Here is a 57161-nt window from a genome sequence, read left to right as displayed (position 1 = left end):
CGTCGCCGAATACCTGTGGGAACGCCTGCCGCTGCAAGGTGAAGACTGGACCTTGCACCTGTTGCGCAAACCGCAGGTCGCCGCCGACGGTCGCAACGCCGCCCTTGGCGCTGCGGCCGTGTGGCTGAGCCTGGTCTTCGCGGCGCTGTTCGTCAGCCAGCGCCTGCGCCTGGCACGCTTGCGCCAGCGCAGCCGCGAAGCACTCAAGCGCCAGGTCGAAGAGCGCACCCGTGAACTGCGCACCGCGCAAGAAGGCCTGGTGCAATCGGCCAAGCTGGCCGCCCTCGGGCAGATGTCGGCGGCCATGGCCCACGAGATCAACCAGCCGCTGACCACCCAGCGCATGCAGTTGGAAACCCTGCGCCTGCTGCTCGACCATGGCCGCTACGACGAAGCGCGCAAGGCCCTTGAACCCCTGGAACAGATGCTCACACGCATGGCCGCGCTCACCAGCCACCTGAAGACCTTTGCCCGCAACAGCCCGGTCGGGCTGCGCGAGCGCCTGGACCTGGCCGGCGTGGTCGACCAGGCCCTGCACTTGCTGGATACCCGTATTCGCAGCGAGGGCGTCGAGGTCGCGCTGTACCTGGCACGCCCAGCCTGGGTGCGCGGGGACGCCATCCGCCTGGAGCAAGTGCTGATCAACCTGTTGCGCAATGCCCTCGACGCCATGGCCGACAAACGCTACAAACGCCTGGAGATCCGCATCGAGCTGGATCACGACCAGTGGCGCCTGAGCGTGCTCGATTCGGGGGGCGGTATTGCCGAAGAACACCTGGCCAAGGTCTTCGACCCCTTCTTCACCACCAAACCCGTGGGCGAAGGGCTGGGCCTTGGCCTGGCCATTTCCTATGGCATCGTCCACGAGGCCGGCGGCCAACTGCAGGCCGAGAACCTGCCGGGCGGCGCCCGCCTGAGCCTCACCCTGCCCCGCGACCTGGAGCCTGTATGTTGAATTCAGTGATCGTCGTCGATGATGAAGCCAGTATCCGCACGGCGGTCGAGCAATGGCTGAGCCTGTCCGGCTTCAGCGTGCAACTGTTCGCCCGCGCCGAGGATTGCCTGGCGCAATTGCCACAGCACTTTGCCGGCGTGATCATCAGCGATGTGCGCATGCCGGGCATGGATGGCCTGCAACTGCTCGAGCGCTTGCAGGCAGAGGACCCCGACCTGCCGGTAATCCTGCTGACTGGCCATGGCGATGTGCCGATGGCGGTGGATGCCATGCGCAAGGGGGCCTACGACTTCCTCGAAAAACCCTTCACCCCGCAGCACCTGCTGGGCAGCCTGCGTCGCGCCCTGGAAAAGCGCCAACTGGTGCTGGAGAACCGCCGGCTGCACGAGCAGGCCGACCTCAAGTCACGCCTCGAAAACACCCTGCTGGGCATGTCCCAGGGCCTGCAACAGCTGCGCCGGCAGGTGCTGGAGCTGGCCGGCCTGCCGGTCAATGTGCTGATCCGCGGCGAAACCGGCAGTGGCAAGGAGCGCGTGGCCCGCTGCCTGCACGACTTCGGCCCGCGTGCGGGCAAACCCTTCGTGGCCCTCAACTGCGCGGCAATCCCTGAATCACTGTTCGAAGCCGAGCTGTTTGGCCATGAGAGCGGCGCCTTCACCGGCGCCCAGGGCAAGCGGATCGGCAAGCTTGAGTATGCCAACGGGGGCACGGTGTTTCTTGACGAGATCGAGAGCATGCCCCTGGCCCAGCAGGCAAAACTGCTGCGGGTGATCCAGGAACAGAAGCTCGAACGCCTGGGCGCCAACCAGAGCATCAGCGTCGACTTGCGCATCATCGCCGCGACCAAACCGGACCTGCTGGAAGAAGCCCGCGCCGGGCGCTTTCGCGAAGACCTCGCCTATCGCTTGAACGTTGCCGAGCTGCGCTTGGCCCCCTTGCGAGAGCGACGTGAGGACATCCCCTTGCTGTTCGAACACTTTGCCCGTGCTGGCGCTGAAAAACTGGGCAGAACAGCGCCGCCGCTCAGCGGTAGCCAGTTGGCGCAACTGCTTTCCCACGACTGGCCGGGCAACGTGCGCGAGTTGGCCAACGCGGCGGAGCGGCATGCGCTGGGGCTGGGTTCGCCGAACATAGAAGTGGCACCGGCCGGGCAGTCGCTGGGCGAGCAGATGGAGGCGTTTGAAGCGCAGTGCTTGCGGGCGGCGTTGCGTCAGAGCAAAGGGGAGATCAAGGGGGTGATGGAGGCTTTGCAGCTGCCGCGGCGTACGCTGAACGAGAAAATGCAGCGGCACGGGTTGGTGCGCGAAGACTTCCTGTAATAGGCGAATTTCTGCTTACCATCCGCGCTAAATGAGCGGAAATCCGCTCATCCGTGATGCCAACGCTTTACCTGCAAGGGGCTGCCTTGCAGCCTTTCGCGGGCAAGCCCGCGCCCACCAAGCCCGCATGCGCAGTGGGCTTGGTGCAGGCGGGCTTACCTGCGAACGGGGTGCAGCGCCCTCAAATGAATCACCTCGCACCCATTTGGCACACCTTCTGCAATCACCGTGGTAAGCAGCGCTCCGGCGCGCTCCACAAAAACAACGAGAAGGTATCCCTGATGGATAACGCCACCTCCCTGCCAACCGGGGCGGCCATCGCGCCGGCCGCAGAAAAAACCACCGCCAGCCGTTTGAAGTCGATCTTCAGCGGGTCCATCGGCAACATGGTCGAATGGTACGACTGGTACGTCTACGCCGCATTCTCGCTGTACTTCGCCAAAGCCTTCTTCCCCGCTGGCGACAGCACCGCACAACTGCTCAACACCGCCGCGATCTTCGCCGTGGGCTTCCTCATGCGCCCGATCGGTGGCTGGCTGATGGGCCTGTATGCCGACCGCAAAGGCCGCAAGGCCGCGCTGATGGCCTCGGTCCTGCTGATGTGCGGGGGCTCGCTGCTCATCGCCCTGACGCCCGGCTATGAAACCATCGGCGTCGCCGCGCCGATCCTGCTGGTCTTCGCACGCTTGCTGCAGGGCCTGTCGGTGGGCGGTGAATACGGCACCTCGGCCACCTACCTCAGCGAGATGGCCAGCAAGGAGCGCCGTGGGTTCTTCTCTAGCTTCCAGTACGTGACCCTGATTTCTGGCCAGCTCATTGCCCTGGCGGTGCTGATCATCCTGCAACAGACGCTCACCACCGAGCAGCTGTATGCCTGGGGCTGGCGTGTTCCCTTCGTGATCGGCGCGCTGTGCGCGGTGGTTGCGCTGTACCTGCGTCGCGGCATGGAAGAGACCGCCTCCTTCACCAAGAAGGAAAAGTCCAAAGAAAGCCTGATGCGCACCCTGATGCGTCATCCCAAAGAGCTGATGACCGTGGTCGGCCTGACCATGGGCGGCACCCTGGCCTTCTACACCTACACCACCTACATGCAAAAGTACCTGGTCAACACCGTAGGCATGAGCATCAGCGACTCGACCACCATCTCGGCCGCCACGCTGTTCCTGTTCATGTGCCTGCAGCCGGTGATCGGCGGCCTGTCCGACAAGATCGGCCGGCGCCCGATTCTGATCGCCTTCGGTGTACTCGGCACGCTGTTCACTGTGCCGATCCTCAGCACCTTGCACACCGTGCAAACCTGGTGGGGCGCGTTCTTCCTGATCATGGCGGCGCTGATCATCGTCAGTGGCTACACCTCGATCAACGCGGTGGTCAAAGCCGAACTGTTCCCGACTGAAATCCGCGCCCTGGGCGTTGGCCTGCCATACGCCCTGACCGTGTCGATCTTCGGCGGCACCGCCGAATACGTCGCCCTGTGGTTCAAGAGCAATGGCATGGAAACCGGCTTCTACTGGTACGTCACCGGCTGCATCGCCTGCTCGCTGCTGGTGTACGCGACCATGAAAGACACCAAGCATCATTCGCGCATCACCACCGACTGATACTGATCCGGCAGATATGAAAAAGGGGCGCTCCGTTGCACGGGGCGCCCTTTTTTTTGGGGGTGCTTGTCGCTGGATCTTATGCGCCTTTGAGATCGAGCGCCGCCCGCGCGGCGCTTCGCAGCACAAGGCTGCTCCTACATCGGTTCGGGCCAATGAGCCCTGAGACAAAGGCGCGCGGCCCTTTGGCGGCCACCTCGATATCGTGCGGAACAAACAAGGCGGTCGCGCGCGCAGGTACAGGCGTAACTGGCCCGAAACAGAGGTAGGAGCAGCCTTGTGCTGCGAAGCGCCACGCGGGCGGCGCTCGATTTGCGCACCACCTCAAAACCCAAGCCAAGCACTTGGCAGCTTTCACCCTATCTCTCAGCAAGCAAATCGCAGCCACACTTCCCCAACATTACGTGAAGAACCTTTTTATGGCGTGAGCCGATTAACGGCCCTATTCGGCTCACATAATGAGCCGAATAGCAGTATTATTCGGCTCACCGATAAGTTGGAGCGATCATGAACAGCCCACTATGGATATGGCAGCAATCCGACTGGCCCCATTTCCAGTGGCAAAGCGACGCCCTTGCCCCATTGCTACGCAGTTGCGTCGAGATGCAAGGACGCCTGCTGGGCAAGATCGGCTCCATCGATGCGATCAGCGAGTGCGAGAACATCCTCGACACACTGCTGCAGAACATTGTCACGTCGTCGGCGATCGAGGGTGAACAGCTGAACGTGGGTTCGGTGCGCTCGTCCCTCGCTCGACGGCTGGGCATCCATGAGCAAGGCGCGACTACTGCGCGGAGCGAAGGGCTGGCTGAATTGATGCTGGATGCGACACGCGGGTACGACCAACCGCTGACCTTGCAGCGCCTGCTCACCTGGCATCACTGGTTGTTCCCAGCGGCGGAAGAAGGCCTGAGCAAAGCAGTTCTGGTGGGCCAACTGCGTGACGAGACAACCCTGCAGGTGATCTCCGGTCGCCTCGACAAGCCCACGGTGCACTTTCAGGCACCGCCCCGTGATGGCCTTGAAGAGCAGGTTGCAGCTTTTCTCGATTGGTTTGCCAGCAGCCGCCATGCCACTCACCTAGACCCCCTTCTACGCGCAGGTGTCGCCCATTTCTGGTTCGTCACCTTGCACCCGTTCGACGATGGCAATGGCCGCCTGACCCGCGCCATCACCGACTTGGCGCTGGCCCAGGCCGAGCAGCAGGCAATCCGCTTCTACGCCATGTCTGCCAGCATCCTGGAAGACCGGGCTGGCTACTACCAGATACTGGAGAACAGCCAGAAGGACGGCCTCGACATTACCCGGTGGCTGACCTGGTTCCTTGAAACCCTGCTGCGCAGCCTCGAGCAGGCGTTGCTGAACATCGACCGGATACTCACTAAAGCCAGGTTCTGGCATGTGCATCGGGCGGACGGCCTTTTACCCGAACAGGTCAAGGTGCTCAACCGGCTGCTCGACGGGGGCCCACGCGGCTTCGAAGAAGGTATCAATGCTGCGCAGTACCAGGCCGTTGCGAAAGTCTCCAAGGCCACTGCAACCCGCCACCTCACCGACCTGCTCGACAAGGCGTGCCTGGCCCGCCTGCCGGGCGGGGGCCGCAGTACCCGTTATCGCATCAATACTCAGGACATCTCCAGCACCTGACGCGGCTCCCGCCGCTGGTAATAGGTCGCCATCAGCACCAGTACCAGCAGCACACCGGCCAGCACTGCCGATGAGCCGACCGTGCCGAAGTCCAGCCCACCTTTCTCGTGTGGCTTGGTCAGGACGTCGCCCAGGGTGGCGCCGAACGGGCGGGTCAGGACGAACGCGACCCAGAACAGCACCACGCCCGGGATGCGTGTCCAGTAACGCGCCACAACCACCAGCGCGATGGCACTGCCCACCAGCAAGGCACCACCGGCAAAGCCAAGCCCCGAATCATCTGCCAGGTAATCGCCCAAGGCGGTGCCCAAGGTGTTCGAGAACAGAATCGCCACCCAATAGAACAACTCGCCCGCGCGGTTCTTGATACGGGTGACGTCCAAGGGGTTACCACTCAGGCGCCACACCAGGAAGGTCAGCAGCAAGATGCCGATCAGAATCGACGAGCCTGCGGCGTAGCCCAAGCCAAGCGTGCGGTCCATGAAGTCGGACATGGTGGTGCCGGCCGTACTGGTGGAAAGAATCACCAGCCAATAGAGCATCGGGTGGTAGCGCCGTGAGTAGAGCTGGCCGAGCAGGGTCAGCAGAAACACGCTGATCAACATCAGCGAGCTCAGCGCGTAGCCGATATTCAGGGTCATCGACAGCAAATCGCCCGCCGTCTCGCCCAGGGTCGTTGCGCAGATCTTCATGACCCAGAAGGCCAAGGTGATTTGCGGGAGTTTATTCATTGTTTGCCGCTCCGGTTTTGAGTGCGGCGATGGTGCTGAGCAAAGCCTGAAAAATCGGTTTATGGCGTATGAAAAAAGCGTTCATTACCGCCTGCAGGCTTATTTTCGTCCTTAACGCCGCATTAATTCGACGTCGTCATCCTGCAATGGCTGGCGAAACGCTGATCCATACCCTGCAACGTTCCCCTCAGCCCACTGGAGGGCTCATCGCTGACGCGGGCATACACATCTATATAATCGATAACTAGAAGCTATTTTTTGCGCTTTTTTATCAATTTTATCGGCGTAGGATTAAACCCATAGAAACAAACAACCTCTCGCACCCCTGGAGCAACGACCATGAAAAACAAACTGATCCTCACCCTGGCCCTCTCGGTAATCGCCACTGGCGCCTTCGCCGAAGACGGCTTCGACCGCACCAGCGCCCACACCTTCGCAGCGGTACAGAGCCAATCCGCCGCGTACGCTGAAGACGGTTTCGACCGCACAGGCGGCCAACGCTTCGCTGAAGATGGTTACGACCGCACCGGTGCACAGCGCTTCGCCGAAGACGGCTACGACCGCACTGGCGCTCAACGTTTTGCAGAAGATGGCTTCGACCGCACCGGCGGCCAACGTTTTGCCGAAGACGGCTTCGACCGCACCAACGCCCACCGCATCAGCTAACCCCTGATGCGTGCAACCAGCCCGGCTTCGGCCGGGCTTGATCATTTCCAGCCGGGCAAAGGCTTGGCACACTAGCGCCTCGTCCCCCAAGAGGTAGGGCCAGCAAGCCCAGCACCGATGTATTACTACGAACCCGCCAAAGGCCACGGCCTGCCCCACGACCCCTTTAACGCCATCGTCGGCCCCCGCCCAATCGGCTGGATCTCGTCCCACGACGGCGAAGGCCGCCTGAACCTGGCGCCCTACAGCTTCTTCAACGCCTTCAACTACATCCCACCGATCATCGGTTTCTGCAGCGTCGGGCGCAAAGACAGCCTGAACAACATCGAGCAGACCGGCGAGTTCGTCTGGAACTTGGCGACCCGGCCGTTGGCCGAGGCGATGAACCAGAGCTGCGCGGCGGTAGCGGCAGACGTCAATGAGTTCGAACTCAGCGGTTTGACAGCAGCGCCGTCGCGCGTCGTCAAGGTGCCACGGGTGGGCGAAACCCCGGTGGCGTTCGAGTGCAAAGTGAGCCAGATCGTCCAGCTGAAACGGGCAGACCAGGAGTCGGTGCCCAGCTGGCTGATCCTCGGCGAAGTGGTGGCGGTGCACATTGCCGAGCACCTGCTGAAAAACGGTATCTACGACACCGCCGCCGCCGAACCGATCCTGCGTGGTGGCGGCCCGGCGGACTATTTCGAACTGGGCAACCTGTTCAAGATGGCCAGGCCGCAAGTGGGCAACTGATCACCAGATCAGCTCGCCCTCTTCAGTGACGCCCTGCAGGCGTTCCAGCTCGGCGCAGGCGGCTTCATCGGCCGCCACGGCGCCCTTGAACACCTGGCCGTCCAGTACCTTGTGAAAGCGCGGCGCCCCGCCCATGCCCAGCGCCTTCACCGCTATTGCGGCGTTGTAGCCACCACCTTCCACCGGGACCATCGCCGAAACGGCTTCGAACTGCGGGAATTCTCTACGTGCCATGCTGCGCTCAGGGTAGTTGATCGAAGGGCGACATTTTAACCTGTGCCCATCAGCAATCAATCGAAGGTATGCAGGTCCAGGCTGCTGACCACTTGCGCCTGCACCAGCTCACCGAATACCTCCAGGGTTGGCGAAGCGAAGTAGCCGCTCATCGCCTGCTGATCACGCCAACTGCCGCTGAGCAGCCAAAGGTCGGCGTCGGCCTGCGAGCGCTGGACCGTGAAGCTCAGGCACCCCGGTGTACGCAACGAGGGTTCGAGCAAATCGCGCAGGCGCGCGCCCAGCTCCGCCGAACGACCGCTGCTGGCACGGATGAAAGCCAAGTGGGTGACCGGTTGTCGTAGGGTCATTGCACGATCTCCTTGAGCAGGCGGACGAAAAACCAGGCTGCCAAGGTTAGAGGCTGGCCCGCGCGACGCGTTAGGCTATTACTGCCGGGCGATTGCCTGATCCTGCATCGCGGCAGGATCAGGCAATCGCCTTGCAGCTTTCGACTAGCGCCCGCCATTGCCCAAACCTATGCTGCGTCAGTCAGTAGAGGAAGCCACCATGACCACCCCCACGTCCATCGAACCGCCCCTGGAAGTGCAACGCCAGGAGCTGGCCGAGCTAATCCGCCGGCATGCCGGCGACCCACCCGGCAGCGCGTCGGCCATCGACGACCTGTACCTGGTCAGCTATCGGGAGAGTGTTCGCTCGGTGCCCACCTTGGCGCAGCCGGCCTTGTGCGTCCTTGCCCATGGCAGCAAGAGCCTGTTCCTGGGTGACGAACAGTACGTCTACGACCCGCTGCACTACATGGTGGTGTCGGTGACCTTGCCACTGAGCGGCGTGAAGCTCGATGCCAGCCCAGAAAACCCAAGCCTGGGCCTGCGGCTGGACTTGGACCCGGCCGAGATCAGCCAGCTGATTGCCGAAAGCGGGCCGATGTTGGTGCCCAGCCTGCCTTCCGGCCGTGGCTTGTATGTGGAGAAGACCGATGCAGCGTTGCTGGATGCGCTGCTGCGCTTGATCCGCCTGCTGGATTCGCCGCGGGACATTGCCATGCTGGCGCCGCTGATCCGCCGCGAAATTCTCTACCGCCTGCTGCGTGGGCCGCAGGGTTATCGGCTGTATGAAATCGCCTTGGCCAACAGCCAGACCCATCGGGTATGCCAGGCCATCACCTGGCTCAACCAGAACTTCCAGCAGCCGTTGCGCATCGAGGACCTGGCCCGTGAGGTCAACCTCAGCACCTCGACCTTGCACCATCGGTTCAAGGCCGTGACGTCGATGAGCCCGCTGCAGTACCAGAAGCAATTGCGCCTGCAGGAGGCCCGGCGGCTGATGCTCAATGACGGGCTTGAGGCAGCGGTGGCGGGCTATCGCGTGGGGTATGAAAGCCCTTCGCAATTCAGCCGCGAGTACAGCCGGCTGTATGGCGCACCACCGATCCGCGATGTGGCGCGGTTGCGCGCCACAGCGGGGTAAGGGTTACCGGCCGTTTCAGTTAACCTGCAACGGCCGCCTGCCACTGATTCTGATCAACCTGAATCAACGTCGGCCCATTGCGCTCCACCGCACGCCCCAGTGCCGCCTGCAACTGCGCGACATCACTCACATGCTCCGCGTCAGCGCCCAACGCCCGGGCCACGCCGATGAAGTCAGGGGTATGGATATCCACCCCGACCGGCTCGATGGCACGGTTGACCATGTACTTCTTGATTTCTTCGTAACCCTGGTTGTTCCACAGCAGCACGATCAGCGGCACCTGCGCCTCGACTGCACTGGCCAGCTCCGGCAGGGTGAACTGCATGCCACCATCGCCAATCAGGCAAACCGACGGCGCGCGCTCGGCGATCTGCGCGGCGCTGCCCAGCCAGGCGCCCATCGCCGCCGGCAGTGCATAGCCCAAGGTGCCGTAGCCGGTCGAGGCATTGAACCAGCGGCGAGGCTCATCCATGTCCAGCGTGAGGTTGCCGGAGTACACCGGCTGGGTCGAATCCCCAACCAGAATGGCGTTGGGCAGTGTCTGGAGGATACTGGTCAGCAGGCGGGTCTGGCTCAGGGTCGGCTGGTCCCAGCCGTCCGCCAGCGATTGGCGCAGCTGCGTGACGCGTGCTGGCCCCCAGGTACTTTCACGCGCCGGCAGCGGCTGCTGTTGCAAGGCAACGCACAGTGCCTCGGCGGCCAGGTCGGCGTCAGCGACCAGCGCCAGCTCAGGCAGATAGTTGCGCACCGTCTGGTCAGGGTCGATGTCGATCCGCAGCAAGCTGCCCGGGATCTCGAAGCCGCCCTTGAAGGTCACGTCATAGTCGGTTTCGGCCAGCTCGGTACCGATGGCCAACACCACATCCGCTTCGGCCACCAGCGCACGGGTAGCCGGCAGCGACTGAGTCGAGCCGATTTGCAAAGGATGATTGGAAGCCAGCAAGCCCTTGGCGTTGATGGTCAATGCCACCGGTGCCTGAAGCTGCTCTGCCAAGCGTGCCAGCGAAGCGCCAGCGTTCAATGCACCGCCGCCGGCCAGGATCAACGGGCGCTTCGCCTGGGCCAGGCGCTCGGCCATCTGCGCCACGGCCTGCGGCGCGGCACCTGCCCGGCTGCTGCGGACCGGGCGGGGCGGCAACAGGTGATCGGCCGGCTCGACCAGTACGTCCAGCGGAATCTCGATATGCACCGGGCGCGGTCGAGCACCGTCGAACACCGCGAAGGCCCGGGCCAGTACCTGGGGCAGGTCGTCTGCGCTCATCAGGGTTTGGGAGAAGGCTGCCACACCCGACACCAGTGCAGATTGGTTGGGCAGTTCGTGCAGCTTGCCGCGGCCGCCGCCCAGCTGATCGCGCGATTGCACGCTGGAAATCACCAGCATCGGGATCGAATCGGCATAGGCCTGGCCCATGGCGGTGGTGATATTGGTCATCCCTGGGCCGGTGATGATGAAGCACACCCCGGGTTTGCCGCGCGTGCGTGCGTAGCCGTCGGCCATGAAGCCGGCACCTTGCTCGTGGCGCGGGGTGATATGACGAATGGAGGACGTTGCCAAGCCGCGATAGAGCTCAACGGTATGCACGCCTGGAATGCCGAAGACATGGTCCACACCATAGCCTTCAAGGAGTTTGACCAGTACTTCGCCGCAGGTTGCCATGTGTGTTTACCTTGAGTCTTGTTGAAATCTGCGCTTATTGGACCCAAGGCAGCGCTATCGCCACAATGCAAAAAAACACATACTAGCCATGTCTTCAAATCATGGCTCAGTGCAATGAAACGCCTCCCACCCCTGCCCGCCTTGCACACCTTCCTAGTGACCGCCCAGCACTGCAATTTCACCCGTGCGGGGCAGCAGTTGCACATCACCCAAGGTGCCGTGAGCCGGCAGATCGCCGCGCTTGAAGCGCACCTCGGTTACGCCCTGTTCCAGCGCCAGGCCCGTGGCCTGAGCCTGACCCGTGAAGGCCAGGACTGGCTGCCCAGGGTGCAACAGGTGTTTGCCCTGATCGAACAAGGCGTGCGGGAAGTCGGCGGGCATAGCGCCACATTGCAACTCAAGGCGCCAACCTGCGTGATGCGCTGGCTGCTGCCGCGCCTGATGGAATGGCAGGCGCTGCGCCCGGACGTGCCGGTAGAGCTGACCACCACGGTGCAGCATGGGGTGGATTTTGCTCGCGAAGGCTTTGATGCAGCGGTGGTGTATGGCAGCGCGCCGAACCAGGGGTTGCAGGTGCGCAAGCTGTTCGACGAGCAACTGACGCCAGTGTGCGCCCCTTCGCTGCTGCAAGGCCCGTTGCCGTTGGCCAACATCGACGACCTGATGCGCCACATGCTCCTGCACCCCTCGCGTGACGAGCATGACTGGCGTTTATGGCTGCAGGCGGCCGGTGCCACGTTCGATGTACAGGGGCCGAAGCAGCATTTCGAAACACTGGACATGGCGATGGCCATGGCATCCCAGGGCACCGGGGTGGCCATCGGCGACTGGTCGCTGATCGGCGATGACCTGCGCAGCAAGCGGCTGTGCATGCCGTTTGCCCTGAAGGTGACGACCGGAAAAGGCTATTACCTGGTCAGCCAGGCCAGGCAACAGCCAGCCGGGCTGGTCGAGTTGCTGGACTGGCTGCAGGCAGTGGCTCAATAACCGACGGTGAACCGCGCCCGCGAATGCGCGGGTTTCTCCAGCTCATCGAGCATGGCAATCGCGTAGTCGGCAAAGGTGATCCAGCTCTTGCCATCGGCACCGATCAGCAGATGATCCTTGCCTAGCGTGTAGTGCCCGCTGCGCTCGCCTTCGACAAACTCCGCCGACGGCGACAGGAAGGTCCAGTCCAGGTTCGGCTCTTGGCGCAGTACCTCAAGAAAACGCACACCCGCGCTCGCTTCGGCCTTGTAGGCCTCGGGGAAGTCCGGGCTGTCGATCACCCGGTGCCCCGAAGGCAACAGCAGGCTACCCGCCCCGCCCACCACCAGCAGGCGCTTGACCCCGGCACGCTTGACCGGCTCGATAATGGCGTGCGCTTCGATCGTCGAGAAATGCGCAGCGCTCAACACCGCGTCCATACCGGCGACAGCCGCTTGCAGCGCTGCGCTGTCCTTGGCATCGAGTGCCTTGACGGTCACCCCCTCACGTCCCTGCAGCTGCGACGGGTCGCGGGCAATGGCCACCACACTGTGGCCACGGCGCAGGGCTTCTTCCAGCAACTGGCTGCCGGCACGGCCGGTGGCGCCAATGATTGCGATCTTGCTCATGGGAAACACTCCATCAGTTGAACGGAATTACCACTTCATCTCACCCTTGGCGACCTTGGCGCCGAGCTCCAGCGAGCTCTCGTCGGCCAGGTCCGGGTAGCGTTTTTTCATCGCAGCCACCAACGCAGCGGCGTCTTTTGCCTTGGCGGTTTCGGCATCGAATGCCTGAATGTAGCCCGCCGTGAAGCGCACGGCGGCGAGCGAACGGCTGCTTTGGCCGAGGTAATGGCCGGGGACCACGGTGCGCGGTGCCAACTGCTCGATCCGTTTGAGCGTGCCCAGCCAGTCGGCATGCGACTTGGCCGACTGGGTATCGGCCATCCACACATGGATGTGTTCCGAAACCACCACCCCACCGACTACCGCCTTGATCGATGGAATCCAGACAAAGCTGCGATCAGGCTGTGGGCCGTCCAGGCCGACCACGTCGAGCGCCTGGCCCTCCAGGGTCAGGCGATGGCCTTCGAGCACCGCAGGCACGACCAGGCGGGCCGGTTTATCCGCGCCCATTTGCGGGCCCCAATAGGCCAGCTTCGCGTCCATGGTCTGGCGAATATGCGCGACGGTAGCCGCAGAGGCGACGACCTTGGCCTGTGGGAAAGCCTGGGTCAGTGTGTCGAGGCCGAAGTAGTAGTCCGGGTCGCCATGGCTGATGTAGATGGTTGTCAGCCGCTTGCCTCCGGCACGCAGGCGCTCGACCACCTGTTCGGCCTGGGCCTTGCCGAACTGGGCATCGACCAGCACGGCGTCCTTTTCGCCACTGACAATCACCGAACTGACCGGGAAAATCGCCTCGTGGCCAGGGTTGTAGACGTCCAACTGCAAAGGTTCGGCAGCCAGCGCCTGGCCGGTCAGCGCAACACAGGCCAGCATCAGGCCACGCAAGGGAGTGAATAGCGACATCGCAACGGTCCGTCTTGAAGAAGAATGCTCAACAGCTTAGTTGCCCGATCCATGACAAAAAATGCGATGCTCAAACATAGTTTGTTTCTAAAATCGGGCAAATCATGGACCGTCTCAACGCGATGCGCGTTTTTGTCACTGTCATCGACCTGGGCAGCCAATCGGCGGCAGCGGACCACCTGCAACTGTCCAGGCCAGTGGTTTCACGCTACCTGGCGGAACTGGAGGATTGGGTTGGTGCGCGGCTGATGCAGCGCACCACGCGCAAGTTGAGCCTGACCGCCGCCGGCCAGGAAACACTGCCACGCTGCCGCCAACTGCTGGAACTCGCCGGTGACCTGCAGGTGGCCGTGCGCCAACCGGACGACGCCCCTCGCGGCGCGCTGCGCATCAGCGTCAGTACGTCATTCGGGCAGGCTCAACTGGTGGATGCCGTGGCCGCGTATGTACGGCGCTACCCCGGGGTGAAGGTCGAGTTGCAGATGCTCGATCGCACGGTCAACCTGGTGGACGAGCGCATCGACCTGGCCATCCGCACCAGCAACGACCTGGACCCGAACCTGATCGCCCGGCGTCTGACCGTGTGCCGTTCGGTGGTGTGCGCGGCACCGGCCTACTTGCGTGAGCACGGCACGCCGCAGCGGATCGAGGAATTAAGCGGGCACAACTGCCTGACCCATGCCTACTTCGGCCATCACCTCTGGCATTTCGAAGTGCAGGGCCAAGCCGTTGCCGTCCCGGTCGAGGGCAACATCAGTGCGAATGAGGCGATGACCCTGCAAAAGGCGGCACTGGCCGGTGCCGGCATCGCCATGTTGCCGACCTACCAGGCTGCCGCCGCCCTGCGCACGGGCGAACTGGTGCGCCTGCTGCCCGAAGCACGCCCACGCGAACTCAACCTGAATGCGGTCTATACCTCGCGCAAGCACATGCCGGCGACCTTGCGCAGCATGCTGGATTTTCTCGCGCAGCGGTTCAAGGCCGAGCCGGAATGGGATCAGGACCTGGTGTAACCCCACAGCGCCGGGGATTGGCCTACGCTTAGAGGTATCACCTGGCGTTGTAACAGGAGGTGAGCACCATGGGCATCAAAACAAGAAGGTTCGCGCTGGTCATGGCGCTGTTTGCCATCGCCGGGCTGTACGGGTCGGCCTGCTGGCGGGTTGAGCTGCTGCGCAACCAACCCAGCTCGGCCGCCCATTGTCAGCACGAACACTGCGTGCCACAAAGCGCCACTTTGAGCGCCGTGCGTTGAGCTGACGGCGCCCTGCCGGTCACTCCTCGACGCTCATGTACTCCTTGGCCCAGCGGATGTAATCCTCGGGTTGGGTGTAGGTGTGCGAGAGTTCGGTGGCGCTGAGATTCTCAGACTTGTTCTGCTGGCCGCGCTGCAGGCGCAGGCAGTCGTAAGTGGCCTTTATGGCTGCGAAGTACGCGGCGTGGCCATCGACCACGATGCGCACGCCCAGGCGCGCCAGGCGCTCGTCATCGCGCAGGTTGGGGTTGGCGTAGGTCACCAGCATCAAGGGCACAGTCAAGTGCTCGGCGATCTGCTCGAGCTGCTCGAAATCCTTCACCCCCACCATGCAGATACCGTCGGCCCCGGCCTTCTGGTAGCTCTGGGTACGCACGATGATTTCTTCGGTGGTCAGTACACCGGCGTTGGTGCGGGCGATGATAGACAGCGACGAATCGACCCGTGCTTCAAGCGCAGCGCGAATCTTGCCGACGCCTTCCTCAACCGGAATCAAGTCGGTGGACTTGCGCCCGAACTGGGCCGGCAGCAGGGTATCTTCGATGGTCAGCGCCGCCACACCGGCACGCTCCAGTTCAATGACCGTGCGCATGACATTCAGCGCGTTACCGTAGCCGTGGTCGGCATCGGCGAGCACCGGCAGTTGCGCCACACGGCCAATGCGCGTGGCCTGCTCGACGAACTCGCTCAAGGTGATCAGGGCAAAATCCGGCGCAGCCAGTACCTGCAGCGATGCCACCGAACCGCCAAGAATGCCGACTTCAAAGCCCAGGTCGGCGGCAATGCGCGCTGACATCGGGTCGAACACCGACGCTGTGTGGTAGCAGGAACCTGAAGCGAGCAGCTCGCGGAAGGCAAAACGCAAATCTTGGTGGGAAGCCCTGGGCATGATCACTCCGCAATAACGTGAAATTGAACGGTTGCTACCGACCCCTGAATCGGGTCTACCTGACCTGTTCCAACCGTCGCCATCTGGGCGGTCATGCTCGACATGCAGGCAGAGGAATAAAAGGTGTGGGATACAGCGGCACGAAAACCCTGCGGCAAATAGCTGCACCAAGCTGGTGCAGGCCACGGATTACAGCCCCTGCGGTCTAGCCACGATATCACGCAGCCATGCCTCACTGGATGAATGCGCCAATGCCGATCTTGCATAGGGGATGCAGATAGTACATAGGAAGCTACCTAAGTCAGGTTACAATTCATCGGCCTCAAGCCCATTGCCAAGGTAACCCCGTGACTGCCGCCCTGCCCCCGACCGTGCTGCGCAACGTGCTCACCGCCCTGATGCTGGCCATCTTCCTCGGTGCGCTGGACCAAACCATCGTCGCCGTCTCGTTGCCGGCCATCTCGGCCCAGTTCAACGATGTCGGCCTGCTCGCCTGGGTGATCTCTGGCTACATGGTGGCGATGACCGTGGCAGTGCCGATCTACGGCAAGCTGGGCGACCTGTACGGCCGGCGGCGGATGATCCTGACCGGCATCTCGCTGTTCACCCTGGCGTCGATTGCCTGCGCCCTGGCCCAGGACATGCAGCAACTGGTGCTGGCGCGCGTGCTGCAAGGGGTTGGCGCGGGCGGCATGGTGTCGGTCAGCCAGGCGATCATCGGGGACTTCGTGCCGCCCCGCGAACGCGGGCGTTACCAGGGCTACTTCAGCAGTATGTACGCCGTGGCCAGCGTCGCCGGGCCGGTGCTCGGTGGCTGGCTGACCGAGTACCTGTCGTGGCGCTGGGTGTTCTGGATCAACCTGCCGCTGGGGCTGGTCGCGTTGTGGGCGATCCACCGGGCGCTCGGCGACATGCCGGTGAAGCGGCGCGAGGCCCAGGTGGACTACCTGGGCGCGGTGCTGCTGATTCTTGGCCTGGGCAGCCTGCTGCTGGGCATTACCCTGGTCGGCCAAGGGCACGCCTGGACAGCGCCGCCGGTGCTGGCGCTGTTCGCCTGCGCGGTGCTTGGCCTGATGCTGTTCATTGCCCACGAGCGGCGCTGCCAGGAGCCTCTGCTGCCCCTCGGCCTGTTCGGCAACCGCGTCGCGGTGCTGTGCTGGGGCGTGATCTTTTTCGCCAGTTTCCAGTCGATTTCCCTGACCATGCTGATGCCCTTGCGCTACCAAGGCATCACCGGGGCGGGCGCCGACAGCGCGGCATTGCACCTGCTGCCACTGGCAATGGGCCTGCCGATGGGCGCCTTTACCGGGGGCCGCATGACCAGCCTCACTGGGCGCTACAAGCCGCAAATTCTCGCCGGTGCACTGTTGATGCCGGTGGCCATCTTCGCCATGGCGATCACACCGCCGCAGTCGGCCCTGCTCAGTGCCGTGTTCATGCTGCTGACCGGCATTGCCTGCGGGCTGCAGTTTCCAACTTCGCTGGTGGGCACGCAGAGCGCCGTGGACATCAAGGACATCGGCGTGGCTACCAGTACCACCAACCTGTTCCGCTCACTCGGGGGAGCCATGGGCGTGGCGTGCATGTCCAGCCTGCTGCTGGCGTTGCTGCACCAAGGTGGGTTCGAGTTGCTGGGCAATCCATTGCTGGGGAGCCTGAAGGCTGGCGAGGCAGACCCGCAGACCCAAGCGCGGTTGCTGGAGACATTCAGGCATTTGCTGATGGGCAGTGGCGTGATCGCCCTGCTGGGGCTGGTGGTGGCGTTGGCGTTGCCGGACCGGCAATTGCGTGGGCGTTGAGCCTGCAGGGGCCGCTTGTCGCTGGATCTTCTGCGCCCTTGAGATCGAGCGCCGCGCGGGCGGCGCTCGATTTGCGCCCCCCCTCAAAATCCAAGACAAGCGCCTGGCAGCCACGCACTCCCACCATTACGTGAAGCACCTTAATCCCCCGTTAATACAATGAGGAAACACTCCCTCACAATCCTTAACAAAGAGTCATTTGCGCAGAGCCGGGCTCAAGCGCAGCATATCCAGCCCAGTGTCGACCCATTTTTCGACGTCACGCAGCAGATCGAAACTGTCTGGCAGCAATAACCAGCGCCCGATCAGGCCATCGACATAGGCAAACATGGCCACCGCCGCGCGCTCGGCATCCAGCGCGGCAGGCAACTGGCCCCGGCGCACTGCATTGGCAAGCGCCAGGGTAATGCCCTTGTGGCAATCCAGCACCGTGCTCTGGCGCTGCTGGCGAATTTCACACATGTCATCGGTGAACTCGCACTTGTGATGCAGAATCTCATTGATACGCCGGGTTCGTGCATCGAGCACCAGCTCGTTGAACACCTGCAACAGCAGCTTGCGCATGCAACCAAGCGGGTCCAGTTCATCCTCGCTTTCGCTCGCACGCGCAAGGTGGTCATGGGTTTCGTGCAGGCTGTCGAGCAACGCCTGCACCAGTTCAGCTTTGTTATTGAAGTGCCAGTAGATCGCACCTCGGGTCACGCCCGCCAATTCGGCGATGTCAGCCAAGGTGGTTCGCGCAACCCCGCGCTTGTAGAAGGCCTTTTCCGCCGCCTCGATAATCTGGGCGCGGGTTTCCTGGGCTTCTTCTTTGGTTCTACGGACCATGGCAGTACAACCTCATCTGGGCCCGAGCGCGCGGCGCACACGGGGAAACCGCCGGGGTCGCCTCTGCAGGGCGTCTCCCGGATGGGCTAATCAAGGGCTGCGGCAGTAGCCAAGTACTACCCAGCGGTATTTACAAACAACCATGAATGTAAGTATATTCCTTAGCAAGCTATTTATCCACCCGATAGCATTTTTCTGACCAGACTCTTCCATTACTCTTGAGCGTCTCCTGCTCCAGCGCCCCGAGGATCCTCATGCAATTCAAGCCAGCCGTTACCGCTCTGGTTTCCGCCGTCGCCCTGGCAACACTGCTCAGTGGCTGCAAGAAAGAAGAAGCAGCGCCTGCCGCGCAGGCTCCTCAGGTCGGCGTCGTGACCCTCCAACCACAAGCCTTCACCCTGACCTCGGAATTGCCGGGGCGTACCACGTCCTACCGCGTCGCCGAAGTGCGCCCACAGGTCAATGGCATCATCCTCAAGCGCCTCTTCAAAGAAGGCAGCGACGTCAAGGAAGGCCAGCAGCTCTACCAGATCGACCCTGCCGTCTATGAAGCCAACCTGGCCAATGCCCAGGCCAACCTGCAGGCGACCCGCTCGCTGGCCGAGCGGTACAAGCAGCTGATCGATGAACAAGCCGTCTCCAAACAGGAATACGACGACGCCAATGCCAAACGATTGCAGGCCGAGGCAGCACTGAAGAGCGCCCAGATCGACCTGCGCTACACCAAGGTCCTGGCACCGATCAGCGGCCGCATCGGCCGTTCCACGTTCACCGAGGGCGCACTGGTGAGCAATGGCCAGACCAACGCCATGGCGACCATCCAGCAACTCGACCCGGTCTACGTCGACGTCACCCAGTCCACCGCCGAGCTGCTCAAGCTGCGCCGTGACCTGGAAAGCGGCCAGCTGCAAAAGGCCGGTGACAACGCCGCCTCGGTGCAACTGGTGCTCGAAGACGGCAGCCTGTTCAAGCAGCAGGGCCGCCTGGAATTCTCCGAAGTCGCGGTCGACGAGACCACCGGCTCGGTGACCCTGCGCGCGATCTTCCCGAACCCCGACCACACCCTGCTGCCTGGCATGTTCGTGCATGCCCGCCTGCGCGCCGGGGTCAACGCCAACGCCATCCTGGCCCCACAGCAGGGCGTGACCCGCGACCTCAAGGGCGCGCCGACCGCACTGGTGGTCAACCAGGAAAACAAGGTCGAACTGCGCCAGCTCAAGGCCAGCCGCACCCTGGGCAGCGACTGGCTGATCGAGGAAGGCTTGAACCCAGGCGACCGCCTGATCACCGAAGGCCTGCAATACGTGCGCCCAGGCGTCGAGGTCAAGGTCAGCGAAGCCACCAACGTCAACAAGCCGGCCAGCCCTGATCAGGCCAATGCGGCGAAAGCAGACGCCAAAGCGGAGTAAACCATGTCGAAGTTCTTTATCGATCGCCCGATCTTCGCCTGGGTGATCGCCTTGGTGATCATGCTGGTCGGGGCACTGTCGATCCTGAAGTTGCCGATCAACCAGTACCCGAGCATCGCGCCACCGGCCATCGCCATCGCCGTGACCTACCCAGGCGCCTCGGCGCAGACGGTGCAGGACACCGTGGTGCAGGTCATCGAGCAGCAGCTCAACGGTATCGACAACCTGCGTTATGTGTCTTCGGAAAGTAACTCCGACGGCAGCATGACCATCACCGCCACCTTCGAGCAAGGCACCAACGCTGACACCGCGCAGGTTCAGGTTCAGAACAAGCTGAACCTGGCTACGCCGCTGTTGCCGCAAGAAGTGCAGCAACAAGGTATCCGCGTCACCAAGGCGGTTAAAAACTTCCTGCTGGTGATCGGCCTGGTGTCTGAAGATGGCAGCATGACCAAGGACGACTTGGCCAACTACATCGTCTCGAACATGCAGGACCCGATTTCGCGGACTGCTGGTGTGGGTGACTTCCAGGTGTTCGGTGCACAGTACGCCATGCGTATCTGGCTCGATCCGGCCAAGTTGAACAAGTTCCAGCTGACCCCAGTCGACGTCAAGACCGCAGTCGCCGCGCAGAACGTGCAGGTGTCCTCCGGCCAGCTCGGCGGCCTGCCGGCCACACCGGGTACCCAGCTCAACGCCACCATCATCGGCAAGACCCGCCTGCAAACCGCCGAGCAGTTCGAGAAGATTCTGCTCAAGGTCAACAGCGACGGCTCCCAGGTACGCCTGGGCGATGTCGCCGACGTAGGCCTGGGTGGCGAGAACTACGCCGTCAGCGCCCAGTTCAACGGCAAGCCGGCGTCGGGCCTGGCGGTCAAGCTGGCCACCGGTGCCAACGCCCTGGACACCGCCAAGGCCCTGCGCCAGACCATCAGCGACCTCGAGCCGTTCTTTCCGCCTGGCGTAAAGGCCGTGTTCCCGTATGACACCACGCCGGTGGTCACCGAATCGATCAGCGGGGTAATCCACACCCTGATCGAAGCCGTGGTCCTGGTGTTCCTGGTGATGTACCTGTTCCTGCAGAACTTCCGCGCCACCATCATCACCACCATGACCGTACCGGTGGTGTTGCTGGGTACTTTCGGCATCCTTGCCGCTGCGGGCTTCAGCATCAACACCCTGACCATGTTCGCCATGGTCCTGGCCATCGGCTTGCTGGTGGACGACGCCATCGTAGTGGTGGAAAACGTCGAGCGGGTAATGTCCGAAGAGGGGTTGCCACCCAAGGAAGCGACCAAGCGCTCCATGGAGCAGATCCAGGGAGCCCTGGTGGGTATCGCCCTGGTGCTGTCGGCGGTACTGCTGCCAATGGCCTTCTTCGGCGGCTCCACCGGTGTGATCTATCGGCAGTTCTCCATCACCATCGTCTCGGCCATGGGCCTCTCGGTGCTGGTGGCGCTGATCTTCACCCCTGCACTGTGCGCCACCATGCTCAAGCCGCTGAAAAAGGGCGAGCACCATGTGGCCAAGGGTGGTTTCTTCGGCTGGTTCAACCGTAACTTCGACCGCAGCGTAAACGGCTACGAGCGCAGCGTCGGTACCATCCTGCGCAACAAGGTGCCATTCCTGCTGGCCTACGCGCTGATCGTGGTCGGCATGATCTGGCTGTTCGCCCGCATCCCGACGGCGTTCCTGCCTGAAGAAGACCAGGGCGTGCTGTTTGCCCAGGTGCAGACCCCGGCAGGCTCCAGTGCTGAACGCACCCAGGCGGTGGTCGACCAGATGCGTGAGTACCTGCTCAAGGACGAAGCCGATACCGTGTCGTCGGTGTTCACCGTCAACGGCTTCAACTTCGCCGGCCGCGGTCAAAGCTCGGGCATGGCCTTCATCATGCTCAAGCCGTGGGATGAGCGCTCCAAGGAGAACAGCGTGTTCGCCCTGGCCCAGCGTGCCCAGCAGCACTTCTTCACCTTCCGCGATGCGATGGTATTCGCCTTCGCCCCGCCTGCCGTACTCGAACTGGGTAACGCCACCGGCTTCGACGTGTTCCTCCAGGACCGCGGCGGTGTCGGCCATGCCAAACTCATGGAAGCACGCAACCAGTTCCTGGCAAAAGCCGCGCAGAGCAAGGTGCTCAGCGCCGTGCGCCCGAACGGCCTGAACGATGAGCCGCAGTACCAGCTGACCATCGATGACGAACGTGCCAGCGCCTTGGGCGTGACCATTGCCGACATCAACAACACCCTGTCGATCGCCCTGGGTGCCAGCTACGTCAACGACTTCATCGACCGTGGCCGGGTCAAGAAGGTGTACATCCAAGGCGAACCGAACGCCCGGATGAGCCCAGAAGACCTGCAGAAGTGGTATGTGCGCAACGGCAAAGGCGAGATGGTGCCGTTCTCCTCCTTCGCCAAAGGTGAATGGACCTACGGTTCACCGAAGCTGTCCCGCTACAACGGCGTCGAGGCGATGGAAATCCTCGGTGCGCCAGCGCCTGGCTACAGTACCGGTGAGGCCATGGCCGAGGTTGAGCGTATCGCTGGCGAACTGCCAAGCGGTATCGGCTTCTCCTGGACCGGCATGTCCTACGAGGAAAAACTCTCCGGCTCGCAGATGCCGGCACTGTTCGCCCTCTCGGTCCTGTTCGTGTTCCTGTGCCTGGCAGCCCTGTACGAAAGCTGGTCGATCCCGATCGCCGTCGTGCTGGTCGTACCGCTGGGGATCATCGGTGCACTGATCGCCACTAGCCTGCGCGGGTTGTCCAACGACGTGTACTTCCTGGTCGGCCTGTTGACCACCATCGGCTTGGCGGCGAAGAACGCGATCCTGATCGTCGAGTTCGCCAAAGAACTGCACGAGCAGGGCCGCAGCCTGTACGACGCCGCGATCGAGGCGTGCCGCATGCGTCTGCGCCCGATCATCATGACCTCGCTGGCGTTCATCCTTGGCGTGGTACCGTTGACCATCGCCAGCGGCGCTGGCGCCGGCAGCCAGCACGCCATCGGCACCGGCGTGATCGGCGGCATGATCAGCGCCACCGTGTTGGCAATCTTCTGGGTACCGCTATTCTTCGTCGCAGTGTCGTCGCTGTTCGGCAGCAAACAGCCGGAAAAAGACGTCACCCCTGAAACTCCACGTTATGAGGCTGGGCAATGACCAAGTCTTTGTTGTCCCTGGCGGTAACCGCTTTGATTCTTGGCGGCTGCTCGCTGATCCCTGATTACCAGACCCCGGAAGCGCCGGTGGCAGCGCAGTGGCCGCAAGGCCCTGCGTACTCGCCGACCGAAGCGGCAGACGTTGCCGCCGCCGAACAGGGCTGGCGCCAGTTCTTCCACGACCCGGCCCTGCAGCAGCTGATCCAGACCTCGCTGGTCAACAACCGCGACCTGCGTGTCGCGGCGTTGAACATCGACGCCTACCGTGCGCAGTACCGCATCCAGCGGGCCGACCTGTTCCCGGCCGTTTCGGCCACCGGCAGCGGCAGCCGCCAGCGGGTACCGGCGAATATGTCGCAGACCGGCCAAGCCGATATCACCAGCCAGTACTCGGCCACCCTCGGCGTCAGCGCCTATGAACTCGACCTGTTCGGCCGGGTGCGCAGCCTGAGCGAGCAGGCCCTGGAAACCTACCTGTCCAGCGAGCAGGCGCGGCGCTCCACGCAGATCGCCCTGGTGGCCAGCGTGGCCAACGCCTACTACACCTGGCAGGCGGATCAGGCGCTGTTCAAGCTGACCGAAGAAACGCTGAAGACCTACCAGGAAAGCTACAACCTGACCCGTCGCAGCAATGAAGTCGGGGTGGCCTCCGCCCTCGACCTCAGCCAGGCACGCACCGCCGTGGAAGGCGCGCGGGTCAAGTACTCGCAGTACCAGCGCCTGGTGGCACAGGACCTCAACAGCCTGACCGTGCTGCTGGGTACCGGCGTACCGGCCGACCTGCCTGCGCCACTGGAGCTCAATGCCGACCAGTTGGCCGAAGTACCGGCCGGCCTGCCGTCGGACATCCTCCAGCGTCGCCCGGACATCCAGGAAGCCGAGCACCTGCTCAAGGCCGCCAACGCCAACATCGGCGCGGCCCGCGCAGCGTTCTTCCCGAGCATCAGCCTGACCGCCAATGCCGGTACCCTGAGCCCGGACATGGGCGGCCTGTTCAAGGGGGGGTCGGGCACCTGGCTGTTCCAGCCGCAGATCAACCTGCCGATCTTCAACGCCGGTAGCCTGAAGGCGAGCCTGGACTACTCGAAGATCCAGAAGGACATCAATGTCGCCAAGTACGAAAAGACCATCCAGACCGCCTTCCAGGAAGTCTCCGATGGCCTGGCGGCGCGCAAGACCTTCGAAGAGCAGTTGCAGGCACAACGTGACCTGGTGCAGGCCAACCAGGATTACTACCGCCTGGCGGAGCGTCGCTACCGTATCGGTATCGACAGCAACCTGACCTTCCTCGACGCCCAACGCAACCTATTCAGCGCCCAGCAGGCACTGATCGGTGATCGCCTGTCGCAGCTGACCAGCGAGGTCAACCTGTACAAGGCGCTCGGCGGTGGCTGGTACGAGAAGACCGGTCAGGCCAATCAGCAAGCTTCGGTTCAAACACCGAAAAGCTGAATGATCCGCTAGCAGCATCAAGCCCACCTTCACGGTGGGCTTTTTGTTTTCGGTTGCCCGCGAAGAGGCCGGCACATGAAAACAATTAACCAACTGGAACATTCCGTTCGATAATCGCCCCATACCGTCTGCGACGAATTGCCTCGCCCCTTCCCTACCCCGCACCATCCGCTCACGCAACGTTGCCCACGTTCATCAAAAGACCCGTGCTTGCAGGCCGCATCCTGCAATGCAACGGTTCGCCAATAAAAACAAGAGATCCACGACAGATGAGCATTTCGTACCCCGCACGCCAGCTGCTGCCAGGCCTGTTGGCCATGTCCTGCACCCTCCCCGTGTTCGCCGCCGACGGTGGTTTCATCGAAGACGGCAAGGCCACCCTCAACCTGCGCAACTTCTACATCAACCGCAATTTCGTCGACCCGGCACACCCGCAGGCCAAGGCCGAAGAATGGACCCAAAGCTTCATCCTCGACGCCCGCTCCGGTTTTACCCAGGGCACCGTCGGTTTCGGCATGGACGTACTGGGCCTGTACTCGGTCAAGCTCGATGGCGGTAAAGGCACCACCAACACCCACCTGCTGCCGGTGCACGACGATGGCCGCCCCGCCGATGATTTCGGCCGCCTGGGCGTGGCCTTGAAAGCCAAGCTCTCGCAGACCGAATTGAAGGTCGGCGAATGGATGCCGGTGCTGCCGATCCTGCGCTCCGACGATGGTCGCTCGCTGCCACAAACCTTCCGCGGCGGCCAGCTGACCTCCAAGGAAATCGACGGCCTGACCCTGTACGCCGGCCAGTTCCGCGCCAACAGCCCGCGCAACGACGCCAGCATGGAAGACATGTCGCTCAATGGCCGCGGTGCTTTCACGTCTGACCGCTTCAACTTCGGCGGCGGTGAGTACACCTTCAACGACAAGCGCACGACGATTGCCCTGTGGGATGCCCAGCTCAAGGACATCTACCGCCAGCAGTACCTCAATCTGGTCCACAGCCAGCCACTGGGCGACTGGACCCTGGGCGCCAACCTCGGTTACTTCACCGGCAAGGAAGACGGTGCCGAGCGCGCCGGCGACCTGGACAACCGCACCGCCTCGGCGCTGCTCTCGGCTCGCTACCAGGGCCATACCTTCTACGTCGGCCTGCAGAAGGTCAGCGGCGATGACGCCTGGATGCGCGTCAACGGCACCAGCGGCGGCACCTTGGCCAACGATAGCTACAACTCAAGCTTCGACAACGCCAAGGAACGCTCCTGGCAGGTGCGCCATGACTTCAACTTCGCCACTGTCGGGGTACCGGGGCTGACCCTGATGAACCGCTATATCAAGGGTGACAACGTGACTGCAGGTGGCGTTGACGACGGCAAGGAGTGGGCGCGGGAAACGGAACTGGCTTATGTGGTGCAGTCGGGCAGTTTCAAGGACCTTTCGTTGAAGTGGCGCAACTCGACCATGCGCCGGGACTTCAGCACCAACGCGTTCGATGAGAACCGCTTGATCGTGAGCTACCCGTTGAACCTGCTGTAATTTCACAGGCCTCTTCGCGGGTAAACCCGCTCCCACAGGTCCGCGCCGGTTTGAAGAACCACGCGGTCCCTGTGGGAGCGGGTTTACCCGCGAAGAGGCCGGATGAGTTGATTCATAAATAACTTTATCGCATAACAACCTAAACAAACCTTCGTTGACGACATAAGCTGTAACAGCTTAAATCGAGCCCTGATCCCCGCCCCAGAGCCGCGACATGGACCTCCGTCAACTGCGCTACTTCATCGCCCTCAACGAATACCGCAGTTTTGTCCGCGCCGCTGAAGCCATGGGCATCACCCAGCCTGCATTCAGCCGTGCCATCCAGGGCCTGGAGCAGACATTCGGCTGCGCCCTGGTAGACCGCGCCAGCAAGGCACTGCCACCCACCCCCGAAGGCTTGGTGGTGCTGCAGCACGCACGCCGCCTCGTGCAAGGTGCCGCGCAGTTGAGCAACGAAGTGCTGCAGATGACCAAGCTCGACGCTGGCGAGTTGCACTTCGGCAGCGGCCCGGCCCTGGCTGTTCGCCTGGTCCCCGATGCCCTGCGCCACTTCATCGACAGCCACCCGGGTATTCGTACTTCGCTGCTGGTGGACAATGCCGAGCGCCTCGGCCAGGCACTGCGCCGTGAGCAGATCGAATTCTTCGTCGACGACATCCGCCCGTTCGAGGCCGACCCCAACTTCCATACCGAGCCGCTTTCGCCACGCCCCGGCCTGTTCTTCTGCCGCCCCGGCCACCCGTTGCTGGCCAAGGACAGCTTGTCGACCAACGACCTGTTCACCTACCCGCTGGCCAGCGCCCTGCTCGCGCCCGGCGTGCGCAAGCGCCTGGCCAACCTGAGCGGGCGCAGCGACTTCACCCCGCACCTGCAGACCGAGCACCTGGCGGTGCTGCGCAGTGTCGTGCAGGCCAGTAATGCAATCGGTACCGCCAGCGAAGAAGCCGTTGCCGAAGACCTGGCGGCCGGCAGCCTGGTGCGCCTGCACTGGCGCAACCTGCCGCCCGCACTGGAGGTGCTCAGCGTGCGCTGCGGCGTGGTCAGCCGCAGCGGTTACCGGTTGTCGCCGGCGGCGCGGGCGATGATCGAGACGCTGGTAGGGCTGGATGCGCCCCTGCGGAGTGCTGCCATTCGCTGAAGTGATGATGCTGGTGGGCTGCAGGCTATCCTGAGCAATATAGGTTGCCTGTGCCCGCGAAGGGACCGACACAGGCAGTAAAACCCGATCAGGCAAACCAGGGAGGCACAATAATGAAAAACCTCGAAGAGCACCTGAGCCAGTACGCCAATTACCACCGCGACCCGCGCAACATCGCCACCCATTTCGTCGGCATTCCACTGATCGTGCTGGCCGTGACCATTCTGCTGTCACGCCCAGGCTGGGACATTGCAGGCATCTGGCTGTCACCTGCCCTGCTGGCGGCCGCCGCCTCGGTGTGGTTCTACCTGCGCCTGGACCTGCGCTTCGGGCTGGTCATGGGCCTGCTGCTGGGGCTGTGCCTGTGGGTTGGCCAGGTACTGGCGGTGCAAAGCACCGGGCTGTGGCTGGGGGCTGGGCTGGGGGCATTTGTGCTGGGCTGGATCATCCAGTTCGTCGGCCACTACTACGAGGGCCGCAAGCCGGCGTTCGTCGACGACATCAGCGGGCTGATCATCGGCCCGCTGTTCGTGGTGGCCGAAGCTGCATTCATGCTGGGGTTGTGCCCAGCGCTGAAGCGGGCCGTGGAAGCCAACGCCGGGCCGGTAACACTGAGGTCGATGTAGGAGCGGCCTTGCGTCGCGATCGGGCCGCGTAGCGGCCCCAGGTTTCAGTGATACCGCAAATACTGTTGGGGCCGCTTTGCGGCCCGATCGCGACGCTAGGCCGCTCCTACAAAGGCCGCAAGGATCAAGCGCGCGACTCAACCCCCAGCTCATCCCACACCGACTCCGCCAGGTGGAAGGTGGCATTGGCTGCCGGAATACCGCAATAGATCGCGCTCTGCATCAGCACTTCCTTGATCTCGTCACGGGTCACGCCATTGTTGGCAGCGGCGCGCAAGTGCAGCTTGAGCTCGTCGTTGCGGTTCATGCCGATCAGCATGGCGATGGTGATCAGGCTGCGGGTATGGCGCGGCAGGCCGGGGCGGGTCCAGATATCACCCCAGGCATGGCGAGTGATCATTTCCTGAAACTCGCCATTGAAGTCGTTGAGCTTCTCCAGGCTGCGGTCCACGTGGGCATCGCCCAGCACCGCGCGGCGCACTTGCATGCCCGCGTCGTAGCGTTGTTTCTCATCCATGGCGTCGTCCTCAGTGGGCCAGCAGGAAGTCGAGTACACGGCGGCTGAAGCGCTCGCCAATCTCGACGTTGGACAGGTGCGCCGCCGGGAAATCGACATACTCGGCACCCTTGATAGCCGCCTGCATGAAGCGGCCATGTTCCGGCGTGGTCACCACGTCTTCAGTACCGGCAACGATCAGCGTCGGCACTTGGATACGCTGAACCTGCTCGCGGTAGTCGGCGTCGCGTACCGCAGCGCAGTTGGCCGCATAGCCCTCAGGCTGGGTCTGCGCGAGCATCTGGCAGATACGCTGGGCCTGCTCGGGCTGCGCCTGGGCGAAGGCCGGGGTGAACCAGCGGGCAATGGACGCGTCGCGCAGCTCGACCATGGCCTGTTGGCCGCCCTTGAGCACGGTGTCGATACGCGGGTTCCAGACCTCATCGCTGCCAATCTTGGCGGCGGTGTTGCACAGGGTCAGGCTGGCCAGGCGCTCGCCGGCGTTGATGCCCAGCCACTGGCCGATCAGGCCGCCCATCGACAGGCCGACGAAGTGCGCCTTGTTGATGTCCAGGGCGTCGAGCAAGGCCACGACGTCGCGGCCCAGTTGCTCGATGCTGTACGGGCCGGCGGTCACCAGCGAATCGCCGTGGCCGCGGGTGTCATAGCGCAGCACACGGAAGTGCTCGCTCCACACGGGGATCTGCGTGTCCCACATGCCCAGGTCGGTGCCGAGGGAGTTGGACAAGACCAGCACCGGAGCATCCGCCGGGCCATCGATTTGATAGTTCAGTACGCCATCGGCCAGTTGCAAATGCGCCACAGCAGTCTCCTTCAGGCAGTGAAACGTTGATGTTCGGCCACGGCGCGCGCCACCCAGACGCGGGCCTGGCCAAGGTAATGGGCAGGGTCGAGCAAGCGATCGAGTTCTTCTGCCGACAATTCGGCACTGACCTGCGGCTCGTCACCTAGCACGGCACGCAGGTGGCGCTGTTCGGCGACGGCGCGCTGGCAGCACTGCTCGAGCAAATGGTGGGCGCGATCACGGCCCAGGCGCTGAGCGAGGACAATGCTGACCGCCTCGGCCAGCACCAGCCCCTGGGTCAGGTCGAGGTTGCGGCGCATACGTTCGGCATCGACCTGCATGCCTTCGGCAATCACCTGGGCCTGGCGCAGGGCGCCGGAAACCAGGCAGCAGATATCCGGCAGGGTTTCCCACTCGGCATGCCACAGGCCAAGGCTGCGTTCATGTTCTTGAGGCATAGCGGCGAACAAGGTCGACAACAGGCCCGGCACGCGGGTGGCGGCACCGATCAGCACGGCGGCACCCACCGGGTTGCGTTTGTGCGGCATGGTCGACGAACCACCTTTACCTGGCGCGGAAGGCTCGAACACCTCGCCCGCCTCGGTCTGCATCAGCAGGCTGACATCGCGGCCAAACTTGCCCAGGCTGCCGGCGATCAGGCCCAGCACCGAAGCGAATTCCACCAGCCGGTCGCGCTGGGTGTGCCAGGGTTGCTCGGGCAAGTGCAGCTTGAGCTGCTCGGCCAGGCCCTCGGCCACCGGCATGGCTTTGCTGCCCAACGCAGCCAGGCTGCCGGACGCACCACCGAACTGCAGGCACAGCAGGCGCGGGCGCAGCTCCTGAAGCCGCTGGCGATGACGGGTCAGCGCGCCCAGCACACCGGCCAGCTTCATGCCCAAGGTGACCGGCGTGGCGTGTTGCAGCCAGGTACGCCCCACCATCGGGGTGTCGGCATGGTGCAAGGCCTGGCGCGCCAGGGTATCGGCCAGTTGAGCGAGGTCTGCCTCGATCAGGTCGAGGGCATCGCGCAGTTGCAGCACCAGCCCGGTGTCCATGGCGTCCTGGCTGGTGGCGCCCAGGTGCACGTAGCGCTCGGCCTCGGGCACGCCGCTGGCGATCACTTTGCCCAGCGCCTTCACCAACGGGATCGCCGAGTTGCCGGCACTGGCAATGGCATCGGCCAGGGCGCCAGCGTCGTAACGCTCAGCCTTGCAGGCCGCCTCGATGGCCGCCACCGCACTGTGCGGCACCAGCCCCGCGGCCGCTTCGGCGCGGGCCAGGGCGGCTTCGAAATCGAGCATGCCCTGCAGGCGGCCACGGTCGGAGAAAATCTCGCGCATGGCCGGCGCGGTGAAGTAGGCATCGAACAGCTGGTTGTCCGCACGGTACGTCATTGCAGGTCCTTAATCGTCATGGTGCAGGTACGCCGCCTGCTTCGGCAGGCGCAGGCTGAACAGGAAAGCCACCGCCATCATGGCCGTCACGTACCAGTAGAAAGTGTTTTCCATGCCCAGGGTCTTCAGGCCCAAGGCCACGTATTCAGCAGACCCGCCGAACATGGCGTTGGCCACCGCATACGCAAGGCCCACACCCAGTGCGCGCACCTGCGGCGGGAACATCTCCGCTTTTACCAGGCCGCTAATCGAGGTGTAGAAACTGACGATACACAAGGCCAGGCTGATCAGCACGAACGCCAGGAACGGGCTGGTCACGGTCTTCAGCGCCATCAACAGGGGCACGGTGAACAGCGTGCCCAAGGCGCCGAACAGCAGCATCGAGTTACGCCGGCCGATACGGTCGGACAGCATGCCGAAGAACGGCTGCAGGATCATGAACAGGAACAGCGCCCCCGTCATCACATAGCTGGCGCTCTTGGCGTTCATCCCGGCCGTGTTGACCAGGTACTTCTGCATGTAGGTGGTGAAGGTATAGAAAATCAGCGAACCGCCGGCGGTGTACCCCAGTACGGTGATGAACGCCGCAGCGTGATTGCGGAACAAGCCGCTGATCGAGCCGGCGTCTTTGTCATTGCGGGTTTCGGCGTTGCTGGTTTCGTGCAGCGAGCGACGCAGCATCAACGAGATCAACGCAGCCACGGCACCGACCACGAACGGAATACGCCAGCCCCAGGCGCGCAGTTCGTCCTCGGTCAGCAACTGCTGCAGGATGACCACCACCAGCACCGCCAGTAACTGGCCGCCGATCAGGGTCACGTATTGGAACGAGGCGAAGAAACCGCGCTGGCCGCGCAGAGCCACTTCACTCATGTAGGTCGCCGTGGTGCCGTACTCGCCACCTACCGACAGGCCTTGGATCAAGCGGGCGAGCAATAGCAGCGCCGGCGCCCAGGTACCAATGCTGCCGTAGGTCGGCAGGCAGGCAATCATCAAGGACCCGGCGCACATCATCAGCACCGAGATCATCAGGGAATTCTTGCGGCCATGGCGGTCGGCCAGGCGGCCAAAGATCCAGCCACCAATGGGGCGCATCAGGAAGCCCGCTGCGAACACACCGGCGGTGTTGAGCAACTGCACAGTGGGGTCGTCGGAGGGGAAGAAGGCCGGGGCGAAGTAGATCGCGCAGAAGGCGTAGACGTAGAAGTCGAACCATTCCACCAGGTTGCCTGAAGAGGCACCTACGATCGCGAAGATACGCTTGCTGCGTTCTTCGCCGGTGTAATAGGTTGAGGTCATGAGGTTTTACTCCTGGAGGGTCCTAGGTAAGTCTAGACATACCTAGTAACACACTCGTTCCGCGGCGCGGCTGGCCATTAGCCTTGTGTCTCATAGATCCGGCCTCTTCGCGGGTAAACCCGCTCCCACAGAGGATTGCGTGGATCCCTGTGGGAGCGGGTTTACCCGCGAAGAGGCCGAGCCTGATCAAACCCGCTCGATGGCCAACGCCAAACCTTGGCCTACCCCCACACACATGGTCGCCAGGCCTTTACGCCCGCCGCTCTTCTCCAACTGATGCAACGCCGTCAGCACCAGGCGCGCGCCACTCATGCCCAGCGGGTGGCCCAGGGCAATCGCGCCACCATTGGGGTTCACCTGCGGCGCATCATCGGCCACACCCAGCTCACGCAGCACGGCCAGGCCTTGGCTGGCGAACGCTTCGTTCAGCTCGATCACGTCGAAGTCACTCATCGCCACACCCAGGCGCTCGGTCAGCTTGCGCACCGCTGGCACCGGGCCAATGCCCATGACTCGAGGAGCAACGCCGCCGCTGGCCATGCCCAGTACCCGGGCACGTGGGGTCAGGCCGTGTTTCTTCACCGCTTCCGCCGAGGCCAGGATGAGTGCCGCAGCACCGTCGTTGACACCCGACGCGTTGCCTGCGGTGACGGTCTTGTCCGGGCCATTGACCGGCTTGAGCTTGGTCAATGCTTCCAGGGTGGTTTCCGGGCGCAGGTGTTCATCACGCTCGACGATAGTTTCGCCCTTCTTGTGAGCAATGCGCACTGGCACGATCTCTTCGGCGAAGAAGCCGGCTGCCTGGGCCGCGGCGGCCTTTTGCTGGCTGCGCAGCGCGAATGCATCTTGGTCGGCGCGGGACACCTGGTAATCGTCAGCGACGTTATCAGCGGTTTCCGGCATCGAATCGACGCCGTACTGGCTCTTCATCAGCGGGTTGATGAAACGCCAGCCGATGGTGGTGTCTTCAAGCTTCATGTTGCGCGAGTAGCCGCTTTCGGCCTTGCCCATCACGAAGGGTGCACGCGACATCGACTCAACGCCACCGGCGATGGCCAATTCCATTTCGCCACTGGCGATCGCGCGGAACGCCGTGCCGATGGCATCCATGCCCGATGCGCACAGGCGGTTCAGGGTCACGCCAGGAATGCTCTCGGGCAGGCCCGCCAGCAGCAGCGCCATGCGCGCCACGTTGCGGTTGTCTTCACCGGCCTGGTTGGCACAGCCGAAGAACACTTCGTCGACCTGATCCCACTGCACCGAAGGGTTACGCTCGATCAGCGCCTTCAGCGGCACTGCCGCCAGGTCATCGGCGCGCACGCCGGCCAGGGCGCCGCCGAAGCGGCCGATCGGGGTGCGGATGGCGTCACAGATGAATACGTCGCGCATTTGGCTTCTCCTGCCATCTGGCCATGGGCCGCGGCGGTATGGGCTTCGAGGTCGCGTAAGGCGGACATCTCGATTCGGGTGGATTCGGTGGTGGTCTGCACGTCGCCGGCAAAGCGGATCGCCCAGCGGATGGCCGCAACGATCTGCTCGCGGATTGGCCCCCGAATGAACCGCAGCGACAGCGAATTCATGGGGTGCCGGCTCGCTTTGGAGACTCCCGGTCAGGGTTCATCAGTGCGTTCAGATTAAGGAGACTGGTAGGTCCCTTACAATCCGATAATCGACCTTATGTGCGATTATCGAACCATTTATGTATTTCTACTGTAGGAGCAGCCTTGTGCTGCGAATGGGCCGCAAAGCGGCCCCCTTCGGCACTCAGGTCGCGTCCGCGTGGCTGACCAGCCCTTTCACGACCACACCCACCGTCGCCAATGCCGCCGGCACCAGCAGCGCTGTCAGCACCTGTTCGAAATTCCAGCCCAGGCCCAGCAGCGTCGCACCACTCCAGGCGCCGAGGATCGCGCCAAAGCGGCCGATGCCCAGCATCCACGAAACGCCCGTGGCACGCCCTTGGGTTGGGTAGAAGCGGGCAGCCAGCGACGGCATGGCCGACTGCGCACCGTTAACGCACATGCCAGCGACCAGCACCAGGGTGGCGAGCAGGGTGATGTTGCCCAGGCTCTGCCCAACTGCGTAGGCAAACACCCCGGCCAGCAGGTAGAAAATGCCGATGACCTTGTGCGGGTTGAAGCGATCCATGGCCCAGCCCACCCCGACTGCGCTCAGCACGCCGCCAAACTGGAACAGTGCGCCAATGAACGCCGCCTGCTCCATGCTGGCCCCGCTGTCACGCATCAGGGTCGGCAGCCAGCTGGTCAACAGATAGACAATCACCAAGCCCATGAAGTAAGTCAGCCACAGCAACATCGTGCCCAGGCCGTAGGTGCCCGAGAAGATGACCGCGAATACGTTGCGCGCCGCCACCGCCTTTTGCTCCGGCACGCTGAAGCTGGCCGCCTGGGCCACTACCTGCGGCGCAATCGGCGCCAGGGTTTTGCGGACTTTATCCGTACCGCGATTACGCACTACCAGGAAGCGTGCCGACTCCGGCAACCAGATGAGCAACACCACCGCCAGCAACAGCGGCAGCACGCCACCGATCACCAGCAGGCTATGCCAGCCATACGCCGGGATCATCTTCGCGGAGATAAACCCACCGCCCGCCATGCCCAGATTGAAGCCGCAGAACATGCTGGTCACCAGCAGCGATTTGAGCCGCTCAGGGGTGTACTCGGACAGCAGCGTCGTCGCATTGGGCATACCCGCACCCAGGCCAAGCCCGGTGAGGAAGCGCAGGACCAACAACTGGTCGACGTTGGTCGCGTAGGCCGAGGCCAGGCTGAAGCCGCCGAACACCAGCACGGCAGCCACCAGCACGCCTTTACGCCCGAAACGGTCGGCCAGCGGGCCTGAGCCCAGTGCGCCGAACACCATGCCGATCAACGCGGCACTCATGACCGGGCCGAGGCTGGCGCGGTCGATGCCCCACTCCTGCGACAAGGCCGGGGCGATGAAGCCCATGGCGGCAGTGTCCAGGCCATCGAGGAAAACGATCAGAAAACACAGCAGCACGACGCGCCATTGATAGCGGGACAGCGGCTGGTCGTTGATGAACGACTGGACGTCGAGGCATTTGCCGACGTTGGTTTGCGGTTGGTTCATTGTTGTTATCCAGAATTAGGGCACGGCCATGCCACTGCACTCAGCGCGCAAGTACAGGGTTCGATAATAGGAGGATGGCGGCCTGCGTCAGCCTGGATACAACAGTGCTGCGAGCGGGTGCGGCCGCGGCAGCGATGGGACAGTAGTCATGGTATGTGCCTCACATGTTTTTCTTGTTCGGTCGGCAAAGCCGACCGTTGCGAGAGACATTAATCAGCCTACCGGGACGACGCAATTCACTGAGCACGACATTGTGCGTTTATCGAACAGGAAAGGCGTCCGTGCTCGATAATGGGGCAGGAAGGGCGCTCAGCGGCCCTCCCTTGCGCGGCATCACCCGAACAATTGATGGCAAAGGTCCCGACTGGCTGCCAGCAGGATCGGCAAGAAGCGCTGCTCCAGTTCGCTGCGCGTCACACGCCCGACGTGGGTGCTGACGTTCAATGCAGCCAGCACCTGCCCCGAAGCGTCATAGATCGGCACGGCGATGGAACGCAGCCCTTGCTCCAGCTCCTGGTCCACCACGCACCAGCCCTGGGCTCGTACTTGCTGAATGCAGGCAAACAACGATTCGGCATCGTGCAAGGTGCGGCTGGTACGCGGCTTGAGGTCAGCCCGGTCGAGGTACTCGCGCAGGCTGGTGTCGTCCATCGCCGCCAGCAAGATGCGCCCCATCGACGTGCAGTAGGCCGGCAAGCGCCCGCCTACCGACAGGTCGACCGAGATCAACCGCTCCACAGTCGCCGATCGGGCTATATAAAGGATGTCGTCACCTTCGAGGGTGGCCATGTTGGCCGCCTCGTGCAGTTGGTCACTGATGCGGTCCAGGTACGGCTGCGCAGAAATCGCCAATGGCGTCGACGACAGGTAGGCATGGCCCAGGGTCAGCACCTTGGGCAACAGTGAATATGTGCGCCCGTCAGTCGTCGCATAGCCCAGCTTGATCAAGGTATGCAGGCAACGGCGCACGGCTGCGCGAGGGATTTCGGTGCGGTGGCTGATCTGGGCGATGGTCAGGTGGCGCTTGCGCTCCTGAAACGCCTGGATAACCGCCAGCCCTCGCGCGAGGGAGGTCATGAAATCCGGGTCGCCAGTAAACGCCTGAATACGCTTGGCCGGCGACGCCACGATCGGCGGCGCCAGGGCGGGTGCGGCAGGGCGTGCCGACTCTGGGTTGGCAGATTCGTTGGCCGCTGTTTCGTCGCTCATCGCTCACCTCAAAAAAAACGCTGGTTCGTGCGATTATCGAACGAACGGCCGATAATCGCAATTGACCGCTGACACTTTTGCTTATACCTTTCTCATGCCACTTTGTGGCTTCTTTGGAGAGACTGGTCAGGTACCCACCGTAGAAGTCCCAGGCAACGGCCTCGCCTTGTGCGAGGCCGTTTTACTTTCTGCGCTCGCCATGGCTGGCCGACGAACTTTTGCCGCTCGCTCCTTTCAAAGTTATACGCACGGTGTGACGCGTTACCCATTGAGCCCAACTACTTCGACGGGCATGTCAGGCTTTGGTAAATATCCCTGTTCGAAGAATTATCGGTTGCTATAATCGATTGGGTTGTACGCCTTGTTGCTGTGGTAATGGAACACACCGCTGTCTCCAGCACTTACGGGCAACCCACGCATGTGCAGGTTCTGTATGGCACCCCCTCTGCTTTCCCTGTGGCATCCTTTGTATGCGCAGGGGCATGCTGTACAGCTAAAACAACAGTCTTAATTCAACTTACTCAGGTACTACTGTGACGAAAGATGAACTGCGCGCAGAACTCGAGCGCCAGGCTGAACGTTACAAGGATGTTTACGGTGGTGAAGTGACCACTTACGCCGCCCAACCGGACCCCGAACGCAAACCGTGGCGCAAGCGCGCCAGCGTGCGTGACCAGGCGTTCAACCAGGAACTGGAAAAAATGGAAAAGGAACTGCGCAGCGACAAGCCGTAAGCGCAACGTTCCGCCTTCCGCGTCGTCGCCCGGCCTGCCCGGGCGCGGTCGATCTTTACTCAGAGGTCGATGATGAAATGGAATTACACAAATTTCATACGACCGTTTGAATCAGTCAAGCGTCGATTATTTCCCAGACATTTGCCGATTTTTTGAATATTTCACGCTTTTTTGCGGACGCTACTGTTCATGCAAGCGTTGGCAAGCACGTGGAGGCTGCGTCACAGTGCGTGCTATTGGTCTGTAGCAGGTGCATCGATTGCCAATATTTTCTGGCATAATCCCGCCCCCCTAAGACCGCCAGACAACCTTCATGATCGATTTATTCAGCGGACTGGATGCCTGGGTGTTGGTGAGCCTCCTGCTCGCCTTGACCTTCGTACTCGCCTTCGAGTTCATCAATGGCTTTCATGACACCGCCAACGCGGTAGCTACCGTCATCTATACCAAAGCCATGCCGCCGCACCTCGCCGTGTTCTTCTCCGGCGTGTTCAACTTCCTCGGCGTTCTGCTCGGTGGTGTCGGGGTGGCCTATGCCATCGTTCACCTGCTGCCGGTAGAGCTGCTGATCAATGTGAACACCGGACACGGCCTGGCCATGGTCTTCTCGCTGTTGGCTGCGGCCATCACCTGGAACCTGGGCACCTGGTACTTCGGTATCCCGGCTTCCAGCTCGCACACGCTGATCGGCTCGATCCTCGGTGTCGGCCTGGCCAACGCCCTGATCAACGACATCCCGCTGGGCGATGGCGTCAACTGGCAGAAGGCGATCGACATCGCCATGTCGCTTGTGGTCTCGCCAATGGCCGGCTTCGCGGTCGCTGCGCTGGTGCTGATCGGCCTTAAATGGTGGCGCCCGCTGTCGAAGATGCACAAGACGCCTGAACAGCGCCGCAAGCTCGACGACAAGAAGCACCCGCCGTTCTGGAACCGCCTGGTACTGGTGATTTCGGCCATGGGCGTGAGCTTCGTGCACGGCTCCAACGATGGCCAGAAAGGCATTGGCCTGATCATGCTGGTGCTGATCGGTATCGTACCGGCCAAGTTCGTGCTCGACCTGAACAGCACCACCTATCAGATCGAACGCACCCGCGACGCCACCTTGCACATGAGCCAGTTCTACGAGCGCAATGCCGCCACCCTGGGTGAGTTCCTGGCATTGGGCAAGGCCAAGGCGAGCGACCTGCCGGAGCAGTTCAGCTGCAACCCGCAGCAGACCGAGCCGACCATCGCCGCGTTGCAGGCCTCGCTCAAGGGCGTGACCGACTACCACACCCTGGATGCCGAGAAGCGCGTGGAAGTTCGCCGCTACCTGCTCTGCCTGGATGACACGGCGAAAAAGGTCGGCAAGCTGCCAGGCCTTGATGCCCGTGAAAAGGCAGACCTTGAGAAGCTGCGCAAAGACCTCACCGCCACCACCGAATACGCACCGTTCTGGGTGATCGTGGCCGTTGCCCTGGCCTTGGGCTTGGGTACCATGGTCGGCTGGAAGCGCGTGGTCCTGACCGTTGGCGAGAAGATCGGCAAGCAGGGCATGACCTACGCCCAGGGCATGTCGGCGCAGATCACCGCGGCCTGTGCCATCGGCATGGCCAACGTGTTCAGCCTGCCGGTATCGACCACCCACGTGTTGTCGTCCGGCGTGGCCGGTACCATGGTCGCCAACAAGAGCGGCCTGCAAGGCGGCACCGTGAAGACCATCCTGCTGGCCTGGATCCTGACCCTGCCTGCCTCGATGGGCTTGGCAGCTGGCCTGTTCTGGCTGGCGTCCAAGGCAATCGGCTGAGCGACACCGCTGTAGAAAAAGGCGCCTTCGGGCGCCTTTTTCATATTACCGCGCCCCTGTAGGAGCAGCCTTGCGCTGCGAAAACGTCGGCAAAGGCACTACAGCTTCATGGGCTGTACCGGCCTCTTCGCAGCACAAGGCTGCTCCTGCAGTGCGTGGCGCTGCTAGCGCTTCTTGCCCCCCAATAACGACCCCATCAGCCCGCGCACCAATTGCCGCCCCAACTGATTGGCCGCCTGCCGCACGGCGGACTTGATCGCCTGCCCCGCTGCACTCTGCAAAAAATCGCCAGCTTTGTCGGCAAAGCTCTCTTCATCGGCCTTCGGCACTGGCGCTGGCTCGACAGGCTCACCTTTGCGCTGAGTGAGCATTTCATAAGCCGACTCACGGTCCACCGGCTTGTCATAACGCCCGGCCAGCGGTGACGAGGTAATCAATGCAGTGCGCTCAGCCGCACTCAATGGCCCGATACGCGACTGCGGCGGCGCAATCAGCACCCGCTGCACCATGGCGGGGGTGCCCTTCTCTTCCAGCGTACCGACCAACGCTTCACCAATACCCAGCTCGGTCAGCACCGCCAGGCTGTCGAATGCGGGGTTGGGGCGGAAACCATCGGCCACGGCCCGCAGCGACTTCTGCTCTTTTGCGGTGAACGCACGCAAACCATGCTGGATGCGCAAACCCAATTGGGCCAGCACCGCATCGGGTAGATCACCTGGCGACTGGGTCACGAAGTAGACCCCCACGCCCTTGGAGCGAATCAGCCGAACCACCTGCTCCAGGCGGTCCTGCAACGCCTTGGGCGTGCCATTGAACAGCAAGTGCGCTTCATCGAAGAACAGCGTCAGTACTGGCTTGTCGGCATCGCCGCGCTCTGGCAACTGTTCGAACAACTCCGCCAACAGCCACAGCAGGAAGGTTGCATACACCTTCGGCGCTTCATGCACCAGCCGGCTGGCATCAAGCAGGTGGATGCGCCCACGGCCGTCACTGCCGGGCCGCAGCAAGTCTTCGAGTTGCAACGCGGGCTCACCGAACAGCGCCTCGGCACCTTGCTGCTCCAGTGTCGCCAGGCGACGCAGCAAGGCCTGGGTGGAGGCACTGGTCATCAGCGCGCTGTCTTCACCCAGCATCTGCGGGTTGTCCTTCAGGTGCGCCAGCAGCGCCTTGAGGTCCTTGAGGTCGAGCAACAGCAGGCCTTCACGGTCGGCCACCTTGAATGCCGCATACAAGGCTGCCTGCTGGCTGTCGGTCAGTTCCAGCAGGTTACCCAGCAGCAGCGGCCCCATTTCGCTGAGGGTCGTGCGCAAGGGGTGGCCGGACTGCCCGGCGATATCCCACAGGCTTACCGGATAAGCCTGCGGCGTATGCCCCAACCAAGGCATGCCGGCAATGCGTTCGGCCACCTTGCCCTGCGGTGCGCCCGCCGCACCCAGGCCGCACAGGTCGCCTTTTACATCGGCCGCGAACACCGCCACGCCCGCATCACTGAACACCTCGGCCAGGTGCTGCAAGGTGACCGTCTTGCCGGTGCCAGTGGCGCCGGCCACCAGGCCGTGACGGTTGGCGAGGCGCATGGCTTGATTGACAGGCTGACCATCAAGGCCCGCCCCTACAACTATTTGCGAAGAATCCGACATCTTCTTTCATCCTCTTCTCAAGCTTTGCCGCGTATCGGCCGATACCTCGGGGTGATATTCGCCTAGAACACAGTAACAACCCAACTAGGACTTCCCGGGATGTTGCACTGTCTTGCAGATGTATTCGTGCGAACGCCCGATAAAACCTTAGCGGAACCGATTACTCCATGAGCAAAAGCCTTCGTTTCAGCCACAAGATTCTCTTGGCGGCCTCACTGATCGTGATACTCGCCTTCAGCCTGTTCACCCTCTATAACGATTATCTCCAGCGTAATGCCATCAGAGAGGATCTGGAGAATTATCTGACTGAAATGGGCGAGTCGACTTCGACCAATATCCGCAACCTGTTCGAAGGCCGTATAAAGCTGGTGGAGAACCTGGCACAGAACATTGCCCAGGCCCCCAACGACGCTGAAACCCTGATGGGGCAGAATGCGCTGATCACAAGCTTCCTCACCGTGTACCTGGGCAAGGTCGATGGCGGCTTCAGCGTGCGCCCGGACGCCAAGATGCCTGAGGGTTATGACCCGCGTACCCGCCCCTGGTACAAGGACGGCATGAACGCCTCTGGCGCGACCCTGACCGAGCCGTACATCGACATGACCACCAACAAGATGGTCATCGGCATCCTCAGCAAGGTCTCCAACAGCGTGGGCGTGGTCGGCGGCGACCTGGCCCTCGACGGCTTGGTGCAGATCATCAACTCGCTGAACTTCGGCGGCATGGGCTACGCCTTCCTGGTCAACGACCAAGGTAAAATCCTGGTACACCCGGACCAGAGCCTGGTGATGAAATCGCTGTCAGACCTGTTCCCTCAGCACACGCCGAAACTGTCCGGTGAGCTGACGGAAGTCCAGGCCCAGGGCGAGACCCGCCTGCTCACCTTCACCCCGATCAAAGGCCTGCCTTCGGCCAACTGGTACATCGGCCTGTCGGTGGACAAGGACAAAGCCTTCTCCATGCTCAGCACCTTCCGCACCTCGGCGGTGATCGCCACGCTGGTCGCGGTGGTCATCATCATCGGCCTGCTCGGCCTGCTGATTCGCGTGCTGATGCAACCGTTGCTGACCATGACCCGCGCCATGGAAGACATCGCCGAAGGCGAAGGCGACCTGACCAAGCGTCTGCGCATCCACAACCACGACGAATTCGGCCTGCTCGGCAGCGCCTTCAACCGCTTCGTCGAGCGTATCCACGGCTCCATCCGCGAAGTGTCCTCGGCCACCGAGCAGGTCAATGAAGTGGCCCTGCGCGTGATCAGCGCCTCGAACTCGTCGATGACCAACTCGGACGAGCAATCCAACCGCACCAACAGCGTCGCCGCCGCCATCAACGAACTGGGCGCCGCCGCACAGGAAATCGCCGGCAATGCCGCCCAGGCCTCGCAACACGCCAGCTCCGCACGGCTGCTGGCCGAAGAAGGCCAGCAGGTGGTCGAGCGCAACATCGCCGCGATGAACCGCCTGTCCGACTTGATCGTCACCTCCAGTGCGCACATCGAGACGCTCAACAGCAAGACCGTCAACATTGGCCAGATTCTCGAAGTCATCACCAGCATCTCCCAGCAGACCAACCTGCTGGCCTTGAACGCGGCGATCGAAGCCGCCCGCGCCGGTGAAGCCGGGCGTGGCTTTGCCGTGGTCGCCGACGAGGTGCGCAACCTGGCACACCGCACCCAAGAGTCGGCACAACAGGTGCAGACCATGATCGAAGAGCTGCAGGTCGGTGCCCGCGAGTCGGTCGACACCATGGGCCAGAGCCAGCGCCACAGCCAGGACAGCGTGCAGATCGCCAACCAGGCCGGCGAGCGGCTGGACAGCGTGACGGTGCGTATCGGCGAGATCGACGGCATGAACCAGTCGGTGGCCACCGCCACCGAAGAGCAGACAGCCGTGGTCGAGGCGATCAACATGGACATCAACGAGATCAACATGCTCAACCAGGAAGGTGTCGAAAACCTGCAGGCCACCCTGCGCGCGTGTTCGGACCTGGAGCAACAGGCTTCGCGCCTGAAACACCTGGTGGGCAGCTTCCGCATCTAATGACGGTTCAATAGCCCCCTGTAGGCGCAGCCCTGCGCTGCGAAGAGGCCAGCTCAGCCCACAAAGCTGTAGCGTCCGTGCCGACCTCTTCGCAGCAAAAGGCTGCGCTTACAAGCCCGCAGCAACCAGCCCAACCTCGATCGAACAAACTATCCTTCTGGTAGGTCAACCTTTAGGCGCGTCATCGCCGGCCCATTACGGCCGGATGACAGACCCGAAGACGATCCCGGAGGGATGCTGATCGTGCACATTGCCGACATCACCATGTTCTACGCCCCCGCCAGTGGTGGCGTACGTACCTATCTTGATGCCAAACACCGCCGCCTCGATGCCATCCAAGGCGTGCGCCACAGCTTGTTGATCCCCGGCGCCAGCGCGCAACACACCGATGGCATCTACCAGGTGCCGGCCCCTCCCCTGCCCTTTGGCAATGGCTACCGCTTCCCGGTGCGCCTGGCGCCTTGGTGCAATGTACTGCGCAGCCTCAAACCCGACCTGATCGAAGTCGGCGACCCGTACCTGACCGCTTGGGCTGCCCTGGAGGCACGCCGCCAGCTCGATGTGCCGGTGATTGGCTTCTACCACTCCGACCTGCCGCTGCTGGTCAGCAACCGCATGGGCAATTGGTTCACGCCCAATGTCGAAGCCTACGTCAGCAAACTGTACGGCAACTTCGACCGGGTGCTGGCCCCCAGCCAGGTGATGGCCGACAAACTGCGCCGGCTGGGCATACGCGATGTGCATGTGCAGCGCCTGGGTGTAGACCTGGCCACCTTCAACCCCGACCACCGCGACCCGCACCTGCGCGCGGAACTTGGGATTGCCGACACCAGCCGCCTGCTGATCTACGCCGGCCGTGGCTCGCGGGAAAAGAACCTGCCGGTTCTGCTCGACTGCATGCAGCGCCTGGGGCGGCCCTACCACCTGTTGCTGGTGGGCTCCAACATGCCTGTGAATGTGCCGCAGAACGTCAGCGTGATCGACCACTTCTGCCCGCCGCAGGAGGTCGCCAGGCTGATGGCCAGTGCCGACCTGCTGGTGCATGCCGGCGACCAGGAAACCTTTGGCCTGGTCATTCTCGAAGCCATGGCCAGCGCGACGCCAGTGGTGGCGGTGCGTGCCGGTGCCTTTGGCGAGATCGTCAACGAACAATGCGGGCGGCTGTGCCAGGCCAATGACGGGGCGGCGATGGCGCAGGCGGTGCGCCAGGTGTTCGAAGAGGGTGTGCGTACCCTCGGCACCCAAGCCCGCCGCCATGTCGAGCAACACTACTCATGGGACAACGTGGTCGCCGGCCTGCTGCAGCATTACCAGGCCGTGCTCGGCCACCAACCGCGGGCGCGGGCCCATGGCTGAAACCGGCAGCGCAGCACGCAGCCTGATGCTGGTGCTGCACGACATCGCGCCCGAGACCTGGCCCGACTACCAACCCTTCGTCGAAGCCGTCGACAAGATTGGCGGTGTACCCATGACCTGGCTGGTGGTGCCAGACTTTCACCACCGCAACCCCCTGCACCGCTCGCCCACGTTCTGCCGCCTACTCGACCGGCGCCTGGCACTGGGTGATGAGCTGGCGCTGCATGGCTACTACCACGCCGACGACGGCGCGCCACCGCGCAGCCCCGGCGCATTCTTCATGCGCCGCATCTATACCCATGAAGGCGAATTCTACGGGCTGGATCAACGTCAGGCGCTAGCACGCCTGGAACAAGGCCTGGCAGTGTTCGAGCGGCAAGCCTGGCCGGTTGCCGGCTTCGTCGCCCCCGCCTGGCTGATGAGCGAAGGCACGCGCCAGGCCTTGCGCCAATTGCCGCTGCGCTACACCAGCACACCGCAGCACCTGTACCGCCTGCCTGAGTTCACCGCCATCGAGGCCCCCGGCCTGGTGTGGAGCGCACGCAGCGCCTGGCGCCGAAGGGTGTCGAAGGTGCTTTGCGACTGGCAATGCCAACGCTGGCGTGGCGCGCAGACCCTGCGCCTCGGCCTGCACCCGGTGGACATGCGCCACCGCGTATCACGCGACTACTGGCTACACACCCTGCAGGCGCTGCTGGCAGAGGGCCGCGAGCCGTTGACCAAGTCCGCCTGGCTGGACCGCCAGGCCAGCGCATGAATCGCCTGGGCTGGCTAGGCCTGGCCCTGCTGGGCGCGGTGTTGGTACCGACGCTGCTGGGCGGCAGCGAACTGCTGCCCCGCCTGCAACGCTTCGACCCCGGCCTGTTACTGATGCTGCTGGGCATGATCGTGCTGTGCTGGGTGATCAACGCCATTCGCCTGCGCCTGCTGCTCGGCCAGCAAGGCGCACAACTGCGTTACCTGCGCAGCCTCGGCGTGGTCATGGCCACCGAGTTCGCCATCTGTACCACCCCTGGCGGCAGCGGCGGCCCGCTGACCCTCATGGCCTTGCTGGCGCGCGACCGCATTGGCCCGGCGCGCAGCGGCGCGGTATTCGCCATGGACCAGTTGAACGACTTGCTGTTTTTCTTCTGCGCGATGCTGGCGATCGCCGGCTATGCGTTGTTCCACCGCCTGGGGCACAGCCAGCAAAGCATGTTGCTGGGCAGCGCACTGTTGCTGTGTGCGGCATTGGTCGTAGTGCTGGGGCTGCTGCGCTACCGGCGCGGGCTGATGCGCTTGAACGGTCGCCTGTTACAGCGCCTGGGGATGTCTGCGGGGCGTAAACGCCGCTGGGCGCGCAAGCTGCTGCACTTCATCGACGCCCTGGCACAAACCTGGCGCCTGCCCAAGCGCACGCTGGCACTGGTGTTCACCCTGACCTGCGCGCATTGGGGCCTGCGCTACAGCGTGCTGTACCTGGTGCTGAAGGGGTTGGGCGTGGAGCTGTCGTGGATCCCCAGCTTCCTGGTGCAGATGCTCTCGCTCAGCGCCGGCCAGTTCAGCCTGTTGCCGGGGGGCGCAGGTGCCGCCGAATTGACCTCGGCAAGCCTGCTTACACCCTTGGTGGGCAGTTCGACAGCGGCCGCAGCGATCGTTATCTGGCGCGCGGTCACTTACTACTTTTATCTGCTGGCGGGTGGGCCGGTGTTCGCTTGCCTGCTGGCACGCCCGCTGCTGGAGCGTTGGCGGCGGCAGGCGGGTTGAGTTGCTGCCAGAGTTCGGCTGCACCGGGGAAGTCGGTGCCGTCGGCGTCACTCAGGGCCTCGGGGTCATAGCGGGCCAGGCAGCCCTCGCCGAGGGTTGGCGGTAGTGAGGCGGTGGGTTTATTGCGCGAGTTTGCCATACAACATCCCCAGTCTGGGGGCTGCATCGCAGCCCCGTGTCTGTATCAGTCGAACACCACGGTCTTGTTGCCGTGCACCAGCACGCGGTCTTCCAGGTGATAACGCAGGCCGCGGGCCAGCACCATCTTCTCGACATCACGGCCGAAGCGGACCATGTCTTCGATACTGTCGGCATGGCTGACACGTACCACGTCCTGCTCGATGATCGGGCCGGCATCCAGCTCTTCGGTCACGTAGTGGCACGTCGCACCGATCAGCTTCACGCCGCGCAGGGCCGCTTGATGGTAAGGCTTGGCGCCGACGAACGACGGCAGGAAGCTGTGGTGGATGTTGATCACTTTTTCAGCGTAGTCCTGGCACAGCTGCGGCGGCAGGATTTGCATGTAGCGAGCCAGCACTACCACGTCGGCCGCGTGCTCCTGGACCAGGCGCGACACTTCGGCGAAGGCTGGCGCCTTGTCCTTGGGGTCGACCGGTACATGGAAGAACGGAATGCCGTGCCACTCGACCATGCTGCGCAGGTCGTTGTGGTTGGAGATAACGCACGGGATATCGCAATCCAGCTCATCGGTGTGCCAGCGGTGCAGCAGGTCGGCCAGGCAGTGGGATTCGCGGCTGGCCATCAACACCACGCGCTTCTTTTGCGCCGAGTCGGTCACACGCCAGGTCATGGAGAACTCTTCGGCGATGGGCGCGAACGCCTCGCGGAATGCCTCGATACCGAATGGCAGGGATTCGGCACGGATTTCATGACGCATGAAGAACCAACCACTCTGTTCATCGGAGTGGTGGCTGGCTTCGTTGATCCAGCCATTGTACAAGGCCAGGAAATTACTGACTTTCGCCACGATGCCAACACGGTCGGGGCAGGCGATCACCAGACGATAGGTGCGCATGAATGAGACTCCAGAACTTCGCAAAGGCGCTCATTCTAGCGGCCCGCCAGGAAAAACGCAGTATGGATCGCACCGCGTGCGTTGTGCACACCGCCAGGCACACAAGACGTGGCCCTGTTCAGCGGCATGACAAAACGCAGGGCTAATGTAAATTTTTGTTCACGCAGAGAAATGTTGTCACAGCTTAATTAACAGTTAATGGCCCATTTGTATGTTTACTTGCGAGTATCGCCTGTCTATTATTGGCCCACACATTTCTGAACACGCATTAAAGGAACTCTCCATGTCCCTGATTAACGAGTACCGCGCCACCGAAGAAGCCATCAAGGAACTTCAAGCCCGCCTGGCCAACCTGTCGCAAGACGACAAGCTGAAGCAAGAGCTGGAGTTCGAAGGCAAACTGCGCACGCTGATGGGCGAGTACTCCAAGTCGCTGCGTGATGTGATTGCCCTGCTCGACCCAGAGTCGAAACTGAGCAAAGCGCCTCGCGGCGCGGTCAAGCCTACCGCCACTAAGCGTGCGCGCAAGGTCAAGCAATACAAGAACCCGCACAATGGTGAAGTGATCGAAACCAAAGGCGGCAACCACAAAACCCTGAAAGAATGGAAAGCCAAGTGGGGTGGTGACGTGGTTGAAAGCTGGGCGACCTTGCTGGACTGATTGTCCGCACGCTCAACGTTGCTTAGCGCAACAAAAAAACGCCGGCTCAATGCCGGCGTTTTTGTTTTTCCATTCACTGCGCAATTGCAAATTGTGCCTGCAGTTTTCGCGCGTGTTCCTGCCACGCGTCCAGTACCCGCCGGCCCGCCTCGTCAGCGCCTTCCCAGGCACGCTGCCGCGCCTGCTCGAAATCACCCAGGGTATTCGGCGCGCCCCACTGCGGGTCGCTCAGGCGTTGCTGACAGAAGCCATACCAACGCTGACGCTCTTCACTGTTCAAGGTCTCAGGGAAGTTGCGAGCCCGATAACGGAACAACAGTTCAGGCATGCGCGGGTCATCGAACATCCAGTGCCCCTGGCCCAATTGCGCGGGTTCCAGCGTGCGAACTTGCTCACACAAACGCCGATCACGGTCGCCCAGAAAACCGTCATACAACTGTTGTTCAGGATCTTCACTCGGCGTGAAATCATCCTTGCCGTAGATGTGTTCCAGCTTGTCTTGCCAGTGTGCTTGTTGATTGGCCAGCTGTTCGCCACGCGATTGTAACAACGTCAAGTCGATGCCCAACCGTTGTTGATCGGCCGGGCGCAATACCGAGAGTGGCGCCAGCACTGGGCAACGATTGATCTGCACCAATTTAAGCGGAACGGGTAATTCGCCCTCGGCCAATTCTTCGTGGCGGGTATACAAGCGCTGACGAAGAACTTCAGGACTTTCCCGCAATAACGGTAGGGTTTCCTGATGCAGGTCGCAGACAATCAGGGCATTGCGATTGCGCGGGTGCCACGCCAGCGGCAGGACCACGCCCAGGTAATTACGGGCCGCCGAAAAACGCCCCGAAATATGTACCAGCGGCTGCAACAAACGGACCTGTTCCATCACTTTTTGTTTACTGCGTAGCTGAAACAGCCACTCATACAATTTCGGCTGTTTCTGCCGGATCAAGCGCGCCAGGGCAATCGTGGCCCGCACGTCGGAAAGTGCCTCGTGGGCGTGGCCATGGTCGATGCCATTGGCTTTGCTGAGCAGCTCCAGGCGCAGGCTGGTACGGCCATCCTGCTGCGGCCACTCGATGCCTTCAGGGCGCAAGGCATAGGCCGTGCGCACGATGTCGATCAGGTCCCAGCGGCTGTTGCCGCCCTGCCACTCACGGGCGTAAGGGTCGAAAAAGTTGCGGTAAAGGCTGTAGCGCGTCACTTCATCGTCAAAGCGCAGGGTGTTGTAGCCAGCGCCACAGGTGCCTGGGCGCGCCAGTTGCGCGTGCACCCGGGTCATGAATTCGGCTTCGCACAGCCCTTGGGTTTCCAGTTGTTGCGGGGTGATGCCGGTGACCAGGCAAGCAGCCGGGTGCGGCAGGATGTCGTCCGAGGGGCGGCAATAGAGGCTGATCGGTTCTTCGATTTCGTTGAGGTCGAAGTCGGTGCGCACACCGGCCACCTGCAGCGGCCGGTCGCAGCGCGGGTTGATGCCAGTGGTTTCGTAGTCGTGCCAGAAAATGCTGGAGCTCACGGGGTCGTCCTGTATCGAGGTCGACCCGATTCTAGCCTACTCGGCTCTAGCGGAAGCGTTGGCGGGGCGGAAACTGAAATAGTCGTGCAGAGAGCGAACGAACTCGTCGTACTCGCGGGGCGCCTGCAGCAACATGAAGCCGGAGTCGTAATGGCCGGGCGTCTGGTCTTCGCGGCACCACAGGCAACTGGCGGTGAGGTTGATGAACTGATACCCGCCACCGGCCAACGGCAAACGCAATTGCAGCTCGTAATCCGGCCCGACCAGCACCGGCAGTTGGCTGATGAGCATCAAACCGTCTACTGAGGCATTACCCAGCTGGCCGATCGGCTGATCGGTAAAACGGTTGAAGACCTTGAGAACGCAGGGCAACTGATGGCGTTCGATATGCCGCTTGTTGAAGATGATCACAAGTGCAGTCCGTACCCGGTGCCAGGAATGCGCGGTACTGGCGGTTGTTGTAACAACTGAGTTACAGATTAGCGCAGCGCGCGCGGTTAATCCCGTGAAATAAATCACACCTTGGTGTTAACGCCAAGGGGTGGTCTGCACCGGGTTGGCCACGGCAGCCTCGGCGCCACGGTAATGGCCAAGCTTCTCGAGGGTCTGCAGCCGGGCCTGGGCGCGGTACGCGTATTCGTTGCCCGGGTAGGCATGGATCATGTACTCGTAGGTCTGTGCAGCGTCCACGAACAGTTTCTGGCGTTCCAGGCACTGGCCACGCAGCAGCGACACCTCGGGGTGGACGAACGGTCGCGCGCGGCTGGTGCGATCGACCTGCGAAAGCTCCAGCATCACCCGCTGGCAATCACCGCGGTCGTAGGCACGGTAGGCATTGTTCAAGTGGTGGTCCATGGACCAGCGGGTGCAGCCGACGGCGCTGGCCGCCAAGGCTAAAACGATCAGGGCTCGCATGAGGGGTCTCCTTTGATGCCAGTGTATCGGCCTTTGCCCATAAATCTTCACACCCTTTTGCGAGGATGGCCTGACCGTTCAAACGCTACCCTGCCTTGGTCGCAGGTAGTGCAACGGAACAATGACTACAGCGAGATTCAGGAGTAGCCTTTCGCTGCGCTTCACTATAGGAGTCTGTGCATGACCATCCGCCGTACCAAAATCGTCGCCACCCTTGGCCCCGCCAGCAACTCGCCGGAAGTGATCGAACAACTGATCCTTGCCGGCCTGGACGTGGCACGTCTGAACTTCTCCCACGGCACGCCGGACGAGCACAAGGCGCGCGCTCGCCTGATCCGTGAAATCGCGGCCAAGAACGGCCGCCACGTCGCATTGCTGGGCGACCTGCAAGGTCCGAAGATCCGCATCGCCAAGTTCAGCAACAAGCGCATCGAACTGAAGATCGGTGACAAGTTCACCTTCTCCACCGCCCACCCGCTGACCGAAGGCAACCAGGACATCGTCGGTATCGACTATCCCGACCTGGTCAAGGACTGCGGCGTCGGTGACGAACTGCTGCTCGACGACGGCCGTGTGGTCATGCGCGTCGAGACCGCCACTGCTGATGCACTGCACTGCGTAGTGATCATCGGTGGCCCGCTGTCGGACCACAAAGGCATCAACCGCAAAGGTGGCGGCCTGACCGCACCGGCCCTGACCGAAAAAGACAAGGCCGACATCAAGCTGGCCGCGGAAATGGACCTGGACTACCTGGCCGTATCGTTCCCACGTGACGCCAGCGACATGGAATACGCCCGCAAGCTGCGTGACGAGGCCGGCGGCAGCGCCTGGCTGGTGGCCAAGATCGAGCGTGCCGAAGCCGTTGCCGACGACGAAACCCTCGACAAGCTGATCGCCGCCTCCGACGCCGTCATGGTTGCCCGTGGCGACCTGGGCGTGGAAATCGGCGACGCCGAACTGATCGGCATCCAGAAGAAGATCATCCAGCACGCCCGCCGCAACAACAAAGCGGTGATCGTGGCGACCCAGATGATGGAGTCGATGATCCAGAACCCGATGCCGACCCGCGCCGAAGTGTCCGACGTGGCCAACGCCGTGCTGGACAACACCGATGCGGTGATGCTGTCGGCCGAAAGTGCCGCCGGCGCCTACCCGATCGAAGCCGTCCAGGCCATGGCGCGCATCTGCCAGGGTGCCGAGAAGCACCCGACCAACCAGAAGTCCAGCCACCGCCTGCACACTACCTTCGAGCGTTGCGACGAAAGCATCGCCCTGGCGGCCATGTACACCGCCAACCACTTCCCGGGCGTCAAGGCGATCATCGCCCTCACCGAGAGTGGCTACACCCCGCTGATCATGTCGCGCCTGCGTTCGCACGTGCCGATCTTCGCCCTGTCGCCGCACCGCGCTACCCAGGCTCGCGTCTCGATGTTCCGCGGTGTCTACCCGATCGCCTTCGACCCGGCTTCGCTGCCGGCCGACAAGGTAAGCCAGGCGGCGGTCGACGAACTGCTCAAGCGTGGTTTGGTGCAACAAGGTGACTGGGTGATCCTGACCAAGGGCGACAGCTACCACACCATCGGTGGCACCAACGGCATGAAGATCCTGCATGTCGGTGATCCGCTGGTCTGATTGCCTTATTCGCCCGTAGTCAAGAAGCCCCGTGAGCCCTACTCACGGGGCTTTTTCATGTCCGCTACCTAGCATTTTTGCCAGTTTCGTCGTGGCGCCCAGCCTGCGATCGTTGAGTGACGCAACGGCTTCACACTGTTCAACACGAAAGGTGAAAAGCAATGAGCACAACCCGCAAACAGAACGTGCTGGACCCTGACTACGGCGCCTACGGTATCGCTCGCCCACACCGGTCGATTCAGCGAATCGCATCTTCAATCCCAGATAACAGGAACGGCAGAATTTGCGTTGGCACGGGTGTGGGCGGCAATTACGTCATTTTCCGTGTGGATAACACAGGCAAACTCGATCAACAATTTGGTCAGAACAACGGGCTGACCGAAGGCAAGTTCGCCCCTCCGTTATCCGCCGTTGGCAGCAGCGTTCACCTGCTCTCAGACGGCAAAATCCTCATGATCGGAATGCATAATGGGCTACAACCCGCTCTGGCTCGATTCAGCAGCAGCGGCTTGCTAGACACGTCATTCGGCAAGGATGGCCATGTTTTGATCAAAACGCCCACAGACCTTGAGGTGCACGAGCAAAAACACGTCTCATCCACACCCCGCGTTATTGAAGTCGCTGAGGGACCACCGCAGATGCAGACACTCGCGGCGAACGACAAGGTTTACCTCAATACCCACTCCATGATCATGAGGTTTAACGCCGACGGCGCTTTGGATACGAGCTTCAACGGCACCGGTTACAAGCAGCTTATACCGCCCAGAGGATACCTTACTTACACGACCGCGATGCTTCTGGACGGTGAGTTCATTCTGCTGGGCGGGTCGGTCATGACTGCTGATCTCGACTTAGCCTGTGTCATCCGGCTGCACAGTAGCGGTGAATATGACTCGACATTCGGTAACGAAGGCTTTGCGTTCGCCGAGCTGACTTCTCATGCCAACTTTTTCTCGATTGCCAAACTCGCGTCTAACGCCATTGTCTGTGCCGGCGGCGAAGTACCTCAAAAAAGTGTGATCGCCGCTTTCGATCATCAGGGCCAACCGTTGGCGGACTTCATCACTACCTCTCTGGACACCGGAGGTTACTGGAAAACGGTCGCCGTCTTCCAAGACAAGGCCATCATCACCGTAGGCGACACTAGCGGGAGTCAAGCTGATCTTTTGGTCGGCAGGTTCTTGCCCGACGGCCTACCGGACAGTGGTTTTCAGGAGAATGGCTGGCTGTCGTTTTCTCTAGGGAAGAGCATGGATATGGTCTCAAGCAGCGAACTGCAGCCAGACGGCAGCACATTGGTTACCGGCGAGGACGATGAGGAAGAGGAGCAAGGCTGGACCCGCAAAGGTTTCGTGCTACGTTGCCTCACAGCGCCCTGACAATCAGCACCGGCACATGGCAAACGGTCAATCGCGAACTGCCCGCGATTGACCAAGGTGCTTCGTTCAAGGTTCAAACGTGTTCAACAAAGGCATCCGCATACACCTGGCCTCTCGGCACCCCAGCAATGAACAGGCGCCGGGCGAAACGCTCGACACTCGCGGGCGCCCCGCATATGAGTGCCACCGTCTGTCGTGACACCATCCGCAACCCCGCCAGCGCTTCCTCCATCTGCTCCGCCAGCACCAGCTCGACGGTGACACCTACCCTGCCCTGCAACGCTTCAGCCAGGTAATGCCCGGTACTGTCCCGCGCCACATGCAGCACCCGAATCTCGCCGCGATGCCCCTGCCGCACAGCCTCACGCAAGATGCCCCACAATGGCGCAAGCCCGGTACCCGCCGCCAACATCCAGAGCGGCCGCTCCTGCCAGTCCGGGTCGTAGTGCAACGCCCCGCCCCTGAGCTCGCCCAGGCGCAGCTCATCACCAACCCGCAAGCTCCGAGCGCTGTCACAAAACGCCCCTGGCCGCCGGCAGTCGATATGAAACTCGAGAAAATCATCCTCACCCGGCAGGCTTGCCAACGAATATGGCCGCGCGACCGCACCGTTCCACAGCACCAGATGCTGGCCGGCCTGGTAGCGCAGCGCCCGCTCGGGCCGCAGGCGCAAGAGCAACACATCGCCAAACCAGTCCAGTGCACATACCGTCGCGGGCATGCCTTCGAGCAGCGGGTCGAACACCGCCACGCGCAGGTCATCCACCACCCGGCACTGGCACGCCAGGCGCCAACCCTGTGCGTGCTTGTCCAGCGCCAAGGCCTCGGGCAAGGCATCCGCCGGTTGCCCGTCCAGGCAATGCACCAGGCAGGCGTGGCAACTGCCTGCGCGGCAGCTGTAGGGCACATTCACGCCCGCCGCGTTCAAGGCATCGAGCAGGTTGCTGCCGGTGGGCACCGTCCAGCGGCGCTCGCCCACACAGAGTTCAGGCATGGTCATGATTCTCCGGGTACACATCGTCACTCTAAGGCAAGCCGCGATTGGCAGCAAAAAGGATGCCCGCCACCCTGCCGACCATGGTCCAGACCACACGCAGGTGTTTCGCACGGTGAGGCGCGCTATACTGCCGCGCCTTTTTACGTCGGCCTGACCTGCCGACGCCTTGCCAGGCGTTTCGACACACAGGTGTGCAGTGTCGAAGGGCCTTTACGAATGTTCCCGTCTTTAAGAGGAGCGCGCTGCATGACCGTGATCAAGCAAGACGACCTGATTCAGAGCGTTGCCGACGCCCTGCAATTCATCTCGTACTACCACCCCGTCGATTTCATCCAGGCGATGCACGAGGCCTACCTGCGTGAAGAGTCGCCTGCCGCGCGCGACTCCATCGCCCAGATCCTGATCAACTCGCGCATGTGCGCCACCGGCCACCGCCCGATCTGCCAGGACACCGGTATCGTCACCGTGTTCGTGCGCGTCGGTATGGACGTGCGCTGGGACGGCGCCACCCTGAGCGTCGACGACATGATCAACGAAGGTGTGCGTCGCGCCTACAACCTGCCTGAGAACGTCCTGCGCGCCTCGATCCTGGCCGACCCGGCCGGTGCCCGCAAGAACACCAAGGACAACACCCCGGCCGTCATCCACTACTCGATCGTCCCTGGCGACAAGGTCGAAGTCGATGTCGCAGCCAAAGGCGGCGGCTCGGAAAACAAGTCGAAGATGGCCATGCTCAACCCGTCCGACTCGATCGTCGACTGGGTGCTGAAGACCGTTCCGACCATGGGCGCTGGCTGGTGCCCACCTGGCATGCTCGGCATCGGCATCGGCGGTACCGCCGAAAAAGCTGCGGTCATGGCCAAGGAAGTGTTGATGGAGTCCATCGACATCCATGAGCTGAAAGCCCGCGGCCCGCAAAACCGCATCGAAGAGATCCGCTTGGAGCTGTTCGAGAAGGTCAACCAGCTGGGCATCGGTGCCCAGGGCCTGGGCGGCCTGACCACTGTGCTTGACGTCAAGATCATGGACTACCCGACCCACGCGGCCTCGCTGCCGGTGTGCATGATCCCGAACTGCGCTGCCACCCGTCACGCGCACTTCGTGCTCGATGGCTCCGGCCCAGCCGAACTGGAAGCGCCGTCGCTGGACGCCTACCCAGAAATCGTCTGGGAAGCCGGCCCAAGCGCCCGCCGCGTCAACCTTGACGACATCACCCCGGAAGAAGTCGCCAGCTGGAAGCCAGGCGAGACCATCCTGCTCAACGGCAAGATGCTCACCGGCCGTGACGCCGCGCACAAGCGCATGGTCGAGATGCTCAACCGTGGCGAAGAATTGCCAGTGGACCTCAAAGGCCGCTTCATCTACTACGTCGGCCCAGTCGACCCGGTCGGTGACGAAGTGGTTGGCCCAGCCGGCCCGACCACCGCTACCCGCATGGACAAGTTCACCCGCCAGATCCTCGAGCAAACGGGCCTGCTGGGCATGATCGGCAAGTCCGAGCGTGGCCCGACCGCCATCGAAGCGATCAAGGACAACAAGGCCGTGTACCTGATGGCCGTTGGCGGCGCCGCTTACCTGGTAGCCCAGGCGATCCGCAAGTCGAAGGTCCTGGCCTTCGCCGAGCTGGGCATGGAAGCGATCTACGAGTTCGACGTGAAAGACATGCCAGTCACCGTCGCGGTGGACAGCAACGGTGAGTCGGTGCACATCACCGGCCCTGCGCTGTGGCAGAGCAAGATTGCCGAAAGCCTGGCTGTTGAAGTGAAGTAATTCACCTCTGGCCTGATCGAAAACGCCCGGCATCCGCCGGGCGTTTTCATTTACAGCATCCGCCCGAACTGCTCGGGCCAGTCGCGCCGGGTAAATACCTGCCCCTCCTGCCTCACCCGCCGTACGGCCTCAAGGTCCACCTCACACATCAGCCACTGGCTGCCGGCCGGGTTGAGCTGATCACTCAGCGCCACCACGCCATCCGCGGGCATCCCATGGTCCGGCGGTACGAACAACCCCGCACGCCCAATGTTCTCATCCAGCGCTGGCGACCACGGCGCCAGCCCTACCGTCGGGCTCTGCAGCACGGCAATCTGGTTTTCCAGCGCCCTTGCCTGGGCGCCGATACGCACCCGGTTGTAACCGGCCTCAGTGTCGGTGCAACTGGGGGCCAGAATCAGGTCGGCGCCCGCTTCGGCCAAGTGCCGGGCCAGCATCGGAAACTCGTTGTCGTAGCAGATCAGAATGCCCAGCTTGCCAAGCTTGGTCTCGAATACTTTCAGTCCCTCGCCCGGCGCGATGTCCCATTGTTCGCGCTCGAAGCGGGTCATGATCAGTTTGTCCTGATAACCCAGCACACCGTCGGGGCCAAACAGCCAGGCGCGGTTGCGATAGCGGCCATCGCCGTCCTGCACCGGCAGGCTGCCGGGTTGCAGATAGATACCCCAGCGCCGGGCGATGCGCTCACACAAGGCCTTCCAGGGTTCGATCAACGGCTGGATACCGGCGATGGAACCCTTCAGGTCACCCCGCTGCTCCTCGCGTAGCAGCCCGCTGAGCACCAGGCCCGCGTACTCCGGCAACAGCAGCAACTGGGCGCCGTCTTGCACGGCTTCGGCGCACAGGCGCTGCAGGTGGTCGACGTAAGCATCCCAGGTCTTGTGCAGCTCGATGGCGTACTGGCAGGCCGCCAGACGGATCATATCGGCAGTTCCTTGAGCCAGAACGACATGATCTTTTCGGACGTTTCCTGCTCATCCAGGTCGCGCCAGCCATAGGTGGTGCGCAAAGAGGGGTCGTGCAAAAAGCCTCGATTGCGCCAAAACCCTTGCAAGGGCTTGTAATCAGCCGGCCGCCGGGGGTGCACGCCTGGGCGCTCGACGGCACAGAAGGCGCAATAGTCGAACTCGGCGAGCTTGTGGGCATAGGACTCGCGTTCGATAAAGAAGCGCACGCCCAGGCCTTGGCCCCGGTACTCCGGCAACACGACCGATTCACCGAAGTAGTACACGCTGGCAGGGTCACGCCCTTGGGCCAGGAACGGTTGCTGGAACTCGGCGGCAACGTCCACCAGCGGCAGGCCGGTGGCGGCACCCACCACCCTGCCGGCGTCCAGCGCCAGCACCACCAGGCTGCGCCCGGAGCGGGCGTAAGTAGACAGGTAGTCGGCCTCATACTCCGGCGTGCCGTCGTAAAGGTAGGGAAACTCGCGGAACACGGTCAGGCGCAGGCGAGCGAGGTCATCGATGTAAGGCGCGATAGCGGCGCCGTGCAACAGGCGTATTTCCATGCTTGGCGGTCGTTTTGTCGATGTGGATGACGCGCTCGGCTAAGCCGGGCTTGAGGGGAAACCCTATCATCCGAACCCACGCTCCGCCTTTTCCCTACACGACAGGTATTGTTCCATGACCGCTACCGAACTGGTAAATGCATACTACGCAGCCTTCAATGCCGGTGACATGCCAGGCTTTCTCGCCCTGCTCAGCGAGGACGTGATCCACGACATCAACCAGGGCGAGCGGCAGATGGGCAAGGCCAGGTTTGCCGCGTTCATGGACAAGATGAACCGCTGCTACCGCGAGCGCCTGGCCGATATCGTGGTGATGCAGAATGCCGACGGCAGCCGGGCAGCGGCGGAGTTCACGGTGCATGGCGAATACCTCGCCGATGACGAAGGGCTACCTGCGGCCAATGGGCAGACGTATGTGCTGTCAGCGGGGGCGTTCTTCTATATTCACTGCGGCAAGATTGCCCGGGTGACCAACTACTACAACCTCAATGACTGGGTTGAGCAGGTTGGTTAAGGCTGTTCCAGCTGTGCTGCCTGTACGGGCCCTTTCGC

Annotated in this window: 51 protein-coding genes and 2 pseudogenes (1 of these 53 running past the window's edge); 29 read left to right on the top strand and 24 right to left on the bottom strand. The window is 62.6% G+C overall.

Annotated elements, in window-relative coordinates; translation table 11 throughout:
• The 4 genes from GIB19_RS11615 to GIB19_RS11600 form a co-directional block, all read left to right on the top strand.
• Positions 1–955, top strand: the 3' portion of a protein-coding gene (locus tag GIB19_RS11615) for a sensor histidine kinase (RefSeq protein WP_085273591.1). It extends 803 nt beyond the left edge of the window; the window shows 955 of its 1758 coding nt (coding positions 804–1758); its start codon lies beyond the left edge, outside the window; the stop codon is at positions 953–955.
• A complete protein-coding gene (locus GIB19_RS11610; protein WP_085273592.1) occupies positions 949–2274 on the top strand; it encodes a sigma-54-dependent transcriptional regulator in 1326 nt (441 codons plus the stop codon). Before GIB19_RS11615 ends, GIB19_RS11610 begins: the two co-directional genes overlap by 7 nt.
• Before the next feature lie 281 nt (positions 2275–2555).
• A complete protein-coding gene (locus GIB19_RS11605; protein WP_274886032.1) occupies positions 2556–3875 on the top strand; it encodes an MFS transporter in 1320 nt (439 codons plus the stop codon).
• Positions 3876–4382: 507 nt separating this feature from the next.
• On the top strand, positions 4383–5522 hold the full coding sequence (locus GIB19_RS11600; protein WP_274886030.1) for a Fic family protein: 1140 nt from the start codon (positions 4383–4385) through the stop codon (positions 5520–5522).
• Here GIB19_RS11600 and GIB19_RS11595 read toward each other — a convergent pair.
• Positions 5501–6253 carry a COG4705 family protein gene (locus tag GIB19_RS11595; protein WP_027594112.1) on the bottom strand — a complete coding sequence of 251 codons (753 nt, stop codon included), beginning with the start codon at positions 6251–6253 and terminating at the stop codon, positions 5501–5503. The two genes, GIB19_RS11600 and GIB19_RS11595, sit on opposite strands and share 22 nt — an antisense overlap.
• A 339-nt stretch (positions 6254–6592) precedes the next feature.
• On the opposite strand from GIB19_RS11595, the gene GIB19_RS11590 reads away from it, so the two are divergent.
• The gene (locus GIB19_RS11590; RefSeq protein ID WP_099455190.1) at positions 6593–6919 is read left to right on the top strand and encodes a hypothetical protein; all 327 of its coding nucleotides are present in this window, start codon (positions 6593–6595) and stop codon (positions 6917–6919) included.
• A 117-nt stretch (positions 6920–7036) separates the two neighbouring features.
• Entirely contained in the window at positions 7037–7648 is a 612-nt protein-coding gene (locus tag GIB19_RS11585; protein ID WP_085273594.1) for a flavin reductase family protein, read from the top strand.
• Here GIB19_RS11585 and GIB19_RS11580 read toward each other — a convergent pair whose 3' ends face one another.
• Together GIB19_RS11580 and GIB19_RS11575 are read right to left on the bottom strand one after the other, a co-directional pair.
• A complete protein-coding gene (locus GIB19_RS11580) occupies positions 7649–7882 on the bottom strand; it encodes a hypothetical protein (RefSeq protein ID WP_099455191.1) in 234 nt (77 codons plus the stop codon). It abuts the gene before it with no gap.
• Between the two features lie 56 nt (positions 7883–7938).
• Complete coding sequence (locus GIB19_RS11575; RefSeq protein WP_027594108.1) at positions 7939–8232, bottom strand: putative quinol monooxygenase; 294 nt, start codon at positions 8230–8232, stop codon at positions 7939–7941.
• Positions 8233–8431: 199 nt separating this feature from the next.
• On the opposite strand from GIB19_RS11575, the gene GIB19_RS11570 reads away from it, so the two are divergent.
• A complete protein-coding gene (locus GIB19_RS11570; RefSeq protein WP_238209413.1) occupies positions 8432–9352 on the top strand; it encodes an AraC family transcriptional regulator in 921 nt (306 codons plus the stop codon).
• A gap of 19 nt (positions 9353–9371) precedes the next feature.
• Here GIB19_RS11570 and GIB19_RS11565 read toward each other — a convergent pair whose 3' ends face one another.
• Entirely contained in the window at positions 9372–11009 is a 1638-nt protein-coding gene (locus tag GIB19_RS11565) for a 5-guanidino-2-oxopentanoate decarboxylase (protein ID WP_274886026.1), read from the bottom strand.
• Between the two features lie 114 nt (positions 11010–11123).
• Here GIB19_RS11565 and GIB19_RS11560 point away from each other — a divergent pair, with 114 nt between their 5' ends.
• The gene (locus GIB19_RS11560) at positions 11124–11996 is read left to right on the top strand and encodes a LysR substrate-binding domain-containing protein (RefSeq protein ID WP_099430317.1); all 873 of its coding nucleotides are present in this window, start codon (positions 11124–11126) and stop codon (positions 11994–11996) included.
• Here the strand turns inward: GIB19_RS11560 and GIB19_RS11555 are convergent.
• On the bottom strand, positions 11990–12604 hold the full coding sequence (locus GIB19_RS11555; protein WP_099430318.1) for an NAD(P)-dependent oxidoreductase: 615 nt from the start codon (positions 12602–12604) through the stop codon (positions 11990–11992). The two genes, GIB19_RS11560 and GIB19_RS11555, sit on opposite strands and share 7 nt — an antisense overlap.
• A 27-nt stretch (positions 12605–12631) precedes the next feature.
• On the bottom strand, positions 12632–13507 hold the full coding sequence (locus GIB19_RS11550) for an MBL fold metallo-hydrolase (protein WP_274886024.1): 876 nt from the start codon (positions 13505–13507) through the stop codon (positions 12632–12634).
• Between the two features lie 104 nt (positions 13508–13611).
• On the opposite strand from GIB19_RS11550, the gene GIB19_RS11545 reads away from it, so the two are divergent.
• Together GIB19_RS11545 and GIB19_RS11540 are read left to right on the top strand one after the other, a co-directional pair.
• Positions 13612–14520, top strand: coding sequence for a LysR family transcriptional regulator (locus GIB19_RS11545; protein ID WP_099430320.1), 909 nt, complete (start codon positions 13612–13614; stop codon positions 14518–14520).
• Positions 14521–14588: 68 nt separating this feature from the next.
• On the top strand, positions 14589–14762 hold the full coding sequence (locus tag GIB19_RS11540; protein ID WP_172960383.1) for a hypothetical protein: 174 nt from the start codon (positions 14589–14591) through the stop codon (positions 14760–14762).
• A gap of 19 nt (positions 14763–14781) precedes the next feature.
• Here GIB19_RS11540 and GIB19_RS11535 read toward each other — a convergent pair whose 3' ends face one another.
• Complete coding sequence (locus tag GIB19_RS11535; protein ID WP_027594101.1) at positions 14782–15651, bottom strand: isocitrate lyase/PEP mutase family protein; 870 nt, start codon at positions 15649–15651, stop codon at positions 14782–14784.
• 347 nt (positions 15652–15998) lie between these two features.
• Between GIB19_RS11535 and GIB19_RS11530 the strand changes: the two genes are divergently transcribed.
• Positions 15999–17450 (top strand): MDR family MFS transporter, encoded by a 1452-nt coding sequence (locus GIB19_RS11530; protein WP_238209422.1) that lies wholly within the window; start codon positions 15999–16001, stop codon positions 17448–17450.
• Between the two features lie 195 nt (positions 17451–17645).
• On the opposite strand, the gene ttgR is transcribed toward GIB19_RS11530, so the two are convergent.
• Positions 17646–18278 (bottom strand): efflux transport transcriptional regulator TtgR, encoded by a 633-nt coding sequence (ttgR, locus tag GIB19_RS11525; protein WP_099430322.1) that lies wholly within the window; start codon positions 18276–18278, stop codon positions 17646–17648.
• A gap of 254 nt (positions 18279–18532) precedes the next feature.
• On the opposite strand from ttgR, the gene ttgA reads away from it, so the two are divergent.
• From ttgA to GIB19_RS11495, 6 genes are all read left to right on the top strand, one after another.
• Positions 18533–19687, top strand: coding sequence for a toluene efflux RND transporter periplasmic adaptor subunit TtgA (gene ttgA / locus GIB19_RS11520; RefSeq protein ID WP_027594098.1), 1155 nt, complete (start codon positions 18533–18535; stop codon positions 19685–19687).
• Between the two features lie 3 nt (positions 19688–19690).
• Positions 19691–22843, top strand: coding sequence for a multidrug efflux RND transporter permease subunit TtgB (gene ttgB, locus GIB19_RS11515; protein ID WP_099430323.1), 3153 nt, complete (start codon positions 19691–19693; stop codon positions 22841–22843).
• A complete protein-coding gene (locus GIB19_RS11510; protein WP_186677646.1) occupies positions 22840–24294 on the top strand; it encodes an AdeC/AdeK/OprM family multidrug efflux complex outer membrane factor in 1455 nt (484 codons plus the stop codon). Before ttgB ends, GIB19_RS11510 begins: the two co-directional genes overlap by 4 nt.
• A 269-nt stretch (positions 24295–24563) precedes the next feature.
• On the top strand, positions 24564–25817 hold the full coding sequence (locus GIB19_RS11505; RefSeq protein ID WP_027594095.1) for an OprD family porin: 1254 nt from the start codon (positions 24564–24566) through the stop codon (positions 25815–25817).
• A 214-nt stretch (positions 25818–26031) separates the two neighbouring features.
• Positions 26032–26955: a LysR family transcriptional regulator gene (locus GIB19_RS11500; RefSeq protein ID WP_085273601.1), complete on the top strand. Its 924-nt coding sequence runs from the start codon at positions 26032–26034 to the stop codon at positions 26953–26955.
• 113 nt (positions 26956–27068) lie between these two features.
• Positions 27069–27581 (top strand): Mpo1 family 2-hydroxy fatty acid dioxygenase, encoded by a 513-nt coding sequence (locus GIB19_RS11495; RefSeq protein WP_186677647.1) that lies wholly within the window; start codon positions 27069–27071, stop codon positions 27579–27581.
• 124 nt (positions 27582–27705) lie between these two features.
• On the opposite strand, the gene pcaC is transcribed toward GIB19_RS11495, so the two are convergent.
• From pcaC to pcaR, 8 genes and pseudogenes are all read right to left on the bottom strand, one after another.
• On the bottom strand, positions 27706–28098 hold the full coding sequence (gene pcaC / locus GIB19_RS11490; RefSeq protein WP_027594092.1) for a 4-carboxymuconolactone decarboxylase: 393 nt from the start codon (positions 28096–28098) through the stop codon (positions 27706–27708).
• 10 nt (positions 28099–28108) lie between these two features.
• Positions 28109–28900 (bottom strand): 3-oxoadipate enol-lactonase, encoded by a 792-nt coding sequence (gene pcaD, locus GIB19_RS11485; protein ID WP_027594091.1) that lies wholly within the window; start codon positions 28898–28900, stop codon positions 28109–28111.
• A gap of 11 nt (positions 28901–28911) precedes the next feature.
• Positions 28912–30276: a 3-carboxy-cis,cis-muconate cycloisomerase gene (locus tag GIB19_RS11480; RefSeq protein WP_027594090.1), complete on the bottom strand. Its 1365-nt coding sequence runs from the start codon at positions 30274–30276 to the stop codon at positions 28912–28914.
• Between the two features lie 9 nt (positions 30277–30285).
• Positions 30286–31575: an MFS family transporter gene (locus tag GIB19_RS11475; RefSeq protein WP_027594089.1), complete on the bottom strand. Its 1290-nt coding sequence runs from the start codon at positions 31573–31575 to the stop codon at positions 30286–30288.
• 186 nt (positions 31576–31761) lie between these two features.
• Positions 31762–32964, bottom strand: coding sequence for a 3-oxoadipyl-CoA thiolase (pcaF, locus tag GIB19_RS11470; RefSeq protein WP_099430329.1), 1203 nt, complete (start codon positions 32962–32964; stop codon positions 31762–31764).
• 2 nt (positions 32965–32966) lie between these two features.
• Positions 32967–33162 (bottom strand): annotated as a pseudogene (locus GIB19_RS11465) (CoA-transferase subunit beta); the annotation flags it as partial.
• Positions 33163–33339: 177 nt separating this feature from the next.
• On the bottom strand, positions 33340–34686 hold the full coding sequence (locus GIB19_RS11460) for an MFS transporter (protein ID WP_027594087.1): 1347 nt from the start codon (positions 34684–34686) through the stop codon (positions 33340–33342).
• A 333-nt stretch (positions 34687–35019) separates the two neighbouring features.
• On the bottom strand, positions 35020–35895 hold the full coding sequence (pcaR, locus tag GIB19_RS11455; RefSeq protein WP_050580745.1) for a pca regulon transcriptional regulator PcaR: 876 nt from the start codon (positions 35893–35895) through the stop codon (positions 35020–35022).
• 533 nt (positions 35896–36428) lie between these two features.
• Here pcaR and GIB19_RS11450 point away from each other — a divergent pair.
• Both GIB19_RS11450 and GIB19_RS11445 read left to right on the top strand, forming a co-directional pair.
• The gene (locus tag GIB19_RS11450) at positions 36429–36629 is read left to right on the top strand and encodes a hypothetical protein (protein ID WP_027594085.1); all 201 of its coding nucleotides are present in this window, start codon (positions 36429–36431) and stop codon (positions 36627–36629) included.
• A gap of 313 nt (positions 36630–36942) precedes the next feature.
• Positions 36943–38415, top strand: a complete 1473-nt coding sequence (locus GIB19_RS11445; protein WP_027594084.1) for an inorganic phosphate transporter — start codon at positions 36943–36945, stop codon at positions 38413–38415.
• 164 nt (positions 38416–38579) lie between these two features.
• Here GIB19_RS11445 and GIB19_RS11440 read toward each other — a convergent pair whose 3' ends face one another.
• On the bottom strand, positions 38580–40055 hold the full coding sequence (locus GIB19_RS11440) for a helicase HerA-like domain-containing protein (protein ID WP_274886012.1): 1476 nt from the start codon (positions 40053–40055) through the stop codon (positions 38580–38582).
• Between the two features lie 167 nt (positions 40056–40222).
• Between GIB19_RS11440 and GIB19_RS28400 the strand changes: the two are divergent.
• The 5 genes and pseudogenes from GIB19_RS28400 to GIB19_RS11420 form a co-directional block, all read left to right on the top strand.
• A pseudogene (locus GIB19_RS28400) lies at positions 40223–41239 on the top strand (HAMP domain-containing protein); the annotation flags it as partial.
• 93 nt (positions 41240–41332) lie between these two features.
• Positions 41333–42097 carry a methyl-accepting chemotaxis protein gene (locus tag GIB19_RS28395; RefSeq protein WP_371097681.1) on the top strand — a complete coding sequence of 255 codons (765 nt, stop codon included), beginning with the start codon at positions 41333–41335 and terminating at the stop codon, positions 42095–42097.
• Positions 42098–42331: 234 nt separating this feature from the next.
• Complete coding sequence (locus tag GIB19_RS11430) at positions 42332–43453, top strand: glycosyltransferase family 4 protein (protein WP_099455203.1); 1122 nt, start codon at positions 42332–42334, stop codon at positions 43451–43453.
• Complete coding sequence (locus GIB19_RS11425) at positions 43446–44210, top strand: DUF2334 domain-containing protein (RefSeq protein WP_099430333.1); 765 nt, start codon at positions 43446–43448, stop codon at positions 44208–44210. The genes GIB19_RS11430 and GIB19_RS11425 overlap by 8 nt, the downstream gene beginning before the upstream one ends.
• On the top strand, positions 44207–45199 hold the full coding sequence (locus GIB19_RS11420) for a lysylphosphatidylglycerol synthase transmembrane domain-containing protein (RefSeq protein WP_027594079.1): 993 nt from the start codon (positions 44207–44209) through the stop codon (positions 45197–45199). The genes GIB19_RS11425 and GIB19_RS11420 overlap by 4 nt, the downstream gene beginning before the upstream one ends.
• 184 nt (positions 45200–45383) lie before the next feature.
• Here GIB19_RS11420 and purU read toward each other — a convergent pair whose 3' ends face one another.
• On the bottom strand, positions 45384–46235 hold the full coding sequence (gene purU / locus GIB19_RS11410; RefSeq protein WP_027594078.1) for a formyltetrahydrofolate deformylase: 852 nt from the start codon (positions 46233–46235) through the stop codon (positions 45384–45386).
• A gap of 283 nt (positions 46236–46518) precedes the next feature.
• Between purU and mvaT the strand changes: the two genes are divergently transcribed.
• A complete protein-coding gene (mvaT, locus tag GIB19_RS11405; protein WP_027594077.1) occupies positions 46519–46896 on the top strand; it encodes a histone-like nucleoid-structuring protein MvaT in 378 nt (125 codons plus the stop codon).
• A 73-nt stretch (positions 46897–46969) separates the two neighbouring features.
• On the opposite strand, the gene sbcB is transcribed toward mvaT, so the two are convergent.
• The 3 genes from sbcB to GIB19_RS11390 all read right to left on the bottom strand — a co-directional run bounded on the left by sbcB (position 46970) and on the right by GIB19_RS11390 (position 49321).
• The gene (gene sbcB / locus GIB19_RS11400; protein WP_027594076.1) at positions 46970–48406 is read right to left on the bottom strand and encodes an exodeoxyribonuclease I; all 1437 of its coding nucleotides are present in this window, start codon (positions 48404–48406) and stop codon (positions 46970–46972) included.
• 36 nt (positions 48407–48442) lie between these two features.
• Positions 48443–48811 (bottom strand): PilZ domain-containing protein, encoded by a 369-nt coding sequence (locus tag GIB19_RS11395; RefSeq protein ID WP_027594075.1) that lies wholly within the window; start codon positions 48809–48811, stop codon positions 48443–48445.
• A gap of 123 nt (positions 48812–48934) precedes the next feature.
• The gene (locus GIB19_RS11390; RefSeq protein ID WP_099430337.1) at positions 48935–49321 is read right to left on the bottom strand and encodes a tetratricopeptide repeat protein; all 387 of its coding nucleotides are present in this window, start codon (positions 49319–49321) and stop codon (positions 48935–48937) included.
• 180 nt (positions 49322–49501) lie between these two features.
• Between GIB19_RS11390 and pyk the strand changes: the two genes are divergently transcribed.
• Positions 49502–50953, top strand: a complete 1452-nt coding sequence (gene pyk, locus GIB19_RS11385) for a pyruvate kinase (protein WP_027594073.1) — start codon at positions 49502–49504, stop codon at positions 50951–50953.
• Between the two features lie 161 nt (positions 50954–51114).
• The gene (locus GIB19_RS11380; RefSeq protein ID WP_274886006.1) at positions 51115–52332 is read left to right on the top strand and encodes a delta-60 repeat domain-containing protein; all 1218 of its coding nucleotides are present in this window, start codon (positions 51115–51117) and stop codon (positions 52330–52332) included.
• 73 nt (positions 52333–52405) lie between these two features.
• Here the strand turns inward: GIB19_RS11380 and GIB19_RS11375 are convergent, their stop codons facing one another.
• Positions 52406–53326, bottom strand: coding sequence for an iron-sulfur-binding ferredoxin reductase (locus tag GIB19_RS11375; protein WP_274886005.1), 921 nt, complete (start codon positions 53324–53326; stop codon positions 52406–52408).
• 249 nt (positions 53327–53575) lie between these two features.
• Between GIB19_RS11375 and GIB19_RS11370 the strand changes: the two genes are divergently transcribed.
• Positions 53576–55099 carry a fumarate hydratase gene (locus GIB19_RS11370; protein ID WP_027594070.1) on the top strand — a complete coding sequence of 508 codons (1524 nt, stop codon included), beginning with the start codon at positions 53576–53578 and terminating at the stop codon, positions 55097–55099.
• Between the two features lie 50 nt (positions 55100–55149).
• Here GIB19_RS11370 and GIB19_RS11365 read toward each other — a convergent pair whose 3' ends face one another.
• A complete protein-coding gene (locus GIB19_RS11365; protein WP_274886004.1) occupies positions 55150–56022 on the bottom strand; it encodes a carbon-nitrogen hydrolase family protein in 873 nt (290 codons plus the stop codon).
• Positions 56019–56609 carry a GNAT family N-acetyltransferase gene (locus GIB19_RS11360; RefSeq protein ID WP_027594068.1) on the bottom strand — a complete coding sequence of 197 codons (591 nt, stop codon included), beginning with the start codon at positions 56607–56609 and terminating at the stop codon, positions 56019–56021. The genes GIB19_RS11365 and GIB19_RS11360 overlap by 4 nt, the downstream gene beginning before the upstream one ends.
• Positions 56610–56724: 115 nt before the next feature.
• Here GIB19_RS11360 and GIB19_RS11355 point away from each other — a divergent pair, with 115 nt between their 5' ends.
• The gene (locus tag GIB19_RS11355) at positions 56725–57123 is read left to right on the top strand and encodes a nuclear transport factor 2 family protein (RefSeq protein WP_027594067.1); all 399 of its coding nucleotides are present in this window, start codon (positions 56725–56727) and stop codon (positions 57121–57123) included.
• The last annotated feature ends 38 nt before the right edge of the window (positions 57124–57161 follow it).

The sequence above is a fragment of the Pseudomonas sp. ITEM 17296 genome, from assembly GCF_028895205.1.
Taxonomy (GTDB): Bacteria; Pseudomonadota; Gammaproteobacteria; order Pseudomonadales; family Pseudomonadaceae; genus Aquipseudomonas; species Aquipseudomonas kermanshahensis.
Note: the sequence above shows the minus strand (reverse complement) of the source record. Positions and strands in the feature narration are given on the sequence as shown.

Bases quoted from the DNA above. Each gene is read 5' to 3' on its own strand.
- ttgA (WP_027594098.1), top strand. From the start codon at position 18,533: ATGCAATTCAAGCCAGCCGTTACCGCTCTGGTTTCCGCCGTCGCCCTG.
- GIB19_RS11585 (WP_085273594.1), top strand. From the start codon at position 7,037: ATGTATTACTACGAACCCGCCAAAGGCCACGGCCTGCCCCACGACCCC.
- GIB19_RS11590 (WP_099455190.1), top strand. From the start codon at position 6,593: ATGAAAAACAAACTGATCCTCACCCTGGCCCTCTCGGTAATCGCCACT.
- pcaC (WP_027594092.1), bottom strand. From the start codon at position 28,098: ATGGATGAGAAACAACGCTACGACGCGGGCATGCAAGTGCGCCGCGCG.
- GIB19_RS11605 (WP_274886032.1), top strand. From the start codon at position 2,556: ATGGATAACGCCACCTCCCTGCCAACCGGGGCGGCCATCGCGCCGGCC.
- mvaT (WP_027594077.1), top strand. From the start codon at position 46,519: ATGTCCCTGATTAACGAGTACCGCGCCACCGAAGAAGCCATCAAGGAA.
- pcaR (WP_050580745.1), bottom strand. From the start codon at position 35,895: ATGAGCGACGAAACAGCGGCCAACGAATCTGCCAACCCAGAGTCGGCA.
- GIB19_RS11430 (WP_099455203.1), top strand. From the start codon at position 42,332: ATGCTGATCGTGCACATTGCCGACATCACCATGTTCTACGCCCCCGCC.
- GIB19_RS11475 (WP_027594089.1), bottom strand. From the start codon at position 31,575: ATGACCTCAACCTATTACACCGGCGAAGAACGCAGCAAGCGTATCTTC.
- GIB19_RS11540 (WP_172960383.1), top strand. From the start codon at position 14,589: ATGGGCATCAAAACAAGAAGGTTCGCGCTGGTCATGGCGCTGTTTGCC.
- GIB19_RS11355 (WP_027594067.1), top strand. From the start codon at position 56,725: ATGACCGCTACCGAACTGGTAAATGCATACTACGCAGCCTTCAATGCC.
- GIB19_RS11390 (WP_099430337.1), bottom strand. From the start codon at position 49,321: ATGCGAGCCCTGATCGTTTTAGCCTTGGCGGCCAGCGCCGTCGGCTGC.
- GIB19_RS11365 (WP_274886004.1), bottom strand. From the start codon at position 56,022: ATGATCCGTCTGGCGGCCTGCCAGTACGCCATCGAGCTGCACAAGACC.
- GIB19_RS11535 (WP_027594101.1), bottom strand. From the start codon at position 15,651: ATGCCCAGGGCTTCCCACCAAGATTTGCGTTTTGCCTTCCGCGAGCTG.
- pyk (WP_027594073.1), top strand. From the start codon at position 49,502: ATGACCATCCGCCGTACCAAAATCGTCGCCACCCTTGGCCCCGCCAGC.
- GIB19_RS28395 (WP_371097681.1), top strand. From the start codon at position 41,333: ATGACCAACTCGGACGAGCAATCCAACCGCACCAACAGCGTCGCCGCC.
- GIB19_RS11360 (WP_027594068.1), bottom strand. From the start codon at position 56,609: ATGGAAATACGCCTGTTGCACGGCGCCGCTATCGCGCCTTACATCGAT.
- GIB19_RS11600 (WP_274886030.1), top strand. From the start codon at position 4,383: ATGAACAGCCCACTATGGATATGGCAGCAATCCGACTGGCCCCATTTC.
- GIB19_RS11460 (WP_027594087.1), bottom strand. From the start codon at position 34,686: ATGAACCAACCGCAAACCAACGTCGGCAAATGCCTCGACGTCCAGTCG.
- GIB19_RS11500 (WP_085273601.1), top strand. From the start codon at position 26,032: ATGGACCTCCGTCAACTGCGCTACTTCATCGCCCTCAACGAATACCGC.
- GIB19_RS11570 (WP_238209413.1), top strand. From the start codon at position 8,432: ATGACCACCCCCACGTCCATCGAACCGCCCCTGGAAGTGCAACGCCAG.
- ttgR (WP_099430322.1), bottom strand. From the start codon at position 18,278: ATGGTCCGTAGAACCAAAGAAGAAGCCCAGGAAACCCGCGCCCAGATT.
- GIB19_RS11375 (WP_274886005.1), bottom strand. From the start codon at position 53,326: ATGCCTGAACTCTGTGTGGGCGAGCGCCGCTGGACGGTGCCCACCGGC.
- purU (WP_027594078.1), bottom strand. From the start codon at position 46,235: ATGCGCACCTATCGTCTGGTGATCGCCTGCCCCGACCGTGTTGGCATC.
- GIB19_RS11425 (WP_099430333.1), top strand. From the start codon at position 43,446: ATGGCTGAAACCGGCAGCGCAGCACGCAGCCTGATGCTGGTGCTGCAC.
- GIB19_RS11545 (WP_099430320.1), top strand. From the start codon at position 13,612: ATGGACCGTCTCAACGCGATGCGCGTTTTTGTCACTGTCATCGACCTG.
- GIB19_RS11440 (WP_274886012.1), bottom strand. From the start codon at position 40,055: ATGTCGGATTCTTCGCAAATAGTTGTAGGGGCGGGCCTTGATGGTCAG.
- GIB19_RS11595 (WP_027594112.1), bottom strand. From the start codon at position 6,253: ATGAATAAACTCCCGCAAATCACCTTGGCCTTCTGGGTCATGAAGATC.
- GIB19_RS11505 (WP_027594095.1), top strand. From the start codon at position 24,564: ATGAGCATTTCGTACCCCGCACGCCAGCTGCTGCCAGGCCTGTTGGCC.
- GIB19_RS11370 (WP_027594070.1), top strand. From the start codon at position 53,576: ATGACCGTGATCAAGCAAGACGACCTGATTCAGAGCGTTGCCGACGCC.
- GIB19_RS11565 (WP_274886026.1), bottom strand. From the start codon at position 11,009: ATGGCAACCTGCGGCGAAGTACTGGTCAAACTCCTTGAAGGCTATGGT.
- GIB19_RS11445 (WP_027594084.1), top strand. From the start codon at position 36,943: ATGATCGATTTATTCAGCGGACTGGATGCCTGGGTGTTGGTGAGCCTC.
- GIB19_RS11555 (WP_099430318.1), bottom strand. From the start codon at position 12,604: ATGAGCAAGATCGCAATCATTGGCGCCACCGGCCGTGCCGGCAGCCAG.
- ttgB (WP_099430323.1), top strand. From the start codon at position 19,691: ATGTCGAAGTTCTTTATCGATCGCCCGATCTTCGCCTGGGTGATCGCC.
- pcaF (WP_099430329.1), bottom strand. From the start codon at position 32,964: ATGCGCGACGTATTCATCTGTGACGCCATCCGCACCCCGATCGGCCGC.
- GIB19_RS11480 (WP_027594090.1), bottom strand. From the start codon at position 30,276: ATGACGTACCGTGCGGACAACCAGCTGTTCGATGCCTACTTCACCGCG.
- GIB19_RS11580 (WP_099455191.1), bottom strand. From the start codon at position 7,882: ATGGCACGTAGAGAATTCCCGCAGTTCGAAGCCGTTTCGGCGATGGTC.
- GIB19_RS11560 (WP_099430317.1), top strand. From the start codon at position 11,124: ATGAAACGCCTCCCACCCCTGCCCGCCTTGCACACCTTCCTAGTGACC.
- GIB19_RS11380 (WP_274886006.1), top strand. From the start codon at position 51,115: ATGAGCACAACCCGCAAACAGAACGTGCTGGACCCTGACTACGGCGCC.
- GIB19_RS11550 (WP_274886024.1), bottom strand. From the start codon at position 13,507: ATGTCGCTATTCACTCCCTTGCGTGGCCTGATGCTGGCCTGTGTTGCG.
- GIB19_RS11610 (WP_085273592.1), top strand. From the start codon at position 949: ATGTTGAATTCAGTGATCGTCGTCGATGATGAAGCCAGTATCCGCACG.
- GIB19_RS11575 (WP_027594108.1), bottom strand. From the start codon at position 8,232: ATGACCCTACGACAACCGGTCACCCACTTGGCTTTCATCCGTGCCAGC.
- GIB19_RS11420 (WP_027594079.1), top strand. From the start codon at position 44,207: ATGAATCGCCTGGGCTGGCTAGGCCTGGCCCTGCTGGGCGCGGTGTTG.
- GIB19_RS11495 (WP_186677647.1), top strand. From the start codon at position 27,069: ATGAAAAACCTCGAAGAGCACCTGAGCCAGTACGCCAATTACCACCGC.
- GIB19_RS11510 (WP_186677646.1), top strand. From the start codon at position 22,840: ATGACCAAGTCTTTGTTGTCCCTGGCGGTAACCGCTTTGATTCTTGGC.